Below are 44,840 nucleotides of genomic sequence, written 5' to 3' on the forward strand. Positions count from 1 at the left end.
TAGCGCTCCCACAGGATCGACGTGGCCGACAGCGCGGCGACGACCTCCTCGGCGGTGTGGGCGCTGAACCACACGGTGAACAGTCCCGTCAACGCGTCGCGGTGGCGGTAGCGCTGGCCCTCGTCGGTGAAGTCCACGCCCAGCGACGTGCCCAGTGCGGCAACGGCATCGGCGGTACCGGTCAGCGCGGTCAGGTCGTCGAAGTGCCGTGGGGTGAGCGCGACGACCATGAAGGCCGCGCCGTCGCTGCTGCTGAACCGTTGGCCGTACTGGCCGTAGATCGCGTTGCCGATGCGTGGTCGCGACGTGCCGTTGACCATGACCTCGGAGAGGAAGCCGAGGTTGCCTGCAGTGGCCAGCGCGACGTTCTCCAGCGGCACCGCCACCCGTTGTCCCGCCCCGGTGGCGTCGCGGTGCCGCACCGCGGCGGCGACGGCCAGCGCCACGTAGAGCCCGCACGCGACGTCCCACGCCGGCAGCACGTGGTTGACCGGCACTGCGAGATCCTCTGGACCGGTGACGAGCGGGAAGCCGACGCCCGCGTTGACGGTGTAGTCGACGCCGGTGCCGCCGTCCGCGCGGCCGCTCACCTCGACGTGGATCAGGTCGGGCCGCAGCCGCACCAGCGCCTCGTAGGAATGCCATTGCCGCTTAACGACGTTGGTGATCAGGACGCCGGCGTCGGCGACGAGCCGGCGAACCAGGTCCTGCCCGCCGTCGGACCGGACGTCGACCGCCACCGACCGCTTGCCCTTGTTGAGCCCCGCCCAGTAGATGCTCTCGCCGTCGCCGGTGACGGGCCAGCGGTGGTAGTCCGCCGCGCCGCCGACGGGATCGACGCGCACCACGTCGGCGCCGAGTTGCGCCAGCGTCATGCCGGCCAGCGGCACGGCGACGAAACTCGAGATCTCGACCACCCGCACGCCGGCCAGGGGGCCTGCGGCGCTGCCGTCGCCCACCACGTCAGATGAGGGACACGGCGTCGGCGATCGAGTCCAGCACGCGGCTCGGCCGGAACGGATAGCGCTCCACGTCGGCCCGTTCGGTCGATCCGGTGAGTACCAGGATGGTCTCCAGCCCGGCCTCGATGCCTGCCACGACGTCGGTGTCCATCCGGTCGCCGACCATGATGGTCTGCTCCGAGTGGGCCTCGATGCGGTTGAGCGCGCTGCGGAACATCATGGGGTTGGGCTTGCCCACGAAGTACGGATCGCGGCCGGTGGCCTTGGTGATGAGCGCGGCCACCGAACCCGTCGCGGGCAGCGGCCCCTCCGCCGACGGGCCCGTGACGTCGGGGTTGGTGGCGATGAACCGCGCGCCTCCCAGGATGAGCCGAATCGCCTTGGTGATGGCCTCGAACGAATAGGTCCGGGTCTCGCCGAGCACCACGAAGTCCGGATCGGTGTCGGTGAGCGTGTACCCCACGTGATGCAGGGCCGTCGTGAGGCCCGCCTCCCCGATGACGTAGGCCGATCCGCCAGGCAGCTGGTCGTGCAGGAACGCCGCGGTCGCCAGCGCCGACGTCCAGATCGACTCCTCGGGGACCACCAGGCCCGACCGGGCCAGCCGGGCCGCCAGATCGCGCGGCGTGAAGATCGAGTTGTTGGTGAGCACCAGGAAGGGCCGCTGCTTGTCGGCGAGGGTCTGGAGGAACTCGGCGGCCCCGGGGAGTGCGTGTTCCTCCCGGACCAGGACGCCGTCCATGTCGGTGAGCCAGCATTGCGGTGAGCTGCGCATGGCCCCAGTCTTCCCCATCGCGGCGCTCACCGGACGATCGCGGGGTGCGGGATGCGGGGCGAACCCAGCACGTCGCGGTGCGACGGCGGGGTGCGGCCACCGGCATCGGTGATGCCGTACCCGATGGCCAGCTCGGCGCCCACGTGGGTCTGACCGGAGAGCTCGGGAAGCGCCGGATCGCGGTACAGCGCATCCACCACGTGCCCGGTGAACTCCGGGGTCTCGGCGTGCTCGGCGGTGCGCGCCAGCGCCTCGGGCCTGCCGTCGAACGCCCCGACGAACCGCTCGGTGAGCAGGATGCCCATCCAGATCGACGCCGTGGCCACCGCGGTGCCCGCGAAGTCGACGGCCATGTCGGCGGCCAGCTTGTCGACACCGGCCTTTTGCGCCCCGTAGGCCGGACCGTGCATGTAGCAGACCGACCCGGGAGACGACGTGAACGCGATCAATCCGCGGTCCGCGCGCAGGAGTAGCGGTGCGGCGTACCAGGAGGCGACGTACGCCGAGCGCAGCCCCACGTCGAGTACGTCGACCAACCGGAGTGGCTTCTCCCAGAACGGTTTCGCCCCCACGAGGGCGTCGTCGACGGCGGCGGCGTTGTTCACCAGCAGATGCAGGACGCCGCACTCGTCGTCGACCCGGGCGAAGAGGTCGGCCACCTGCGCATCGTCACCGTGGTCGACGCGCACCCCGATGATGCCGTCGGCGCACGGGGTGCGCCCGGTGCCGTACACGCGCCAGCCCCGGTCGCGCAGCGCGGCCGCGATGCCCCGCCCCGCTCCTCGGCTGGCCCCGGTGACGACGGCGACGCGCTCGGTATCGGCGATCATCTCGCCGATCATGCCCCAGCGGGCTATTCGGGAAGCCGCAACTCGGGCTTCTCGACCTCTTCGATGTTGACGTCCTTGAACGTGATCACGCGGACCTGCTTGACGAAACGCGCGGGACGGTACATGTCCCACACCCAGGCGTCGGCGAGCCGCAGCTCGAAGTAGACCTCGCCGTCGGCGTTGCGCGGCACCATCTCCACGCTGTTGGCGAGGTAGAAGCGCCGCTCGGTCTCCACGACGTAGCTGAACTGCCCCACGATGTCCTTGTATTCGCGGTACAGCGAGAGCTCCATCTCGGTTTCGTACTTCTCGAGATCTTCGGCACTCATCGGTTCAGCGGTCCTTCTGTCGGTATCCGATCCATCTTCCCTCAGACTGATTCTGCGCGCTGCATCGGCTCCCGCGGAGGCCGCCCGACGCGCCGTACGTTGACGAACGAGAAGCGGTGCTCCGCGCATGGCCCCAGCTCGGCCAGCGCCGCGGCGTGGGTCGGGGTGCCGTACCCCTTGTGCAGGGCGAAACCGTATCCCGGATGCGTGGCATCCATCTCCACCATCAACCGGTCGCGACTGACCTTCGCCAGCACGCTGGCCGCGGCGATGCACGCCGCAGCGCCGTCCCCCCCGATCACCGGCAGCGACGGCATCGGCAGGCCGGGCACCCGGAACCCGTCGCTGAGCACGTAACCCGGCCGCACCGGCAGACCCGCGACCGCTCGGCGCATGCCCTCGATGTTGGCGACGTGCACGCCCCGACGATCCACCTCCGCCGACGGGATGAACACCACGTGGTAGGCCAGCGCGTATCGGCGGATCAGGGGGAACAGCCGCTCCCGCTCGGCCTCCCCCAGCTTCTTCGAGTCGTCGAGGGCCGCCAGGCTGTCCAGCCGGTTCGGGCCGAGGACGCAGGCCGCCACCACGAGCGGACCGGCGCAGGCACCCCGGCCCACCTCGTCGACGCCGGCGACGGGGCCCAAACCCCCACGGTAGAGCGCGGATTCGAGCGTGCGCAGACCGGCGGACCTGCGAATGACGGTCCGGGGTGGCCAGGTGGTGGGCACGCGCGCACGCCCCCTAGTGCGAGACCTGGGGGTTGACGCTGCTGACGGCACCCCAGCGGCCGGGCGGCCACGCGATGAAGCGTGCCTTGCCGATGACGTTGTCCACCGGCACGGTGCCCGCCATGGGGTCACCCGTGCAGATGATGCCGCGCTGCACGTCGGCGGGCACGTTGGTGCAGTGGGCACGCGAGTCCGCGGAGTGGGTGCGGTTGTCCCCCATGACCCACAGCCTGCCCTCGGGCACGTGCACGGGCCCGAACTCGTTGCCCAGGCAGGGGTAGACGGCGGGATCGGCCATCATCGTGGCCGGATCGAGGTACGGCTCGTCGAGCTTCTTGCCGTCGACCGTCAGGCCGGTGTCGGCACGGCACTCGACGGTCTGGCCGCCGGTCGCGATGATCCGCTTGACCAGATCGTTCTGGTCCGGCGGCACGAAGCCGATCACCGACAGCGCATCCTGGACGGCCTTGATCGCGGGATTGCTCGACCGGATGGACTTGTAGCCCACGTTCCAGGCCGGCGGGCCCTTGAACACGACCACGTCGCCGGGTCCCGGATCGGTGAACCGGTAGGTCACCTTGTCGACCATGATGCGGTCGCCGACGCAGCCCGCGCAGCCGTGCAGCGTCGGCTCCATCGATTCCGACGGGATCAGGTAGGGCCGCGCGACGAACGTGAGCATCACGTAGTACAGGACGATCGCGATGGTCAGCAGGATCGCCGTCTCGCGGAGCGCGCCGCGCTTCTTCTTCGGCGGATCCGACTCGACCTCGTCGGCGGGAACCTCCCCCGGCGCCTCGGCCCCGGGGGCGTCCTGGGTGACGCCCTTGGTGGCGAGGTCTTCGGAGGTCGGTTCGTCGGCGGGTCCGGTCACGCCAACAGAGTAGTCAAGACGGCGATCGCGGCAGCGGAGGGCGCGGTCAGCGCTTTTCCTTGATCTTGGCCTTCTTGCCGCGCAGCTCGCGCAGGTAGTAGAGCTTGGCGCGACGCACGTCACCGCGGGTCAGCACGTCGATGTGGTCGATGTTGGGCGAGTGCACCGGGAAGGTGCGCTCGACGCCGACGCCGTAGCTCTCCTTGCGCACGGTGAAGGTCTCGCGCACGCCGCCGCCCTGGCGGCGCAGCACGACGCCCTTGAACACCTGGATGCGTTCCTTGGAACCCTCGATGACCTTGACGTGCACGTTGACGGTGTCGCCGGGGCTGAAGGTCGGGATGTCGTCGCGCAGCGACGTCTGGTCGACGAAGTCCAGCGTGTTCATCGGTGACACTTCCTTGTTCTGTGGGCCGTGGTGGCAGGTCGTCGCGGGCGCGACGCAGCACCGGGCCGTTCTGTCGTACGTTTTTCGGGTAACTCCGCGGCACGGCGAACTCGGTCGTGCGCAGACAACTGCTCAATTGTGCCAGACGCTCCCCCACCCGGCGAAATCGCGCCCGGAGCAGGCACGACCGGTCACGACACGGTGACGTGGCACAGCACGCACGCCACGTCGGCGCTACTCTTGCGATGTCCACGACACCGCGTAGACACCGCGTACGGCGACTCATTCCGGGAGGACAGGCATGCACCGGCGGCCCCGTCAGCTGCTGAAGCTCACCGCGGTGTCGGTCGCCGTGCTGACCGTCGTCGGCGGGTGCGAGGCCCAGAGCTACGGCAGCCCCGGACCGGCACCGGGCGCCCCGTCGCAGTTGGTGGTGGTCGCCCCCCAGGGCAGCATGGCCCCGCTGCCCGAGGCGCCGCCCGACGAGCCGTCCGCCGCGTTCGAGGGTCTGCAGATGCGCGAGCGGATCGCCACCACCGAGGCCGCGGCCGACGGCGCCGACATCACGGCCGCCGTGCTCGACCGCAACACCGGCCAGTTGGTGACCAATGGCAACGACCGGCCCATCGCCATCGCCTCGGTGGTCAAGCTGTTCATCGCCGACGACCTGCTCCTGCAGGTCGCCAAGGGGCAGACCGACCTGTCCCCCGAGGACCGCCAGATGCTCGACGTGATGTTGCGCGCCTCCGACGACAGTGCGGCCGAGGTGTTCTGGAACCGCAGCGGGGGCTCGGCCATCATCGACCGCGTCACCGACCGCTACGGCCTGACCTCGACGGCGCCGCCGGGCAACGGCCGGTGGTTCAACACCACCAGCACGGTCACCGACCTGGTGCACTACTACGACATGCTGCTCGCCGGATCCGGCGGGCTGCCCCCCGAGCAGGCGAGCATCATCCTGTCCAACCTCGCGGCGTCCACGCCCACCGCGCCCGACGGCATGATGCCCGGGGGCGTCTATCCGCAGCGCTTCGGCATCCCCGAAGGGCTGCCGGGCGAACACGTCGCGGTCAAGCAGGGCTGGATGTGCTGCATCGGCGCGGACTGGATGCACCTGTCGACCGGCGTGATCGGCCCGAATCGCCGCTACGTCATGGCCATCGGGTCCATGCAACCCGCGGGTGATGCCGAGGCGCGCCGGACCATCACGCAGGCGGTGCGCACGATGTTCCCCGACGGCCACCTCTAGTCGGGTCGCCCGTCCAGCAGGTCGGGGCGGCGCTCGCGGGTGCGGCTCAGGGACTGCTCGTGGCGCCAGGCGGCCACCCTGGCGTGGTCGCCCGACAACAGCACGGGTGGGACGTCGAGGCCGCGCCAGCTGGCCGGGCGCGTGTAGCTGGGCCCCTCGAGCAGGCCGTCGGAATGCGAATCCTGTTGGTGGGACGCGGGGTTGCCGAGGACGTCCGGTAGCAGCCGGACCACGGCCTCCACCATGACCAGCGTGGCCGCCTCCCCGCCGTTGAGCACGTAGTCGCCGATGGAGACCTCGGCGACGCGCATCCGGCGCGCGGCGTCCTCGACGACGCGTTGGTCGATGCCCTCGTACCGTCCGCATGCGAACACCAGGTGCGTCTCGGCGGTCCAGGCCTCGGCGTCGCTCTGACGGAAGGGCCTGCCCGCGGGCGTGGGCACCACCAGCAGCGTCTCCGGCGTGCAGATCTCGTCGAGCGCCGCGCCCCAGACGGGCGCCTTCATCACCATTCCGGGACCGCCGCCGTAGGGGGCGTCGTCGACCGACTTGTGCACGTCGTGGGTCCAGCGACGCAGGTCGTGCACGCCGAGCGCGATGCGGCCGGATTCGAATGCCTTGCCCGGCAACGACTGCCGCAACGGGGCCAGGTAGTCGGGGAAGATCGTCACGACGTCGATGCGCACGGGCGGACCTACAGGTCCTCGATGTTCAACAGACCGTCGGGCGGATCGATGGTGACGGTGCCGTCGGCGACGGACACCTCGGTGACGATGGCGCCCACGAAGGGCACCAGCTTCTCGGCGCCGGTGTCGGTCGTGACCGCCAGCAACTCGCCGGCGGCGGTGTGCAGCACCTCCGCGACGACGCCGACGTCGACGCCGGCGACAGTCCGCACGCGCAACCCCTCGAGTTCGTGATCGTAGAACTCGTCGGGATCGTCGATGGGCGGCAACTCGGCGGTGTCGACGAGGAACAGCGTCCCGCGCAGGGCGTCGGCGGCAGTGCGGTCGGCGACGCCGTCGAGGCGCACCAGCAGCCTGCCTGCGTGGTCGCGCACGGCGTCGATGACGAACGTGCGCTCCGGTCCGGTGCGGCCGACCTTGCCGCGCAAGCGCTTACCAGAGGCGAACCGTGCCGAGGGGTCGTCGGTGCGAACGTCGACGACCACCTCGCCACTGATGCCGTGGGCCTTGACGATACGGCCGACGACGAGGTCCATTGGCGCTTACTGGTCGGTGTCGACCACGTCGACGCGGATGCCGCGACCGCCGATGCCGGCCACCAGCGTGCGCAGCGCCGTCGCGGTCCGGCCACCGCGGCCGATCACCTTGCCCAGGTCGTCGGGGTGCACGTGCACCTCGACGGTGCGGCCCCGCCGGTTGGTCACCATGTCGACGCGGACGTCGTCCGGGTTGTCGACGATTCCGCGAACCAGGTGCTCGACGGCGTCGACGACGACCGAACTCATTCGGCGGCGGGCGTTTCGGACTCGGCAGCCTCGGTGGCGGCCTCGGGCGACTGCCCGGCCGTCGCGACGGGCTCGTCGGCCTTGGGGGCCTTCTTCTTCTTCAGCTGCACGGCGTCGCCCGACGACGAGTCGTCGGCGGCGGCCAGCGCGGCGTTGAACAGGTCGAGCTTGGAGGGCTTGGGCTCCTTGACCTTCAGCGTGCCCTCGGCGCCCGGCAGGCCCTTGAACTTCTGCCAGTCGCCGGTGATCTTCAGCAGCTGCAGCACGGGCTCGGTGGGCTGGGCACCGACGCTCAGCCAGTACTGCGCACGCTCCGAGTCGATCTCGATGAGGCTCGGCTCTTCCTTCGGGTGGTACCGGCCGATGACCTCGATCGAACGGCCGTCGCGGCGGGTGCGCGCGTCGGCGACCGCGATGCGGTACTGGGGGTTGCGGATCTTGCCAAGCCGGGTGAGCTTGATCTTGACAGCCATGTACGACTACTCCTGTGATTGCCACGGTGACAATTCGGCGATCGCGGCGGGATTGCCGGATCCGGTTTTGCCTCACGCGTGTGACCGCCGGGCAGCCGTGGTCGCCGGGCGGACAGCCGATCATTCTGCCAGAACGGTCACGACGTCACGAAATCGCGGGTCGGGCAGGTCTCAGAACAGCTTGTCCTCAGAACATGTTGTCCTCAGAACATCTTGTCGTAGCACTTCTGCTCCACCCGGCGGCGGATGCGCCAGCCACCGGTGGTGCGGACGAACTCGTCGTCGTACCAGACGCCCACCTGCATCAACGTCGGCTGCTCCCCCTTGAGCACCATGGGGTTGAAGCAGAACGTCCGGCCGGTCGCGGTGTCGCCGTCCAGGTGCAGCGCGGGCAACCCCAGCATGTGGCTCGTCACCTCGAAGTAGGTCGGCAGCACCTCGGCCAGCCAGGTCTTGATCTCGGCGAACGTGCCGTCGATGCCACCCGTCGCCCGGTAGTCCACGTAGGCGTCGGGGGTGAAGAGGGCGTCGAGGTCGTCGAAGCGGTGACCGTCGATGGCGGCCGAGTAGTCGACGAGCAACTGTTGGATGTCGAGGCGGTCGGAGATCTCTTCGAGGCTGCGCACGCCTGCGATTGAATCAGGGGCGGCTCAGGCTTGGGGGCCTTCTGACGGAGGCCAGTGCTCGCCGGACCACTCGCCGGGGTCGGCGTGGTCGCCGCGCGCCAGCGGCACCCACTGCTCGCTGGGTGCCGGCTGCTTGGACGACGGGAAGTCCTTGAGTGCGCCCGTGGGCGTGGCGTCCCACTTGGCGAACGTCAGCGGCGTCTGCAACCAGGCGTGCAAGAGGTTGAACACGGCTTCCAGCGACTCGATGTGGGTGCGCTCCCACCCGTGGCTGCCGTCGAGCCCGAAGCCGACCAGCGCGGCCCGGGTGTTGGCGCCCGCCTCGATGGCCGCGGCGGCATCGGAACGGTAGTACCGGAACACGTCGCGGGCGTGCGGGATGCCGCGTTCGGTGGCCAGGCGACAGAGCTTGCGCGTGAGGTGATAGTCGAACGGACCGTGCAGGTCCGCCATCGGGATCGTGGCCCCGTCCTCGATGGAGTGCTGGCCGGGGGCGCACACCGCGTTGTCGACCGAGATCAGTTCGGCGACGTCGGGCGGCAGCCCGTGGCTCGCGCCGTGGCCGACCTCCTCGGTGATCGTCACCATGATCACGGTCCGGTGGGCCAATTCCAGCCGCTGCTCGGCGACGGCCTTGGCCAGCGCCAGAGCGACGGCGACGCCCGCCTTGCCGTCGAGGTGGCGCGAGACGATGAAGCCGTCCTCGGTGAGTTCCGGGCTGGCGATGAGGGCGACGAAGTCGCCGACGGCCAGGCCCAGGGCCTCGAGGTCCGCGCGCGAGGACACCTTGCGGTCGATGCGCACCTCGACGTGCTCCCACTCGGTGGGTTGGGTGTCGATCTCGTCACCGAAGGCGTGACCGGATGCCTTGAGCGGCATGACGGTTCCGGTGAAGAACTCGTCGGGGTCGTCGGAGAAGATCCGCACCCGCGCACCGGTGGCGAACCGCGCGGAGAACGTGCCCACCGGGATCAGCTCGAGGCGGCCGTTGTCCTTGAGCGTGCGCACCATGCAGCCGATGGTGTCGGCGTGCACGACGATCGCGCGGTCGGTGGTGTCCGACTTGCCCGGCAGTTCGGCGGTCAGCGCGCCGCGGCGCGTCAGCGTGAACGGCACCCCGAGTTCGTCGAACATGTCGCCGATCAGCTGCATCACCGCGTCCGTGCGACCCGACGGGCTGGGGGTTTGCAGCAAAGCCAGCAGGGTGTCGACCATCCACGAGCGGTCGGCCTCGTCCATCTTGGCCAGCGCCGCACTTTCGGGCACGCCGGTCTCCCTTCGAGTAGTCGCGATTCGCGTCAAACCTACCGGGGCTGCCCGGCTACTCGTCGGCGGTGTCCGGTTCCACGGGTCCGGGCTGCCACGCCCACGGCGTCGCGGCGGTACGAGGGAACAGCAGATCCACGAAAGCCTGTGCGGTGGGCCGGGGTTCGTGGTTCGCCAGACCGGGCCGTTCGTTGGCCTCGATGAAGACGTAGTCCTCGCCCTCGACCGACGGAACCATCAGGTCGATGCCGGTGACGGGAATGCCGATGGCGTCGGCAGCCTCCACGGCGACCTTCGCGAGCTTGGGGTTCAGGTCGTCGGTGACGTCGACGATGGTCCCGCCGGTGTGCAGGTTCGCGGTGTGCCGCACGGTCAGGCGCTCGTTGCTCGGCAACACGTCGTCGAGGTCGTGGCCGGCCTCGTGCACGGTGTCGACGGTGACGTCGTCGATGGGGATCACCGACTCCCCACCCGTGGCGGCGGCGCGCCGTCGGCTCTGCGCCTCGATGAGCTGGCGGACGGTGTGCTTGCCGCTGCCGATGACCTCCGGCGGTTTGCGGATGGCCGCGGCGATCACCTTGCCGTTGATCACCACGAGGCGCAGATCCTGTCCCTCGCAACGCTCTTCGAGGATCACGTCCGGGCAGTGCTTGGCCGCCCAGGCGAGCGCGCGGTCGAGGTCCTCGGGGCGGGTGACGCCGACGGTGATGCCCGCACCCTGCTCGCCGCGAGCCGGCTTGACCACCACGGAACCGACCTCGCGCAGGAACGCGTAGTCCTCGTCGGTGAAGGTGGCGTCGCGGCCGCGCGGTACGCGGATGCCCGCCTCGGACACCACCTTGCGGGCCACCCGCTTGTCGTCGCACCGGCTCATCGCCACCGCATTGGTCAACTCCGACAACGATTCCCGGGTGACCACGCTGGTGCCGCCGTGGGTGAGCCGGAGATAGCCGCCCTTGCCGTCGAGGACCTCCACGGCGATGCCGCGCATGATGGCCTCGTCGGCGATGATGCGCGCGTAAGGGTTCAGTTCGGCGAGCCCCTCGGCCTCCTGGACCGGGGCGAACAACTTCTCGTTGATCGCGTTCTTGCGCTTGATGCCCAGCGCGGGCACGCGCTCGAAGCCCATCCGCTCGTACAGCGCGATGGCGCCGGAGTTGTCGTGCAGCACCGACAGGTCCATCTGGGCGCGGCCGCGCCGGATGAACTCGTCGACCAGGGAGCGCACCAGCAGGCCGCCCACGCCCGGCCGCGACACCGTCGGGTCCACGGCCAGGCACCACAGGCTGGAGCCGTTCTCGTCGTCACCGAAGAGCTGAACGTGGTCGATCCCGGTGACGGTGCCGATCACCGCTCCCGATTCGTCGTCGACGGCCACCAGATAGATCATGTGCGGCTCGCCGGATGCGTTCTGCCACATCAGGTCGACGTCGGCGGGCACCATGCGGCACTGCACGTAGATCTGGTTGATGGCGGCGCAGTCGTCGGGCGAGGCGACGGCTCGCACCGACACGCCGGGCACGTCGGAGGGTCGGTACTCCCCCGGGCTGTCGAACGTCAGCCGATAGGTGAAGCTCGGGTCGATGAAGAACTCGTGCGGGTGCAGCGCCACGAACACGTGCGGCGCGTCGAGGTACATGCCGATGTCGCGGCGGCCGCTGGCCTCGGCACGCAGCGCGTTGCCGAACTCGTCGGGATCGGTGAACGTCTGGCCGAACACCAGCCGGCCCCAGCCGAGGTCCTGGACGACGCCGACGGTCGATCGGTCGGAGGCCGGGTGGGCGGTCACGGTCATGCCACTCCGTCGACGTGATGGGCCAACCACAGTTCCAGCAATCCGAGCTGCCACAGCGGGTTTCCGCGCAAGGGTGTCAGGTTGCCGTTGGGGTCGGCCAGCATCGAACTGACGGCGTCCGCGGTGAACAGACCGCGCGAGCGGGCGGCATCGGAGTGCAGCGCATCGCGGACCAGGTCGAGGTACGGGCCCGCGAGATGCTTGAGGGCAGGCACCGGGAAGTAGCCCTTGGGGCGGTCGATGACCTCGGCGGGGATCACCGTGCGGGCGGCTTCCTTGAGCACGCCCTTGCCCTCGAAGGCCGTCTTGAGTTCCGGCGGGCAGGTCGCGGCCAGCTCGACGAGTTCGTGGTCGAGGAACGGCACGCGACCTTCCAGCCCCCAGGCCATGGTCATGTTGTCGACGCGCTTGACCGGGTCGTCGACGAGCATGACGGTGGTGTCCAGGCGCAGCGCGCGGTCGGTGGCGGTCTGCGCGCCCCGATGGGCGAAGTGGTTCAGCGCGAACCGTCCGGAGACGTCGTCGGCGAGACGCCACTGCGGTTGCAACAGCGCGTTCACCCCGGCGTGGTCGCGGTCGAAGAAGGCCGCCCGGTAGCGCCTGAGCGCATCCGCGGGATCACCGTCGGCCGCGTGCGCCATGGGCGGGTACCAGTGGTAGCCGGCGAAGATCTCGTCGGCGCCCTGCCCGGACTGCACCACCTTGACGTGCTTGCTGACCTCTTCACTGAGTAGGTAGAAGGCGACGCAGTCGTGGCTCACCATGGGCTCGCTCATGGCGCCGATGGCATTGCTCAGCGAGGGCAGCATGCGCGCGGTGTCGATGCGGATCTGATGGTGGTCGGTGGCGAAGTGGCGGGCGATGACGTCGGAGTACTTGAACTCGTCGCCCTCCTCGCCGCCGGCCGCCTCGAACCCGATCGAGAAGGTCTTGAGGCCGTGCTGGCCCGCCTCGGCGAGCAGGCCCACGATGAGGCTGGAGTCCAGACCGCCCGACAGCAGGCAACCCACCGGCACGTCGGCGACCAGTCGGCGCTCCACGGCGGTGCGCAGCGACGCCAGGATGGCGTCCTGCCAGTCGGTGTCCGACCAGCCGGCGCGCTCGGCCGAGCGTTCGAACACCGGCTCCCAGTAGGTGGTCTCGGTGCGCGAGCCGTCGGGTTCGATCCGCATCAGCGTGCCGGGTGCGAGCTTGCGCACCCCCTTGAGGATGGTGTGCGGCGCGGGCACCACCGAGTGGAAGCTCAGATAGTGATGCAGCGCAACGGGATCCAGGTCGGTGTCGACACCGCCGGCAGCCACCAGCGCGGGCAGCGACGACGCGAAGCGCAGGGCGCTGGTGCCGTTGGTGCCGTCGGTGACGTCGGAGTAGTAGAGCGGCTTGATGCCCAGCCGGTCGCGGGCCAGCACCACGCGCCCGCTGTCCACCTCGGTGATGGCGAAGGCGAACATGCCGTAGAGGTGGTCGACGACGCGTTCGCCCCACTCGCGGTACCCCTTGAGCACCACCTCGGTGTCGCTGTGCGAGAAGAACCGGTAGCCCTTGCCCAACAGTTCCTGCCGCAACTGGGGGTAGTTGTAGATGCACCCGTTGAAGGCCACCGTGAGGCCGAGGTCGGGGTCGTGCATCGGCTGGTGCCCGTGGCTGGAGAGGTCGATGATCGCCAACCGCCGGTGCCCGAACGCGATGCGGTCGGTGGACCACGCACCCGAGCTGTCCGGGCCCCGCGGAACCATCGCATCGGTCATGGCCGCCACGGCCGCGAGATTGGCCGGGCGCCCTGTGGCGATCTCGCCGGCGATGCCGCACATGGTGTGTGATCCACCCTTCGTTTCAGTCGTCGACGCTTCCGTAGATTTCCCACGGTGCAACCCGCCGGTCTCGGCTGGACGCCGCCGGTGCCGCCACGAGGTCATGGGGCAGCCACGCGTCGCCCGTGGCTCGTCTAACCACTATGCCCGCCCCTCAAACGGGCGGCGTCGAAGTCCGCGGCGCGTCACACAGCCTGCCGGGTTAGGCTGCGGAACCGATGCGCACCCACACGATCGCCGTCCTGGCCGCGTTGACCTCGCTATTCATGATCGTCGCCCCGCTCCCCGCGGCCACCGCGGACGTGGACGTCCAGCCCGCGGGTTCGGTACCGATCCCCGACGGACCGGCGCCGGCGTGGATCGTCGCCGACCTGGACTCCGGGCAGATCCTCGCCGGCCGGGACCAGTACGTCACGCATGCCCCGGCCAGCACCATCAAGACCCTGCTGGCGCTCGTCGTCCTCGACGAGCTGCCGCTCGACGCGACCGTGGTGGCCACCGACGCCGACGCCGACGTCGAGTGCAACTGCGCAGGCGTCGCGGCCGGCCACACCTACACCACGCAGCAGCTGCTGGACGGCCTGCTGTTGGTCTCGGGCAACGACGCCGCCAACACGCTGGCCCACATGCTGGGCGGCACCGATGCCGCCGTGACGAAGATGAACGCCAAGGCGGCCGCGATCGGCGCCACCGCGACGCGGGCGGGTTCCCCGTCGGGGCTCGACGGTCCTGGCATCGACGGGTACACCACCCCGCACGATCTGGCCGTGATCTTCCGCGCCGGGCTGCGCAATCCCACCTTCGCCGCCATCACCGCGACGCCGCGCGCCACCTTTCCCGGCGAGACCGGCCCGGTGGAGTTGGTGAACCAGAACGAGATGCTGTTCCGCTACCCCGGCATGCTGGGCGGCAAGACCGGTTTCACCGACGTGGCCCGCAAGACCTACGTCGGCGCCGCCGCGCGGGACGGCCGCCGCCTGGTGGTGGCGATGATGTTCGGTCTGATCAAGGAGGGCGGCCCCACCTACTGGGACCAGGCGACCAGCCTGCTGGACTGGGGCTTCGCGCAGGGTCGGTCCGAGAGCGTCGGTTCCCTCTAGCGATTCGTGGAGTCTGCGTCGCGCTCAGCGCGACGGAAACTCCACCAATCGCGACCCGAGCGAGACCGGGGCGACTCCTGGGCGAGTCCTGCGCGCCGTACGTTCGCGTGGGTGCCGACGCCGCAACGCCGCCCGTCGCGGGTGCGCCGCCTCCTGTCGGCCACCGCGCTGACCGTGACCGCCGCGCTGATCCCCGCGGCCACCCCGCTCCCCTGGCTGCCGGCCGCCATGGCCCAGCCGGACGCCGCACCGGTGGCCGCGCTCGCCGACGGCCCCGCCAAGGCGTGGCTGCTCGCCGACCTGGACACCGGGGCGGTCCTGGCGTCGAAGGACCCCAACGGCGCCTACGCCCCGGCCAGCACCATCAAGGTGCTGCTGGCCATGACGGTGCTCGACCACCTGCGTCCCGAGCAGTTCGCCCGCGCCAACCAGTCCCACACGACCGTCGAGTGTTCGTGCGTCGGGCTGACGCCGGGTCAGCCGTACACCGTCACCCAGTTGCTCTCCGCGCTGTTGATGGTGTCGGGGAACGACGCGGCCACCATGCTGGGCGACATGCTCGGCGGCCAGCGCGTGGCGGTGGCGGCGATGAACCGCAAGGCCGCCGGCCTCGGGGCCCGCAGCACGCGCGCGTCGTCGACGTCGGGCCTCGACGGCCCGGGCTGGGAATCGGTGACCTCGCCGCACGACCTGGCCGTGATGTTCCGCGCCGCGCTCACCTACCCGCTCATCGCGCAGATCCTGCGGTCGCCGACGGCGCCGTTCCCCGGCAAGACCCTGACCGCTCAGAACGAACTGCTCTCGCGCTACCCGGGTGACCTGGGCGGCAAGACCGGCTTCACCAACCTGGCCCGCAAGACCTACGTGGGGGCGGCCCAACGGGGAAACCGCCGGCTGGTCGTGGTGCAGATGTACGGCTCCGGTGACCTCTACGGGCAGGCGATCGGCCTGCTCGACTGGGGCTTCGCGCAGGCCGGGGTCTAGCCGGACGCCCAGCCCCCCGCCTCACTCGGCGGGCAGCTGAGCGAACGCGCGCACCGGAAACGTCCCGAACCCCTCGATGGCCGGCGGCGCCGCCGTGAACGTCGCACCCTGCGCGGGCAGGACGTCGAGACGGGTGAGGTGTTCCACCACGTGGATGCCCGCGCCCAGCAGCAGTGTGTGCGCGGGTCGCTCACCACCGGACTCGGTGTCGTCGACGTTCACCGAGTCGATGCCCACCAACGCGGCGCCCGCGTCCACCAGGTACCGGGCACCGTCGGCCATCAGGAACGGGGCATCCACGCCGTAGGCCTCGGTGCCGAAGTGCCGGTCCCAGCCGGTGTGCAGCAGCACCGCGGCACCGCACAGGTCCCGACCCATCAGGGCGTCCGGACCGATGCCCCGGTGCGCGGCGTCGTGCAGGTGGAACACCTCGGCGCGCAACCCCACCAGCGTCGCCAGGTCCAGCCCGGCCAGGTCGGCGCCGTCGGCATAGCGGTGGAACGGTGAGTCGAGGTAGGTGCCGGTGTTGCCGATCATCGTGATGACGTCCATCGCGAACTCGGTGCCGGGGGCGTATCTCGACCGCGAGTCCTCCCGGGTGAGGTGCGGTTCGATGACGGGTGCGGGAAGCCCGGGATAGGTGATCATGCCGACCCGGATCGGGTGGCTCAGGTCGACGATGCGCATGGCGCGAGCGTAGGCCGGATCGCGCCGGCGGGAGGGAGCACCCCACGGCGCGTCGCGGACAAGTAAGGTCGCCCTAATTTCTTGCCGACCCGCCACGTCGGCGCCCGACGAAGGGAGTGCGATCCATGCCCGAGCACCTGCGCGTCGCCTACGGCACCGACATGGGCAACGCCGAGGACGCCGCCATGTCGTTCGCCGAGGCCGCCAGCGCCGCGGGCATGCCCGCGCAGGCCGTCGAACTCAACCAACTCGACCCCGCGGCCCTCGACACGGTCACCCACCTCGTGGTGGTGTGTTCGACGTTCGGCGAGGGTGAGTTCCCCGACGACGCGGCCCTGTTCTGGGAGGCCCTGAGCGCCGAGGACGCGCCGCGCCTGGATCATCTGAGCTTCGCGGTGCTCGCCCTCGGGGACACGGCCTACGAGTTCTTCTGCAACGCAGGCAAATTGCTGGACCGACGGTTCGAAGAGCTGGGCGCCACCCGCCTGTTGGACCGCGTGGACGTCGACGGGTTCTACGAGCAGGCGGCGGCGGCCTGGACGGCCGACCTGGTGAAGCTGCTGCAGGCCGCTCGGGGCGACGCGCCCGCCGCACCCGTCGAGGGCCGCGCCCGCGAGCGGCACGCCCCGGTGACGGCGCCGCTCGTCGTCAACCGGCGACTCAACGACCCGGCGTCGGACAAGGAGGTCCGGCACTACGAGATCGACGTCAGCGCAACGGGACTGACCTACCACGCCGGTGACTCACTGGCCGTGCACGCCACCAACGACCCGGCGCTGGTGGCCAGGTTGCTGACCGCGATGGGAGTGTCCGCCGAGCACGTGGCCGCCGACCACGACGAACCCCTCGGCGTGCTGCTCACCGAGCGCCTGGAGATCCGCGTCCCGTCGCGCGCGCTGCTGAACCTCGTGGCCACCCGCACCTCCGACGCCGCCGCGGTCGCGGGCCTGGCCACGGGTGACTCCGTGACACCGGGGTCGTGGGCGTACGGCAAGGACGTCGTCGACCTGCTGGGCCTGGCCGACCTGAGCGTCGACGAGGTGCTGGACACGTTGCGGCCGTTGCAATTCCGCGACTACTCCATCGCGTCGAGCCCCGTCCTGCACCCCGAACGCGTGCACCTGACCGTGGCGACCGTGCGCTATCCGGGTGCCGGCCGCGAGCACGGCGGCGTCGCGTCGACGTTCCTGGCCGACCGCGCCACCTCGGTGCGGGTGCACCTGCGCCCCAACACCACGTTCCGCCTGCCCGCCCCGGACGTGCCGATCATCATGGTCGGGCCGGGCACCGGCATCGCGCCGTTCCGCGCCTTCCTGCAGGAGCGCGCCGCCACGGCGGCCCCTGGACGTTCCTGGCTGTTCTTCGGCGACCGCAGGCGGGCCACCGACTTCCCGTACCGCGAGGAAATCGAGGCGTTCCTCGCCGCGGGCACGCTGACCCGCCTGGACCTCGCCTTCTCCCGCGACACCGCGACGAAGGTCTACGTGCAGGACCGGATGCGCGAGCACGCGGCCGACTTCTTCGCGTGGCTCGAGGACGGCGCCCACCTGTACGTGTGCGGCGACGAGAAGCACATGGCGCGCGACGTCGACGCCGCGCTGCACGCCATCGTCGCCGCACAGGGCGGCCTGGACGAGGCCGGCGCCCACGCCTACGTCAGCGACATGGTCAAGACGCACCGCTACGTCCGCGACGTCTACTAGCGGAGGCCGCCGGCGGCGACACCTGGGCCGCGCCGGATCAGCCGCGAAACACCGTGCCCCGCAGGATGATCAGCTCCGGGTGGTCGAGCACGCCCGGCATCCTGGGGTCGGCGGAGTAGCACACCAGATCCGCGGAGGCGCCGTGCTCCAGCGCCGGTCTGCCCAACCACGCCCGCGCATCCCAGCACGCCGCGCCCAGCGCGGCCGTGGGGTCCAGCCCGACGCGCCGCAGCGCGGCCACCTCGTCGGCGATGCGGCCGTGGGCGATCATGCCGCCGGCGTCGGTGCCCGCGAAGATCGGCACGCCTGCGTCGTGCGCGGCCGCGACGCGCCGCGGGCACGAGGCGTAGAGGTCACGCATGTGCGCGGCGTAGGTCGGGTACCGGTGCGCGCTGTCGGCGATGCCGGGGAAGTTCTCGATGTTGATCAGCGTCGGCACCAGCGCGGTGCCGTGCTCGAGCATCATCGCGATGACGTCGTCGGTGATGCCGGTGCCGTGCTCGATGCAGTCGATTCCCGCCGCGATCAGGCCGGGCAGCGCATCCTCGCCGAACACGTGGGCGGTGACCCTGGCCCCGTTGGCGTGGGCGGCAGCGATGGCGGCCGTCAGCACGTCGTCGGACCACAGCGGTGTCAGATCGCCGACCTCGCGGTCGATCCAGTCACCGACCAGCTTCACCCAGCCGTCGCCGAATCGTGCCTGGGCGGCCACGACCTCGGGCAGCTGCGCCTCGTCCTCGACGTCGATGGGCACGTTGGGCAGGTACCGCTTGGGCCGCGCCACGTGGCGCCCCGCCCGGATGATGCGCGGCAGGTCCTCGCGATCGTCGAGGCTGCGGGTGTCCACGGGCGATCCGGCGTCGCGCAGCAGCAGGGCACCGGCGTCCCGCTCGGTCTCCGCCTGGCGGATGGCCTCGTCCCACTCCACCGCACCTCCGGGGCCCAGACCCACGTGGCAGTGCGCGTCGACCAGTCCCGGGATGACCCACCCGCCGGCGAACACCGTCTCGGCGGCGGCGATCGGCTCGGCGCTCAGCGTGCCGTCGTGGATCCACCACTCCACGGGCTCGCCATCGGGCAGGCCGCGGCCCGCCACGTGCAGCGGTCCGTGCGGGGCAGGGGTCACCAGCCGATCATCACACGCTAGTTCTTGGGGAACTTCAGCTTCGAGAGGTCGAAGTTCGCCAGGCCGGGCGGCAGTTCGTCGAGACCCTTGGGCATGTTCGACAGATCGGGCATGCCGGTGATCGCGGCGGGGTCCATGCCGAACGGATTGCGGGTCTTCGGCGGCGTGGGACCCTTGCCCTTCTTCTTGCCCGCCTGCTTGTTCTTGCCCTTGGCCGCCTTGCGCGACGAGCCGCCCTTGCGGCCGAACGGCATGCCCATCTGGCCGGCCATCTGCGACATCATCTTGCGGGCCTCGAAGAACCGGTCGACGAGCTGGTTCACCTCGGCGACCGTGACCCCGGAGCCGTTGGCGATGCGCAGTCGGCGCGAGGCGTTGATGATCTTCGGATCGTCGCGCTCCTGGGGCGTCATGCCGCGGATGATGGCCTGCACGCGATCGAGCTGCTTGTCGTCGACGGCCGCCAGCGCGTCCTTCATCTGGCCGGCGCCGGGCAACATGCCCAGCAGGTTGCCGATGGGACCCATCTTGCGGATGGCCAGCATCTGCTCCAGGAAGTCCTCGAGCGTCAGCTCACCGGAGCCGATCTTCGCGGCGGCCGCCTCGGCCTGTTCGGCGTCGAAGACCTGCTCGGCCTGCTCGATGAGCGTGAGCACGTCACCCATGCCCAGGATGCGGCTGGCCATGCGGTCGGGGTGGAAGACGTCGAAGTCCTCGAGCTTCTCCCCGGCGGACGCGAACAGGATGGGCGCCCCGGTCACCTCGCGCACCGACAGTGCGGCGCCGCCGCGGGCGTCGCCGTCGAGCTTGGTCAGCACCACCCCGGTGAACCCGACGCCCTCGCGGAACGCGTCGGCGGTGGTGACCGCGTCCTGACCGATCATCGCGTCGAGGACGAAGAGCACCTCGTCGGGGTCGACGGCGGCGCGGATGGCCGCCGCCTGGTTCATCAGCTCCTCGTCGATGCCGAGGCGGCCGGCGGTGTCGACGATCACGACGTCGTGGTGTTTGGCCCGGGCCTCGGCCAGGCCGGCCGCCGCCACGTCCACGGGGTTGCCCGCGGTCATCTGCTCGATGGTCTCGCCGCCGGGAGCGACGCCCGGGTGCGGCGCGAACACGGCCACGCCTGCGCGCTCGCCGACGATGCGCAGCTGGTTGACGGCGCCGGGGCGCTGCAGGTCGCACGCCACCAGCAGCGGCGTGTGGCCCTGCGCCTTGAGCCACCTGGCCAGCTTGCCCGCGAGCGTGGTCTTGCCCGAGCCCTGCAGACCGGCCAGCATGACGACCGTCGGCGGGGTCTTGGCGTAGCGCAGCGTGCGCGTCTCGCCGCCGAGGATCCCGATGAGTTCCTCGTTGACGATCTTGACGACCTGCTGGGCCGGGTTCAGCGCACCCGACACCTCGGCGCCCTTGGCGCGTTCCTTGATGCGCCCGATGAACGCGCGGACGACCGGCAGCGAGACGTCGGCCTCGAGCAGTGCCAGCCTGATCTCACGGGCGGTGGCGTCGATGTCGGCGTCGGTCAGACGCCCCTTGCCCCGCAGGCCCGTGAGCGCTCCGGTGAGCCGGTCGGACAGCGATTCAAACACCCGACCAGCCTAGCTGGCCGCGGTACTCGGCTTGGCCGGTGGCGGGGCCGGGAGCACGGCGAACATCCGGCTCTCGAGGTCCGCGCGCGCCGCGTCACCGAATGGGGTGGCACGGTCGGCCGGGACCTGCAGGCCGAACACGTCGACGACCGACGAGCCCAGCGTCGTCACCTTGGCCCAGGAGATGTCCAGGCCGTCGCGCTCGATGACGGCCGTGAGCCGGGCCAGCAGGCCCGACCGGTCGGCGCTGCGGACCTGCACGACGTACTCCCCCGGCGCACTACCGGGGAACCACAGGATGCGTGGCGGGGCCATCGCCGGGTTGCCAGGTACCGCGGCGGGCACCTCGCCGGCACGGGTCGAGTGCGTGCTCGCCTCGGCGTCGCGGCGCTCCAGCGCGTCGATGACGTCCAGGTCGCCGGACAGCGCCTGGATGAACTGCTGACGCAGCAACTCCGCGGCAGGCGGGGCCCCGAAGCGGGGCGAGACCACGAACGTGTTGATCGCGGTGCCGGCGTGGCTGTTGACCGACGCCGAGTGCACGCGCAGCCCGTTGAGCGCCAGGATGCCCGCGGCCTTGGACAGCAGTCCCCGGGCGTCGGGCGCGATCATCGTCACGTGGTAGGCATGCGACTCGGCGTCCACCAGGTCGACGTGCACGCCGCCTTCGGCGGCCAACCGCAGATAGTGCGGGTCGATCGGATCAGGCTGCGGCAGCGGCTCACCCACCATCGCCAGCCGGCAGCGGCGGACCAGGTCGCCGATCAGCGACGCCTTCCACTCACCCCACACGCCGGGCCCGGTCGCCAGCGCGTCGGCCTCGGTGAGGGCGTGCAGCAGCTCCAGCAGCACGAGGTCGCCACCGAGCTTGCCGACCACCATCTCGATGGTGGCCGGATCCTGCAGGTCACGCCGGGTCGCGGTGTCCGGGAGCAGCAGGTGGTAGCGGACCATCGTGGACAGCAGCGCGACGTCGTCGGCCCACAGCCCCAGCCGCGTCCCGATCTGGGTGGCCAGCTCGGCGCCCAGCGCGCTGTGGTCGCCGCCGCGCCCCTTGCCGATGTCATGGCACAGCGCGCCGAGGACCAGCAGATCCGGCCTGGCGACGCGGGTGGTCAACGCGCTTGCGCGCGAGACGGTTTCCACGAGATGGCGATCGACGGTCCAGATGTGCACCACGTCGCGGGGCGGCAGGTCGCGCACCGCGCCCCATTCCGGGAACAACCGGCCCCACAGCCCGGTCCGGTCCAGCGCCTCGACGGTGGCCACGGTGGCAGGTCCGGCGGACAGCAGCACCAGCAGGTCCTTGAGGGCCTGCGACGGCCACGGTGTCCGCAGCTCCGGCGCCGCCGCCGACAGCCGGCTGAGCGTGGAGGCCGCCATCGGCAGGCCCGACGTCGCCGACGCCGCCGCGACGCGCAAGATCAGTCCCGGGTCTCGTTCCGGGCGCGCGCCCTTGGCCAGGATCACCTCGCCGTTGAACTCGATGACGCCTTCGTCGAGGGGCCTGCGGATGGGACGTCGCAACGCGGCGAAACCGCGGCGCGGCAACGCGTTCGCGGCAGTGCGCAATCCGGCGTCGACGTAGTAGCCGATGGTGCGCGCGGCGTCGGACAGCGTGCGCGCCAAATCGAAGCGATCACCCATGCGCAGCGCGGCACCGATCTCGTCGGCGTACTGCGCCAGCAGCATCTCGCGGCCGCGGCGCGACACCCGGTGCAACTCGGTCCGCACGTTCAACAGCGCCAGGTGCGCGTCGCCGAGCGTGCCGGTGGGCGACGCCAGCGACGTGCTGGGGTAGACGTCGGCCAGCTGGGCCATGGCCAACGCGTTGAGCAACTGGACGTCGCGCAGACCGCCGCGGCCGTTCTTCAGGTCCGGCTCGGCGCGGTGGGCGATCTCGCCGCTGCGCTGCCAGCGCGCCCTGGTGTGTTCCACCAGTTCCTCGAAGCGCGGCGCGATGCCGGTCCGCCACTGCCTGCGCGCACCGCCGACGAGCAGCGCCGAGAGGTCGGCGTCTCCGGCGATGTGGCGCGCGTCGAGCATCGCCAGCCCGGCGGAGATGTCCTCGCCGGCCACCCGCAGTGCCTCGGAGACCGTACGCACGCTGTGATCGAGGCTGATGTTGGCGTCCCACAACGGATACCAGAGCAATTCGGCGACCTGGGAGACGACGTCGGCGGGCATGTCGTCGTGCAGCAACATGAGATCGAGATCGGAGAAGGGCAACAGTTCCCCGCGGCCCAGCCCTCCGGTGGCGACGATCGCGAAGCCGCTCGTCGGCGTGATGCCGATCTCGGTGGCCTTGGTGGTCAACCAGAATTCGTGCAGATCCAGCAGAGCGCTGCGCAGTGCTGCCGAATCCAGTTGGCGGGCACCGCCTTCGAGAAGCTGCTCGGCGGCCTTGACCAAATCGGTGGCGGGACGGGGCGATCCCGCCGCCGGTGCGATCCAACGAGGTGCACCGGTGGCGGGATCTGGTGTCTGATCGGTCATACGCGCATCAGATGGCGTCGGCTCCCCGTTCACCGGTGCGCACCCGCACGACGGTGTCGACCGAGCTCACCCACACCTTGCCGTCGCCGATCTTGCCGGTCCTGGCGGCGGCGACGATGACGTCGACCACCTTGTCGACCGCGGACTCGTCGACCAGCACCTCGACGCGGACCTTGGGCACGAAGTCGACGGAGTACTCCGCACCGCGGTAGACCTCGGTGTGCCCCTTCTGCCGGCCGTACCCCTGCACCTCGCTGACGGTCATCCCGAGGATGCCGTTCTGTTCGAGGCCCGTCTTGACGTCCTCGAGCGTGAACGGTTTGACGATCGCCGTGATCAGCTTCATTTAGTCGTTTCCTTCCCAGGCAGCAGTCGATTGTTCCCGATCATGCGAGTTCGTAGGCAGTTTCCGCATGCTCCGCCTCGTCGATGCCGTTCGCCTCGTCCTCCGCGTCGATCCGGAGTCCCACCGTGTACTTCACGATCAGCGCGACGACCGCCGTGCCAATCGCAGAGTAGAGGAGCACCGCACCGGCGCCGACGGCCTGCCGCCAGAGCTGATCGACGCCACCCCCGTAGAGCAGGCCCGCGACGGCGGCGGGAGCCTCCGGCGTGGCAACCAGACCGACCAGCAGCGTGCCGACGATGCCGCCGACGAGGTGGACGCCGACGACGTCGAGCGAGTCGTCGAAGCCGAACTTGAACTTCAGGCCGACGGCCAGGGCGCAGAGCACGCCCGCGGCGACGCCGATGACCAACGCGCCCAACACGTTCACCGACGAGCACGACGGCGTGATGGCGACCAGGCCCGCCACGATGCCCGAGGCCGCGCCCAGCGAGGTGGCGTGGCCGTCGCGAATCTTCTCGGTGAGCAGCCAGGCCAGCATGGCGGCCGCGGTCGCGACCGTCGTGGTGACGAACGTCGTGCCCGCCGTACCGTTGGCCGAACCCGCCGAACCCGCGTTGAAGCCGTACCACCCGAACCACAGCAGACCGGCGCCGAGCATGACGAACGGCAGGTTGTGCGGGCGCATCGGCGTCTTGGGCCAGCCGCGGCGCTTGCCGAGGATGATCGCCAGCACCAGACCTGCGGTACCGGCGTTGATGTGCACCGCCGTGCCGCCCGCGAAGTCCACGGCCTTGAGCTGGTTGGCGATCCACCCACCGTTCTCGGCGGTCGCGCCGTCGAAGGCGAACACCCAGTGCGCCACCGGGAAGTACACGACGGTCACCCACAGCGCCGAGAACAGCAGCCAGCCACCGAACTTGATGCGATCGGCGACCGCACCCGAGATGAGCGCCACGGTGATGATCGCGAACATCAACTGGAACGCCACGAACACGGTGGCGGGAATCGTGCCCACCAGCGGGATGGTCACCGCGGCGGCCGCGTCGACACCCGCGGCCGGGTCGGCGACCACCTCGGCGGCCGCGTTCCCGCCGATCAGACCCTTGAGACCGAAGAACTGCGTCGGGTCGCCGAACAGGTGGAACGTGTCGTTGCCGAAGGCCAGGGAGTAGCCGTACAGCACCCACAGGACCGAGACGACGCCCATGGCGCTGACACTCATCATGACCATGTTCAGCACGCCCTTGGCGCGCACCATGCCACCGTAGAAGAACGCCAGGCCCGGTGTCATCAACAGCACCAGCGCCGCACTCGCCAACATCCATGCCGTGTCACCGGTGTCCGGCAACCCCAGCGTCGGGAATTGGTCCACTCGCGATTTCCTCCTTCGCCCATGCCACGGTTGATCACCGTCGACCTAGGCCAGAACAATGCGCAGTGGTTGTTTCACCGACGACGCCGTGGCGTTTCGCCCGTGTGAACGGATCGGCCGGTTGCGTTTCGCCGGCGTTAACCGCCACGTCAGCGTCCTCGGGCGGGTGAGGCAAATCGGCGGCTACGGCAGTGCGTCTACAGGGGTGCGTCTACAGGAGTGCGCCTACAGAAGTGCGTCGACGAACGCGGCGGGCTCGAACGGCGCCAGGTCGTCGGGCCCCTCCCCCAGCCCGACGAGCTTGACCGGCACGCCCAGCTCCTGCTGCACGCGGAACACGATCCCGCCCTTGGCCGTTCCGTCGAGCTTGGTCAGCACCACGCCGGTGATCTCGACGACCTCGGCGAACACCCTGGCCTGCTGGAGACCGTTCTGTCCGATGGTCGCGTCGAGCACCAGCAGGACCTCGTCGACCTCGGCACGCTTGGTCACGACCCGCTTGACCTTGCCCAGCTCGTCCATGAGGCCCGTCTTGGTGTGCAACCGGCCCGCGGTGTCGACCACCACCACGTCGGCGCCGGTGGCGATGCCCTTGTCGACGGCGTCGAACGCGACCGAGGCCGGATCCGCGCCCTCGGGGCCGCGCACCACCTCCGCCCCGACGCGCGACGCCCAGCTCTGCAACTGGTCGGCCGCGGCGGCGCGGAACGTGTCTGCCGCGCCCAGCACGACGCGGCGCCCGTCGGCCACCAGCACGCGCGCCAGCTTGCCGACGGTCGTGGTCTTGCCGGTGCCGTTGACGCCGACGACCAGCAGCACCGACGGCTTGTCGGCATGCGGCAGCGCACGGATGGAGCGGTCCATCTCGGGGTGCAGCTCCGAGATCAGGACGTCGCGCAGCACCGCGCGGGCGTCGGCCTCGGTGCGCACGTTGGCGCTGGCCATGCGCGTGCGCAGCGACGCGACCACCGACTGGGTGATGGTGGGCCCGAGGTCGGCGATCAGCAGCACGTCCTCGATCGACTCCCACGAGTCCTCGTCGAGGTCACCGCCGCCGAGCAACCCGAGCATGCTCTTGCCGAGGGCGCCCTGCTGCTTGGCCAGACGGCCGCGGAGACGTTCCAGCCGCCCTTCGCTCGGGGCGATGGCGTCGATCTCACTCGCCGCGGGGGCGGTGACCTCGGGCTCGGGCGCCGCGGGGGCGGTGACCTCGGGCTCGGGCGCCGCGGGGGCCGTGACCTCGGGCTCCGGCGCGGGCGGCGCCTGCTCGGGTTCCGCCTCGACGGGTTCGGGCTCGGCCTCGATGACGGGCTCGGGCAACCGGACGTCGGCGATGGGTCGCTTCGGGGCGTCGCGCGGGATCTCGGCGTCGTCGCCCACCGTCGGCGAGCCGGAGGTGTCGATGCGTTCCGGCGGCGTGACCGGGGTGGGCGGCGCCGTCCGCGTGCCCTGGCTGAACGTGATGCCCGACGACGCCGTGTAGTTGCCGGACTTGTCCAGCTGTGTCGTCGGCTCCGGTGGGGTGAGGCTGATCCGCCGCCTGCGGTAGCGCACCAGGCCCACCACGAGGGCTACGACGATCAGGACCGCGACGACCGCTATGGCGATCCACAAACCTTCAGTCACGGCGCCATTGTCTCAGGACACGCGGGGGCCGAGACACCCACCGGCGTTCAGCCCGCGGTGCCGACCAGATCCTGACCGCGCATCCGCTGCGAGATCACCTGCGTGATGCCGTCCCCCTGCATGGTGACGCCGTACAGCGCATCGGCGATCTCCATCGTCGGCTTCTGGTGGGTGATCACGATCAGCTGCGAGCGCTCCCGCAGCTGCTCGAACAACCCGATGAGGCGGCGCAGGTTCACGTCGTCGAGCGCGGCCTCGACCTCGTCCATGATGTAGAACGGCGACGGCCGCGCCCGGAAGATCGCCACCAGCATGGCGACGGCGGTCAGCGACTTCTCGCCACCGGAGAGCAGCGAGAGCCGCTTGACCTTCTTGCCCGGAGGCCGCGCCTCCACCTCGATGCCGGTGGTCAGCATGTCGTTGGGGTCGGTCAGCAGCAGCCGGCCCTCGCCGCCCGGGAACAGCGAGGCGAACACCTGGGTGAACTCCCGCTCCACGTCGGCGTAGGCGTCGGTGAACACGCGCAGGATGCGCTCGTCGACGTCGGAGATGACGTCCATGAGGTCCTTGCGCGCGGCCTTGACGTCCTCGAGTTGGGTGGACAGGAAGTTGTAGCGCTCCTCGAGCGCCGCGAACTCCTCGAGCGCCAACGGGTTCACCCGGCCCAGCTCGGTGAGTTCCTTGGCGGCCTTCTTGGCCCGCCGCTCCTGGGTCGGTCGGTCGAAGGGCATCGGCGCGGGCGCGGTGACCTGCTCACCGCGTTCGCGGGCCTGTTCGTACTCGGCCATCTCCAGCTCCGAGGGCGGCAGCGCGACGTGCGGGCCGTACTCCTCGACGAGGTCGGCCACCGCCATGCCGAACTGTTCGAGCACCTGCGCTTCCAACTGCTCGATGCGCAGCGCCGCCTGCGCCTTGGCGACCTCGTCGCGGTGCAGCGCGTCGACGAGGGTCGCCAGCCTGGTCCCCAGGTCGTTGACCTCACCGCGCGCCGTGGCGAGCGCCTCGACGCGCAACGTGCGCTCCTGCGCCAGCTCGTCGCGGGCGCGGGCGGCCACGGTGACCGTCTCGGCCAGCCGCGCGGCCACCAGGCGACCCGAATCCTCCACCGCCGCAGCCACTTTGGAAGCCACCTCGCGTGCCTGCTTGGCCCGCTGAGCGCGCAGCCGGGACTCGCGCTCGGTGGCGGCGGCGCGACGCAGCGAGTCCGCGCGGCCCCGCACGGCGTTCGCCCGCTCCTCGGCGGTCCGGACGGCCAGCCGGGCCTCCACCTCGGCGGCCCGCGCGGCGTCGGCGGCCGCGGTGCTCTCCTGCCGGTCGACGGGTTGCGCCTCGAGCGTGGGTGCCTGCTGGGCGTTGTGCAGCCGGTTCTCGAGATCGGTCAGCTCCTCGACGGTCTTGGCCCGACCGGCCTCGAGTTCGTCACGCTGGCGTACCAGCCGCTGCCACTCCTCGTCGGCGATGCGCGCCTCCTGACCGAGTCGGCCGAGCTGCTCGTAGATCGACGAGATCGCGGCGTCGGACTCGTTGAGCGCGGCCAGCGCCTGTTCGGCGGCGTCGCGGCGGTCCCGCTGCTCGGCCAGGGCCCCGGACAGCGCCGCACCCAGGTCGGCCACCTGGCGCTCGGCCCGCGCGAGTTCGGTCGTGGCCTTGTCGATCTCGGCGGCGATCTCGAGCGTCGACGGCTTGCGGTCCGAACCGCCGGTGATCCACCCCGCGCCCACCACGTCCCCGTCGGTGGTGACGGCCACCAGCCGCGGCAGGCGGGCCACCACCTCGCGGGCGGCTTCCAGGTCACCGACCACCACGACGTGTCCCAGCAACGCCACGAGCGCGCCGCGCAGGCGGTCGGGTGCGGTCACCGCGTCCAATGCCCACGTCGCCCCGGCGGGCAGTCCGCCCACGTCGCCCCGGTGCGCGGCCAGGGCGTCCGGCCAGTCCCCCAGCACGAGGGCCGCGCGGCCGCCGTCGGACTCCTTGAGCGCTGTCACCGCGGCACGTGCGGCGCCGAAGTCGTTGGCCGCCAACGCGTCTGCCGCCGGACCGAGCACCGCGGCGACCGCCACCTCGAAACCGGGGGCCACGCGGACCAGGTCGGCGAGCGCACCGAACAGTCCCGTCGCCCCGTGGTGGTCCTGCAGCCAGGCCGCACCGTCGCGACGATCCAGCGTCACCGTGAGCGCCTCGATGCGGGCCTGCAGCGACGCGACCTGCCGTTCGGCGCCACGCTCGGCGGTCTGCAGCTCCGCGACGCGCTCGTCGGCGAGGCGCAGCGCGGTCACCGTCCGGTCGTGGTGCTCGTCGAGGCCCGCCTCACCGGCGTCGAGTTCGCCGACGCGGCCCTGGACGGTCTCGAACTCCGCCTTGGCGGCGTGGCTCCGGTTGGCGGCCTCCTCGATGCTGACGGTCAGTCGCGCCACGCTCTCGTCGGTGGACTCGACGCGGGTACGCATGGTGTCCACCTGCCCGGACAGCCGGGCCAGCCCCTCGCGACGATCGGCCTCGGCGCGGGTCGCGGCCATGTGGGCGCGTTCCGCCTCGGCGGCCACGCGTTCCCGTTCGGCCAGCTCCTCGCGGGTGGTCTCGAGGCGCAGCCGGCATTCCTCCAGGTCCTCGAGCAGCTCGATCTCGTGGGCCGCGACCTCCTCGGCCTCGGCCTCCAACTCGTCGGGGTCGGGGCCGTGGGTGGTGTCGGCCTCCGCGTCGAGCAGCAACTGCGCCCGGTCTCGGGCGATGCGCACCGTCGCGCTCACGCGCTCGGCCAGCGCGGACAGCCGGAACCACGTCTGCTGGGCGGCCTCGGCGCGGCCGGTCAGTTCGCCGACCGCCGCTTCGTGAGCGGCGAGTTCGGCGGTGGCCTCGTCGAGGCGGGCGGCGACCCGGTCGTGCTCGGTGCGCAGCGCCACCTCGGCCTGAAAGGTGTCGTCGAACTCCGTCTTGCGGGTCACCAGGTCGTCGGCCGCCAACCGCAGGCGGGCGTCGCGCAGGTCGGCCTGGATGGTCTGGGCCCGCCTGGCCACCTCGGCCTGGCGGCCCAGCGGCTTGAGCTGGCGCCGCAGCTCCGTGGTCAGGTCGGTGAGGCGGGCCAGGTTCGCCTGCATCGCGTCGAGCTTGCGCACGGCCTTTTCCCGACGCTTGCGGTGCTTGAGGACGCCCGCGGCCTCCTCGATGAACGCCCGCCGGTCCTCGGGCCGGGATTCCAGGATCTCCGAGAGCTTGCCCTGGCCGACGATGACGTGCATCTCCCGGCCGATGCCCGAGTCGCTCAGCAGTTCCTGGACGTCCATCAGACGGCAGCTGCTGCCGTTGATCTCGTACTCGCCGGCGCCGTCGCGGAACATCCGCCGCGTGATCGACACCTCGGAGTACTCGATGGGCAGCGCGTTGTCGGAGTTGTCGATGGTCAGCGTGACCTCGGCGCGGCCCAGGGGCGCACGCGACGACGTGCCCGCGAAGATGACGTCTTCCATCTTGCCGCCGCGCAGCGTCTTGGCGCCCTGTTCGCCCATCACCCAGGTCAGGGCGTCGACGACGTTGGACTTGCCGGACCCGTTGGGGCCGACGACGCACGTGATGCCCGGCTCGAAGCGCAGAGTCGTCGGCGAGGCGAAGGACTTGAAGCCCTTCAGCGTCAGACTCTTCAGATGCATGGCGAGTCAGCCTACCGCCGGTGGCGTCAGCGCTCGGTGAAGCCGTCCATGGGCTCGCCCGCCGGCGCCCAGTCGGCGACCACCGTCGTCACCTCGCCGGGCGTGGCACCGCCCTGCAGCAGCGCCAACAGGCGCTCGGCCGCCGCGCGGGGACCGCGCGCCACCACCTGGACGCGGCCGTCGGGCTTGTTGGCGGCGTAGCCGCTCAACCCCAGCTCCAAGGCGCGCGAGCGCGTCCACCAGCGAAAGCCCACGCCCTGCACGCGGCCGTGCACCCAGGCCACCAGCCGGACGTCGTCGTCACCCGACATCGTGGCCCGGCGCTGCGGCCGTGTCGACGACGTCGAGCGTCACCTCGGTGCCCTCCTTGAGGGTCCTGCCGACGGTGCACACCTTGTCGATGGAGCGGCCCACGATGGTGAGCAGCTTCGCCCGATCCTGCTCGCCCAGCGCGCTCAAATCGACCTCGAGCCGCTCGTCGAGCCGTGGGTACACCTCGCGCTCACGGTCGGGTGGGCCCGACACGCGGATGGTCACCGCGTAGTCGTCGCCGAGTCTGGTGCGCAGCGGATGGTCGCTGGACATGCCACTGCACGCGGCCAGCGCGATCTTGAGCAGCTCGCCGGGGGTGAAGACACCCTCGACGTCCTCGGAGCCCACCAGCACCTCTGCACCGCGTGAACTCTTGCCGGTGTAGCGGCGCACCCCGGTGCGCTCCACCCACAGTTCGGTCATGCACGTACCTCTCTCGTCGACGATCAGCGCGGCGTCGATGACCGCGGTTTCGGTTGGCAGCGCGGACAATAGAACGACGAGCGGTTCATGAACCTGTCGCGCTGCATCACCGCGCCGCACCGCTTGCACGGCTCCCCCTCGCGCCCGTACGCGTCCAGGGAGCGGTCGAAGTACCCGGACTCGCCGTTGACGTTGACGTACAGCGAGTCGAACGACGTGCCGCCCTGCCCGAGCGCGTCGCGCATCACCTCGGCCGCGTGCGCCAGGATCTCGGCCAGCTTGGGTTTGGTGAGCGCCTCGGCCAGCCGGGCCCCGTTGACCTTCGCCCGCCACAGCGCCTCGTCGGCGTAGATGTTGCCGATGCCCGACACCACGGTCTGGTTCAGCAACTGCCGCTTGATCTCGGAGTGCTTGTGGCGCAACACCTTCACGACGGCATCGCGATCGAATTCCGGGTCGAGCGGGTCCCGCGCGATGTGGGCGACGGGCTCGGGCAACTCGGTGCCGTCGACGGTGAGGAGATCGGCGAGCATCCAGCCGCCGAACGTGCGCTGGTCGACGAAGCTCAGTTCGGTGCCGTCGTCGAGCAGCGCGGCGATGCGCAGGTGCTCGGCCTTGCGGATGGGCCCCAACAGCATCTGGCCGCTCATCCCGAGGTGCACGACGAGGGCCTCCCGGCCGTCGAGGACCAGCCACAGGAACTTGCCACGCCGCCCGGTGGCGACGACGGTGCGGTCCAGGAGGCGCGCGGTCAGATCGCCCGGGCCGGCCTCGTGGCGCCGGACCGCGCGCGGATGGTGCACGCGCACCGCCGTGATGGTCCTGCCGGTGACGTGCGCGTCCAGACCGCGGCGCACCACCTCGACTTCGGGGAGTTCAGGCATCGCGGGACGGCGCTGCCTCCGGCCGGAGCGCCCCGTCCCGGGACGGCTCGGAATCCAGTGCGGTCCACGCCTGGGCGGCGGCCTTGATCTCGGCGTCCTTCTTGGTGGTCCCGACGCCGGTGCCGTACTCCTCGCCGTTGACGATGACGAGTGCGGTGAACACGCGATCGTGGTCGGGCCCGTCGGAGCTGACGACGTAGCGCGGCGCACCGAGCCCCCGCGCGGCGGTCAGCTCCTGCAGGCTCGACTTCCATTCCAGCGCGGCCCCCAACGACGGTGCGGTGTCCAGCAGGTCGCCGAACAGCCGCAGCACCACCTCGCGTGAGGTGTCGAAGCCGTGCCGTGAGTACACCGCGCCGAGCAGTGCCTCGACGCCGTCGGCGAGGATGCTGGCCTTGTCCGCGCCCCCGGTGACCACCTCGCCGCGGCCCAGGAGCAGGTAGGACCCCAACCCGTCTTCGGTGAGCGCACGGCCCACGCCCGCCAGTGCCTGGGTGTTGACGATGCTGTTGCGCAGCTTGGCCAGTTCACCCTCGGGGCTGTCGGGGTGCCGATCGATCAGGATGTCGGCGATCAGCAGGCCCAGCACGGCGTCGCCGAGGAACTCCAGGCGCTCGTTGGTGGGCAGGCCGCCGTTCTCGAACGAGTAGCTGCGATGGGTGAGCGCGATCGTGAGCAGCTCGTCGGGCAGGTCGACGCCCAGGGCGTCTAGGAGCGGTCGACGATCGGCCGTCACGACCCGTCCCCGTCCGACGGCGCCGCGTCGTCGGGCAGCAGGGCGGCCAGTTTGGCCCAACGCGGATCGATGACGTCGTGGTGATGGCCGGGTTCGGCGTCGTCCAGGGACACGCCGCACTCCGGGCACAGGCCGGGGCAGTCGGGCCGGCACAGCGGGGAGAACGGCAGGGCGAGCCCGACGGCGTCGACGATCGGCTGTTCGAGATCGACCGTGTCGGCGTGACCGCTGGACCCGACGTGACCGACCTCGTCGGCCTCGGTGGTGGCCTCGGTGACGCTGTCGGGGTAGGCGAACAGCTCGGTGAGTTCGATGTCGACGTGGCCGGTGACCGGCTTGAGGCAGCGGGCGCACTCGGCAGCCGTGGGAGCCGACACCGTCCCGGTCACCAGCACGCCCTCCGACACCGACTGCAGCGTCAGGTCGAGATCGACCGGAGCGCCCGCTTCGATGGCGACCAGCTCGAGCCCGATGCGCCGAGGCGAGTCGACGGTCTCGTCGATCTGCTGCATGGATCCCGGTCTGCGGCCGAGGCGCGCCACGTCGAGGACGAACACCGACGGCGCGTTGCGGCGCGCCCCGTGCCCCTTGGCCGCTGGTCCCTTCGTCGCTGACATGCCCTAGATCCTACGACCGGACCCCGACGGGTCCCGATGGGTCGCGTCGGCGTCGCCGGCCGGTCAGCGCGAGGCGTAGTCGTGCGTGCCCGCCGCGGTGCGCAACTGGTGGCGCCCCCGGCCCACCGAGCGGATGGTGCCGTTGAGGAAGTCCTCGAACTCGGCCAGCTTGCTGTCGACGTAGATGTCGCACTCGCCGCGGAGGCGGTCGGCCTCGGCGTGCGCGGTGTCGATCAACCGCGTGGCCTCCATCGTGGCGGTCTGCACGATCTCGGTCTGCGACACCAGGCGCTGCTGCTCCTTGATGCCCTCCTGCACGGCCTTCTCGTAGGACAGGTTGCCGTTCTCGATCAGGCGGTCCGCCTCGGACTTGGCCCGACCGGTGCTGGCCTCGTACTCCCGCTTGGCCGTCGCGGCCAGGCGTTCGGCCTCGGCGCGGGCGTCGGCGACCATGCGCTCGGCGTGCTGACGCGCCTCGGCCACCATCCGGTCGGCCTGCCCCTTGGCGTCCGAGAGCAACCGGTCGGCCTCGGCGCGCGAGTGATTGATCAGCGAGTCGGCCTCGACGGTGGCGTTGGCCACCATGTTGTCGGCGTGTTCCTTGGCCTCGCGCAGCATGCTGTCGCGGGCGTCGAGCACGTCCTGGGCGTCGTCGAGTTCGCCTGGGATCGCGTCCTTGATGTCGTCGAGAAGTTCGAGGACGTCACCGCGCGGGACCATGCAACCTGCCGTCATCGGCACGCCGCGGGCTTCCTCCACGATGGCGCCAAGCTCGTCGAGCGCCTCAAATACTCGGTACACGGCAAGGTCCTCCAGGCGTAGTCGTTGGTACCAGTGTGCCTGGTGTTACTCGTGTGACTGGGCTTTTGCGCGCCGGTGTGTCGCGTCGCCGCCTGGCGGGCTAGCCGCCGAGCTTGGCGCGCAGCCGCTCGTTGACGGGGGCGGGCAGCAGGTCGGTCACGTCGCCGCCCAGCGTCGCGACCTCCTTGGCCAGCGACGACGACACGAACGCGTACTGCGGGGCCGTCGCGACGAAGAACGTGTCGACACCGGCGACGTGGCGGTTCATCTGCGCCATCTGCACCTCGTACTCGAAGTCGGCGCCCGTGCGCAGCCCCTTGACGATCGCGGTCAGGCCCCGCGCCTTCACGAAGTCGACCACCAGGCCACTGCCGCTCTCGACGCGCAGGTTCGGCAGATGCGTCGTCGACTCCCGGATCAGCTCGATGCGCTCCTCGGCGGTGAACATGCCCTTCTTGTTGGGATTCACCAGCACCGCCACGACGACCTCGTCGAACTGGGCGCAGGCCCGCTCGAACACGTCGACGTGACCGAGGGTCACGGGGTCGAAGGATCCCGAACACACCGCGCCGCTCATGCGGGGCACGCTACGCGATGGGCTCGGACTCGCCGAACTCCACACGGGTGTCGCCGTAGGTGCGCGGTTTCCACCCCGTCCACCCCCGGGGCCAGTCGAGCGGCGGCGCCGACGCCGGGCGTTCGACCACGGCGATGGTCCCGTCCCCCGCCCAGCCTGCGCCCGCCAGCGCGGCCACCACGTCGACCACCTCGGCGGTGGACACCTCGTAGGGCGGATCGGCGAACACCAGGTCCGCGGCCGCCGGCGCGGGCGCACTCACGATGGAACGCACCGTGGCACAACGAATGTCGACGCCGATCGCGCCCAGGTCCGCGGCGTTGCGCGCGATCACGTCCGCGGCCCGCCGGTCGGCCTCGACGAACGTCGCCGCGGCCGCACCGCGCGAGACGGCCTCCAGCCCCAACGCACCCGAACCGGCATACAGGTCCAGCACGCGGATGCCCTCGAAGTCCAGGCGCGCCGCCAGCACGTTGAACACCGACTCGCGCACCCGGTCGGTGGTCGGCCTGGTCCCGGTGCCGCCGCGAGATCTGCCCTGCGGCACCGTGATTCGTCGGCCGCCGTGCCTGCCGCCGATGATGCGGGTCAGTCCGAGCCTCCCGAACCGGTGGCGGCGGAACCGATCACGACCAGCAGGTCGCCACCCTCGACCTGGGCCGTCTCGGCGACGGCGACACGAGTGACGGTGCCCGCCTTGGGCGTCGTGATCGCGGCCTCCATCTTCATGGCCTCGATGGTGGCAACGGTCTGACCGGCCTCGACGCGGTCCCCCTCGGCGACCCCGACCGTGACCACGCCGGCGAACGGCGCCGCGACGTGGTCGGCGTTGCCCTTGTCGGCCTTCTCGGCCAACGGCACGTCGCTGGCCACCGACTGGTCGCGTACCAGCACGGGACGCAGCTGGCCGTTGATGATGCACATCACGGTGCGCATGCCGCGCTCGTCGGGATCGGAGATGGCCTCCAGCCCCACGATGAGGTCGACGCCCTTCTCGATCTGGATGCGGTGCTCGTCGCCGTGACGCAGACCGTAGAAGAACTGATTGGCGCTCAGCCGCGACGTGTCGCCGTATTCCTCGCGGTGCGCCTCGAACTCCTTGGTGGGCCCCGGGAACAGCAGCCGGTTCAGCGTCGCCTGCCGCGCCACCCCCGGCTCGGCGAGCGCCGCCTCGTCCGCGGCGGCCAGCGCCACCTCCGGCTTGGGCTCGGCCCGGCCCTGCAAAGCCTTGGTGCGCAACGGTTCCGGCCACCCGCCTGGCGGATCGCCCAGCTCGCCACGCAGGAACCCGATCACGCTGTCGGGGATGTCGTAGCGGGCCGGGTCGGCGGCGAACTCCTCGGCCGAGACGCCGGCCCCGACCAGCGCCAAGGCCAGGTCACCCACGACCTTGCTCGACGGCGTCACCTTCACCAGTCGGCCCAGGATCGCGTCGGCGCCGGCGTAGGCGGACTCGATGGCCTCGAAGTGACCTCCCAGCCCCAGGGCGATGGCCTGCTGGCGCAGGTTGCTCAGCTGCCCGCCCGGGATCTCGTGGGTGTACACCCGCCCCGTCGGGGCGGGTAGGCCCGACTCGAACGGCTCGTACACCCGCCGCAGCGCCTCCCAGTAGGGCTCCAGCTCACACACCGCCGCCAAGTCCAGCCCGGTGTCGACCTTGGTGTGCGCCGCGGCCGCCACGATCGAGGACAGCGCGGGCTGGCTGGTGGTGCCCGCCAGCGGCGCCGCCGCCCCGTCGACCGCACTGGCCCCGGCCTGCCAGGCCGCCAGGTAGGTCGCCAGCTGGCCGCCGGGGGTGTCGTGGGTGTGCACGTGGACCGGCAGGTCGAACCGCTGCCGCAAGGCGCCCACCAGGGTGGCGGCCGCCGGTGCCCGCAGCAGACCGGCCATGTCCTTGATCGCCAGCACGTGCGCGCCCGCCTCGACGATCTGCTCGGCCAGCCGCAGCCAGTAGTCCAGCGTGTACAGCGTCTCGTTCGGGTTCGACAGGTCGCCGGTGTAGGACATCGCCACCTCGGCCACCGCCGTGCCGGTCTGGCGCACCGCGTCGATGGCGGGGCGCATCGAGTCGACGTTGTTGAGCGCGTCGAAGATCCGGAACACGTCCACCCCGGTGCGGGTGGCCTCGTCGACGAACGCGTGCGTCACCGTCTCCGGGTAGGGGGTGTAGCCGACGGTGTTGCGTCCGCGCAGCAACATCTGCAGGCAGATGTTGGGGATGGCCTCCCGCAGTGCCGCCAGGCGCTCCCACGGGTCTTCCTTCAGGAACCGCCGCGCCACGTCATAGGTGGCGCCGCCCCAGCATTCGATCGACAGCAGCTGCGGTGTCATGCGCGCGACGTACGGTGCCACCAGCAGCAGGCCCGACGAGCGCACCCGCGTGGCCAGCAGCGACTGATGGGCGTCGCGGAACGTCGTGTCGGTGACCCCGACGGCGTCGGAGTCACGCAGCCACGCCGCGAATCCCTCGGGTCCCAGCTGCTCGAGGCGCTGTTTGGAGCCGGCGGGCGGCGCCGTCGTCAGGTCCAGCTCCGGCAGCTTGTCCTGCGGATACACCCGCTCGCGGTCGCGGTAGGGCGAGTTCACCGTCACCTCGGCCAGGAACTTCAGCATCTTGGTGCCGCGGTCGGCCGGGGTGTGCGCGGTGAGCAGGTGCGGGCGGTCGTCGATGAACGACGTCGTCACGCGTCCCTGACGGAAGTCCGGGTCCTCCAGCACCGCCTGCAGGAACGGGATGTTCGTCGACACCCCGCGGATGCGGAACTCGGCCAGCGCTCGCTTGGCGCGCGCCGCCGCGACGCCGAAGTCGCGTCCGCGGCACGTCAACTTCACCAGCATCGAGTCGAAGTGCGCCGAGATCTCGGCACCGAGGTTCGTGCCGCCGTCGAGACGGATGCCCGCGCCGCCGGGCGAGCGGTATCCGGTGATGCGGCCGGTGTCCGGGCGGAAGCCGTTGGCCGGGTCCTCGGTGGTGATGCGGCACTGCATGGCCGCGCCGCGGATCCGCACGGTGTCCTGGCTCAGCCCGAGATCGGCCAGCGTCTCCCCCGCGGCGATCCGCAGCTGCGAGGACACCAGGTCCACGTCGGTGATCTCCTCGGTCACCGTGTGCTCGACCTGGATGCGCGGGTTGCACTCGATGAAGACGTGGTGGCCGCGCTCGTCGAGCAGGAACTCGACGGTGCCCGCGCAGAAGTAGCCGATCTGGCGGGCGTAGGCCACCGCGTCGGCGCAGATCCGCTGCCGCAGTTCCTCGTCGAGGTTGGGCGCGGGTGCCAGCTCGATCACCTTCTGGTGGCGGCGCTGCACCGAGCAGTCGCGCTCGAACAGATGCATCACCTCACCGGTGCCGTCGGCGAGGATCTGCACCTCGATGTGGCGCGGGTTGATGACGGCCTGCTCCAGGTAGACCATCGGATCGCCGAACGCGGACTCGGCCTCGCGGCTGGCGGCTTCGACGGCCTCGGGCAGCGCATCGCGATCGGCGACGCGGCGCATGCCCCGCCCGCCGCCGCCGGACACGGCCTTGACGAAGATCGGGAACTCCATCTCGGCGGCCGCGGCCACCAGCTCGTCGACCGAGGCCGACGGGGCCGCCGAGGCCAGCACCGGCAACCCGGCGTCGCGGGCGGCGGCGACGGCACGCGCCTTGTTGCCCGTGAGTTCCAGCACGTCGGCGCCAGGGCCCACGAACGTGATCCCGGCCTCGACGCAGGCCCGTGCCAGGTCCGGATTCTCCGAGAGGAAGCCGTATCCCGGGTACACCGCGTCGGCACCCGCGAGGCGCGCCACACGGATGATCTCGTCGACCGACAGGTAGGCGCGCACCGGGTGGCCCTCGGTGCCGATCTGGTAGGACTCGTCGGCCTTCAGCCGGTGCGGCGAGTTGCGGTCCTCGAAGGCGTACACCGCCACCGTGCCGATGCCCATCTCGTAGGCGGCACGGAATGCGCGGATCGCGATCTCACCGCGATTGGCCACCAGCAGCTTCGAAATCACGGGCTACCCTAACCCGCCTCCCGGTCTGCACCGAACCGATCAGAGAAGCGTGGACCAGTAGTTCCAGAAGCGGATCAGGATCAGACACACCAGCGCGGTGAACCACAGCGCCACCAGCGACCACCGCCACTGGTACAGCACGCGCGCCACGGGGTTGCCCGCCAGGGGGCGCAGCGCGATCGAGGCGACCACGACGAACAGCGGGACGGTCACCGACCACACCACCATGCAGTACGGGCACAGGGCGCCGATGCGGTACAGGCTCTCGAAGATCAGCCAGTGCACGAACACCACGCCCAGCAGCGTGCCGCCCGTCAGGCCGTACCAGTACCACTGCGGCAGGCGGACGTTCGCGAGCGCCAGCACGCCCGTCACGACCACCACGGCGAACGCGGCGATGCCGATGAGCGGGTTCGGGAAGCCGAACAGCGAGGCCTGCGGAGTGACCATCACCGAGCCGCACGACAGCACCGGGTTGATGCTGCACGACGGCACGTAGGCCGGGTTGATCAGGATTTCGATCTTCTCGACGGTCAGCGTGAACGCGGCGGCGAAGCCGACGACGCCGGCGACCAGGATCCAGACGGCGCTGGACCGTCGCACCCGGACGCCCCCGGGGGCGTCCGAGTCCCGGGCCGTGGAGGCGGCGTCGGTCACCGTCATGGCGCGGCCGGTGCCTGTCCCGGAGCCGGCTGGGCGGGCGGCGCGGCGGTCACCGGGATGTCGCCGACGATCTCCTTCACCTTGGCGACCAGGGCGTCGGGCGTCGAGTACTGGTAGTCCTCACCGTTGATGCGGACGGTCGGGGTGGCCCGGATGTTCGCCGCCGACGCGAGGCCGCCGACCATGTCCATGTACTTGCCGGAGTTGACGCACTCGGGGACGGAGCCGGCGGCGCCTGCCTGGCGGGCGGTCTCGATGAGCTGTTCGTTGGTGGGGAACGACGTGCCGACCTCGCTGGGCTGCTGGGCGTACAGCGCGGCGTGGAAGCGCTGGAACGCCTGCTTGTCCGGCGTCTTGTCCTCGTCGGCCACGCAATAGGCGGCCGCCGAGGCGCGAGAGGAGTAGTTGTCGTTCTGCGGCCGGTCCAGGATGGCGACCATGGTGTAGTCGACGGCGATGGCGCCGCTGTCGACGAGGTTCTTGATGGTGGGCCCGAACGTCTGCTCGAAACGGCCGCACACCGGGCACAGGAAGTCCTCGTAGGTGCCCAGGACCACCTTGGGCTCGGTGGTGCCCTCCTTGGTGATGACGTTGCTGGTCTCCACGCGGATGGCCCTGGCCTCGCCGGCGCCCGGCTTGTCCTTCTTGTTGAGCACGATCGTGAGCACCAGCGCGACGGCGAAGATCACCACGACCGCGGTGAGACCGATCTGGATCAGCAGGTTGCGCCTGCGATCGGCGGCCTTGAGGTCGTAGCTGGCGGTCTTCTTGGGTTTGTTGGCCACGGTCACAGGGTACTAGCGGCCTCCACGGCGGCCACCGAGACGGCCGGAGAGGCGCCGGTGGTCACCGTGCGGCCACCGTGATCAGCACCGGGTGAGGTGCGCCTGCAACGCCGAGATGGCGTCGGCCATCGCCGTCACCGCGCCGCCGCCCAGCGGCACGAAGTTGGCGAAGCCGTGGATCATCGGCCCGTAGCAGCGGTAGTCGACGGCGACCCCGGCCACGCTCAGCGCCCGTGCGTACGCCTCGCCTTCGTCGCGCAGCGGGTCGAAGCCCGCGGTGAGGACGAGCGCGGGCGGCAGCCCCGTCAGGTCGTCCGCGAGCAGCGGCGACACGGCGGGGTCGGCGGGGTCGGTGAGATCGCCGGACAGGTAGGTGTCCTGGAACCAGTCCATGTGCCGCTTGGTCAGGAAGAAACCCTCGGAGAACAGCGTCTTGGACCGCGTCTCCCCGGCGAAGTTCGTCGCCGGGTAGATCAGGAACTGCAGGGCCGGTGCGGGCACGTCGGCCTCGGCGCGGACCCGCTGGCACACCACGGCGGCCAGGTTTCCGCCTGCGCTGTCGCCGCCGACCGCGATGCGACGGGGGTCGGCGCCCAGGTCGTCGGCGTGTGCCACCGCCCACCGGTAGGCCGCCAGGCAGTCCTGCGCCGCGGCGGGCGCAGGGTCCTCGGGAGCCAGCCGGTAGTCCACGGACAGCACGTGCATGCCCGCATCGCGACAGATGAGGCGACAGAGCCCGTCGTGCGTGTCGAGGTCGCCCACCACGAAGCCGCCGCCGTGGAAGAACACCAGCAGCGGCGGATGCCCGTCGGCGGCGTTCACCGGGGTGTAGTGCCGCGCACGCAGCGCGCCCGCGGGTCCCGGGACGTCGACCTCGCGTACGCCGACGGCGACCTCCACGTCGATGATCGCGCTGAGCGTGCGCAGCTGCCGACGGGCGACGGTGACGTCGTCGCTGGCGAGCAGCCCGTTGACGCCGGCCGTCCGCTGCGCGGCCAGGACGAACTGCAGCGTGGTGTCGAGGGTGTTGCCGTCGACGGTCACCGTCCGGCGGCCCAGGAGCACGCGTTTGACCGGATCCGGCACGTGCGCGACGGCGGGCATGGTGACGCGGCTGAGGGTGTTGAGCAGGGCCAACCGGGCCGCACTCGGCCTGCCCACGCCGGGATCGACGACCCTGGTGCCACCTACGGCGGTGTCGCGTACGGCGCTGGCGGGCATGCTGGTGGGCATGGTCACTTCTCCGGCTCCCTCGATCACGCTGAACGACGGTAATTCGATTCCCGCCATTGGGTTGGGAGTTTGGCAGACCCCCGCCGAGGACACCGAGCGGGCGGTGTCCGCCGCGCTGCAGGCGGGCTACCGCCACGTCGACACCGCGGCCGCCTACGGCAACGAGGCGGAGGTGGGCCGGGCGGTGCGGGACTCGGGCATCCCGCGTGACGACGTGTTCGTGGTCACGAAGCTGTGGAACGCCGACCAGGGGTTCGACTCGACGCTGCGCGCGTTCGACACCAGCATGGCCAAGCTGGGCCTCGACCGCCTCGACCTGTATCTGGTGCACTGGCCCATGCCGGAGGTCGACCAGTTCGTCGACACGTTCCGCGCGTTCGCACGGCTGCGCGAGGAGGGCCGGGTCACGTCGATCGGGGTCAGCAACTTCGAGCCCGAGCACCTGCGCACCGTCGTGGACGCCACGGGCATCACGCCCGCGGTCAACCAGGTCGAGCTCCACCCCCTGCTGCCGCAGCGCGAGCTGCGCGAGGTGCACGCATCCCTCGGCGTGGCAACCGAGGCGTGGAGCCCGCTGGGCCAGGGGTCGCTGCTGACGCACCCCACGCTGGAGGCCATCGCCGGAGCACACCGCAAAACGCCTGCGCAGGTGTTGATTAGGTGGCACGTCCAGCTCGGTAATATCGTCATCCCGAAATCGGTGAACCCAGAACGGATCAAAGCCAACGTCGACGTGTTCGACTTCGAGCTGACCGAGCAGGACATGGCCTCGGTCGCCGGGCTCGAAGATGGCACCCGGATGGGCCCCGATCCACGAACGTTCAACTTCAGAGGGTAGGTAGAACATGACGTCGGCCGCAGCAGTCCCCAACGTGAGCCTCAACGACGGCAACACGATCCCGGCGCTCGGCATCGGGACCGGCGAGCTGTCCGAGGCCGAGGCCGAGCACGCCGTCGCCGCGGCGCTGCAGGCAGGCATCCGGCTCATCGACACGGCGGCCGCATACGGCAACGAGGCCGCCGTCGGCCGGGCCGTCGCGGCCTCGGGCGTGCCGCGGGCCGAGATCTTCGTGACCACCAAGCTGGCCACCGCCGACCAGGGCTACCAGGCCGGTCAGGACGCGCTCGCCGCGAGCCTCGAGCGGCTGGGCATGGACTACGTGGACCTCTATCTCGTCCATTGGCCTGCAGGCAATCCCAGCAAGTACGTCGACAGCTTCGGCGGCATGATGAAGCAGACGGAGCTGGGCAACGCGAAGTCGGTGGGCGTCGCCAACTTCACGCCCGACGACCTGCAGAACATCCTCGATCTGACGTTCTTCACCCCCGCGGTGAACCAGATCGAGCTGCACCCCCTGCTGAACCAGGCGGCGCTGCGCGCCGTGAACGCCGGACACGGCATCGTCACGCAGGCCTACGGTCCGCTGGGCGTCGGCAAACTGCTCGACAACCCGACGGTGGTCGAGATCGCCAACGCGTACGGCAAGACGCCCGCACAGGTCCTCATCCGGTGGAACGTCCAGCTCGGCAACTCGGTGGTGTACCGCTCGGCCAAGGCCGAACGGATCGTGGAGAACTTCGACGTCTTCGACTTCGAGCTGACCGGCGACCACATGGACGCGCTGAGCGGGCTCGACGACGGCACCCGGTTCCGCCCCGACCCGGAGACCTACAGCGGGAGCTGACCCCGCCGCTTCCGCTGCGCGACACCCGACCGCGCGAGGCCACGCCAACGGCGAGATCGGCCTCGCGCCGTTCCCTAGTGCCCACGCCCTGGTGCCCACACCCTGGCGCCCACACCTTGGCGCCTGCACCCTGGCGCCCACACCCTGGCGCCTGCGCACCTTGGCGCCACGCCCGGCGTCAGCTCGCGACCGCAGGTGCGTCAGCGCTCCCTCTGATCGAATCCTTCTGATCGACGTCCAACCCCGGGCCCAGTCGACCCCGGGACTCGCCGACCACGCACCGACCACGGGGTTTCCGGGGTCCGCCACGGTCGCCGCGGCAGCAGGCTGAAACCAACGGTCCGCACGGGCCGCGGCCGGCATCGGGCGAGAGGAACAGCATGAGGATCGTCGTCATCGGGGGCACGGGGCTGATCGGCTCGAAGGTCGTCGACCTGCTCACCAGCGAGGGGCACCAGGCGGTGGCCGCCTCACCCGGCACGGGTGTCGACACCGTGACCGGCGCAGGCGTGGCAGAGGCGTTCGCCGGTGCCCGCGTCGTCGTCGACGTCTCGAACTCGCCGTCGTTCGACGATGGCCCGGCCATGGACTTCTTCACCGCCGCCACCGGCCACGTCCTGTCCGCCGCGGCCGCTGCCGGCGTGGCACACGTCGTCGCGCTGTCGGTGGTCGGCACCGACCGGCTGCAGGCCAGCGGTTACTTCCGGGCCAAGGCGGCGCAGGAACGGTTGATCGCCGAATCCGGGCTGCCGTACACGATCGTGCATGCCACGCAGTTCTTCGAGTTCGTGGGGCCGATCGCCGACGTCTCCACCGACGGCGACACGGTGCGGTTGCCGTCGGCGCTGTGCCAACCGATCGCCTCGGCCGACGTCGCGACCGCCGTCGCCCGCGCCGCGGTCGGCGACCCCGCCAACGGCATCCGAGAGGTCGCGGGCCCGCAGGCCTACCCCCTCGACGAGCTGGCGCGCGCCGAACTGCGTGCGCGCGGCGATGCGCGCACGGTGCTCACCGATGCCGCGGCACCGTACTTCGGGGTGGCCGTCGAGCAGGACACGCTGATCCCCGGCCCCGACGCGACGGTGTTCGGCACCCGCTACCCGGACTGGCTCGACCAGCATGCCGCCGTCCGCTGATCCGCGACCAACATCCCGAGGAGCATCGATGACCGCCATCAGCGCCGAATCGGACGCCGAACGCTTCGCCAGGCAGACCGCACCGCTGTGCGAAGCCCTGCGGCGACGTGCCAGACGGCTGACCGTGAATCCCGCAGACGCCGACGACCTGGTGCAGGACACCCTGCTGCACGCCTATCGCGGTTTCGGCTCGTTCGAGGACGGGACGAACCTCAAGGCCTGGTTGTTCCGCATTCTCCACAACCGTTGGGTCAGCGCCTACCGCCAGGCGCAGAGCCGGCCGACGCTGGTCGCGCTGGAGGCGGCGGGGGACGTGGCCGACGATCGGTCCGCCGAGGCCGAAGTGCTCGCCGACATGCCAGACGGCGACGTGGGCGCTGCGCTGGGCTCCCTGCCCGACGGGGTGCGGTCGGTGGTCTTCTACACCGCCGTGGAGGGATACACCTACGCCGAAACGGCTGCGCTGCTGGACATTCCGATCGGGACGGTGATGTCACGCGTGTCGCGCGGCAAGCAGCGGCTGCGCGTCGCGCTGGCCCATCGCGACCACGGGTGCCCGACCGAGGCGTTGACGGCATGACCGCCGAATTGGCAGGCCTGCGGGCGCGCTCGTCACCGGCGGCACGGCAGGCATCGGCCGCGCGTGCGCCGAATTGTTCGCCGCGCGTGGTGCGTCCGTGGCCATCGTCGGCCGCGATGCGGCGCGGGGTGCGGCGGTGGCCGCCGCAGC

General features: G+C 70.8%; 43 protein-coding genes and 1 pseudogene (1 of these 44 only partly in view). 9 read left to right on the forward strand and 35 right to left on the reverse strand.

Going from position 1 to position 44,840, the window contains the following annotated elements:
- The 7 genes from AC30CM_RS09760 to rplS form a co-directional block, all read right to left on the reverse strand.
- Positions 1–875, reverse strand: the 5' portion of a protein-coding gene (locus tag AC30CM_RS09760; RefSeq protein ID WP_490116696.1) for a CoA transferase. The gene continues 244 nt to the left of window position 1, outside the view; only the first 875 of its 1,119 coding nucleotides appear in the window; the start codon lies at positions 873–875; the stop codon falls past the left edge of the window.
- 88 nt (positions 876–963) lie between these two features.
- Positions 964–1,737, reverse strand: a complete 774-nt coding sequence (locus AC30CM_RS09765) for an HAD-IIA family hydrolase (RefSeq protein WP_490116653.1) — start codon at positions 1,735–1,737, stop codon at positions 964–966.
- Positions 1,738–1,763: 26 nt separating this feature from the next.
- Positions 1,764–2,567: an SDR family NAD(P)-dependent oxidoreductase gene (locus tag AC30CM_RS09770; RefSeq protein WP_490116654.1), complete on the reverse strand. Its 804-nt coding sequence runs from the start codon at positions 2,565–2,567 to the stop codon at positions 1,764–1,766.
- Between the two features lie 23 nt (positions 2,568–2,590).
- Positions 2,591–2,896 (reverse strand): DUF2469 domain-containing protein, encoded by a 306-nt coding sequence (locus AC30CM_RS09775; RefSeq protein ID WP_066983311.1) that lies wholly within the window; start codon positions 2,894–2,896, stop codon positions 2,591–2,593.
- A gap of 41 nt (positions 2,897–2,937) precedes the next feature.
- Positions 2,938–3,627, reverse strand: a complete 690-nt coding sequence (locus AC30CM_RS09780; RefSeq protein ID WP_490116655.1) for a ribonuclease HII — start codon at positions 3,625–3,627, stop codon at positions 2,938–2,940.
- Between the two features lie 13 nt (positions 3,628–3,640).
- Complete coding sequence (lepB, locus tag AC30CM_RS09785) at positions 3,641–4,501, reverse strand: signal peptidase I (protein WP_490116656.1); 861 nt, start codon at positions 4,499–4,501, stop codon at positions 3,641–3,643.
- A 46-nt stretch (positions 4,502–4,547) separates the two neighbouring features.
- Positions 4,548–4,889: a 50S ribosomal protein L19 gene (rplS, locus tag AC30CM_RS09790; protein WP_490116657.1), complete on the reverse strand. Its 342-nt coding sequence runs from the start codon at positions 4,887–4,889 to the stop codon at positions 4,548–4,550.
- Positions 4,890–5,190: 301 nt separating this feature from the next.
- Here rplS and AC30CM_RS09795 point away from each other — a divergent pair, with 301 nt between their 5' ends.
- Complete coding sequence (locus AC30CM_RS09795; protein WP_490116658.1) at positions 5,191–6,138, forward strand: serine hydrolase; 948 nt, start codon at positions 5,191–5,193, stop codon at positions 6,136–6,138.
- On the opposite strand, the gene trmD is transcribed toward AC30CM_RS09795, so the two are convergent.
- From trmD to AC30CM_RS09835, 8 genes are all read right to left on the reverse strand, one after another.
- Positions 6,135–6,824, reverse strand: coding sequence for a tRNA (guanosine(37)-N1)-methyltransferase TrmD (gene trmD, locus AC30CM_RS09800; RefSeq protein ID WP_490116659.1), 690 nt, complete (start codon positions 6,822–6,824; stop codon positions 6,135–6,137). The two genes, AC30CM_RS09795 and trmD, sit on opposite strands and share 4 nt — an antisense overlap.
- 8 nt (positions 6,825–6,832) lie before the next feature.
- Positions 6,833–7,360, reverse strand: coding sequence for a ribosome maturation factor RimM (gene rimM, locus AC30CM_RS09805; protein WP_490116660.1), 528 nt, complete (start codon positions 7,358–7,360; stop codon positions 6,833–6,835).
- A gap of 6 nt (positions 7,361–7,366) precedes the next feature.
- Positions 7,367–7,609 carry an RNA-binding protein gene (locus AC30CM_RS09810; protein WP_003928628.1) on the reverse strand — a complete coding sequence of 81 codons (243 nt, stop codon included), beginning with the start codon at positions 7,607–7,609 and terminating at the stop codon, positions 7,367–7,369.
- Positions 7,606–8,082 carry a 30S ribosomal protein S16 gene (rpsP, locus tag AC30CM_RS09815; RefSeq protein WP_490116661.1) on the reverse strand — a complete coding sequence of 159 codons (477 nt, stop codon included), beginning with the start codon at positions 8,080–8,082 and terminating at the stop codon, positions 7,606–7,608. The genes AC30CM_RS09810 and rpsP overlap by 4 nt, the downstream gene beginning before the upstream one ends.
- A 203-nt stretch (positions 8,083–8,285) precedes the next feature.
- Complete coding sequence (locus AC30CM_RS09820) at positions 8,286–8,708, reverse strand: nuclear transport factor 2 family protein (protein ID WP_490116662.1); 423 nt, start codon at positions 8,706–8,708, stop codon at positions 8,286–8,288.
- 24 nt (positions 8,709–8,732) lie between these two features.
- Positions 8,733–9,947 carry an osmoprotectant NAGGN system M42 family peptidase gene (locus AC30CM_RS09825; protein ID WP_490116697.1) on the reverse strand — a complete coding sequence of 405 codons (1,215 nt, stop codon included), beginning with the start codon at positions 9,945–9,947 and terminating at the stop codon, positions 8,733–8,735.
- Positions 9,948–10,029: 82 nt separating this feature from the next.
- Positions 10,030–11,769: an N-acetylglutaminylglutamine synthetase gene (ngg, locus tag AC30CM_RS09830; protein WP_490116663.1), complete on the reverse strand. Its 1,740-nt coding sequence runs from the start codon at positions 11,767–11,769 to the stop codon at positions 10,030–10,032.
- Positions 11,766–13,580 carry an N-acetylglutaminylglutamine amidotransferase gene (locus AC30CM_RS09835; protein WP_490116664.1) on the reverse strand — a complete coding sequence of 605 codons (1,815 nt, stop codon included), beginning with the start codon at positions 13,578–13,580 and terminating at the stop codon, positions 11,766–11,768. Before AC30CM_RS09835 ends, ngg begins: the two co-directional genes overlap by 4 nt.
- Before the next feature lie 266 nt (positions 13,581–13,846).
- Here AC30CM_RS09835 and AC30CM_RS09840 point away from each other — a divergent pair, with 266 nt between their 5' ends.
- Complete coding sequence (locus tag AC30CM_RS09840; protein WP_490116698.1) at positions 13,847–14,680, forward strand: D-alanyl-D-alanine carboxypeptidase family protein; 834 nt, start codon at positions 13,847–13,849, stop codon at positions 14,678–14,680.
- A gap of 141 nt (positions 14,681–14,821) precedes the next feature.
- Positions 14,822–15,664 carry a D-alanyl-D-alanine carboxypeptidase family protein gene (locus tag AC30CM_RS09845; protein WP_490116699.1) on the forward strand — a complete coding sequence of 281 codons (843 nt, stop codon included), beginning with the start codon at positions 14,822–14,824 and terminating at the stop codon, positions 15,662–15,664.
- A 21-nt stretch (positions 15,665–15,685) separates the two neighbouring features.
- Here the strand turns inward: AC30CM_RS09845 and AC30CM_RS09850 are convergent, their stop codons facing one another.
- Positions 15,686–16,351 (reverse strand): cyclase family protein, encoded by a 666-nt coding sequence (locus tag AC30CM_RS09850; RefSeq protein WP_490116665.1) that lies wholly within the window; start codon positions 16,349–16,351, stop codon positions 15,686–15,688.
- A 116-nt stretch (positions 16,352–16,467) separates the two neighbouring features.
- Between AC30CM_RS09850 and AC30CM_RS09855 the strand changes: the two genes are divergently transcribed.
- Positions 16,468–18,054, forward strand: coding sequence for a diflavin oxidoreductase (locus tag AC30CM_RS09855; protein ID WP_490116666.1), 1,587 nt, complete (start codon positions 16,468–16,470; stop codon positions 18,052–18,054).
- Positions 18,055–18,091: 37 nt separating this feature from the next.
- Here the strand turns inward: AC30CM_RS09855 and AC30CM_RS09860 are convergent, their stop codons facing one another.
- The 19 genes from AC30CM_RS09860 to AC30CM_RS09950 all read right to left on the reverse strand — a co-directional run bounded on the left by AC30CM_RS09860 (position 18,092) and on the right by AC30CM_RS09950 (position 41,289).
- Complete coding sequence (locus AC30CM_RS09860) at positions 18,092–19,180, reverse strand: amidohydrolase family protein (RefSeq protein WP_490116667.1); 1,089 nt, start codon at positions 19,178–19,180, stop codon at positions 18,092–18,094.
- A gap of 17 nt (positions 19,181–19,197) precedes the next feature.
- Complete coding sequence (gene ffh, locus AC30CM_RS09865) at positions 19,198–20,769, reverse strand: signal recognition particle protein (RefSeq protein WP_490116668.1); 1,572 nt, start codon at positions 20,767–20,769, stop codon at positions 19,198–19,200.
- Between the two features lie 9 nt (positions 20,770–20,778).
- Positions 20,779–23,265 carry a [protein-PII] uridylyltransferase gene (locus AC30CM_RS09870; protein ID WP_490116669.1) on the reverse strand — a complete coding sequence of 829 codons (2,487 nt, stop codon included), beginning with the start codon at positions 23,263–23,265 and terminating at the stop codon, positions 20,779–20,781.
- Between the two features lie 7 nt (positions 23,266–23,272).
- Positions 23,273–23,611, reverse strand: a complete 339-nt coding sequence (locus AC30CM_RS09875) for a P-II family nitrogen regulator (protein ID WP_490116670.1) — start codon at positions 23,609–23,611, stop codon at positions 23,273–23,275.
- A 40-nt stretch (positions 23,612–23,651) separates the two neighbouring features.
- Positions 23,652–24,986: an ammonium transporter gene (locus AC30CM_RS09880; protein WP_490116671.1), complete on the reverse strand. Its 1,335-nt coding sequence runs from the start codon at positions 24,984–24,986 to the stop codon at positions 23,652–23,654.
- A gap of 225 nt (positions 24,987–25,211) precedes the next feature.
- Positions 25,212–26,612: a signal recognition particle-docking protein FtsY gene (ftsY, locus tag AC30CM_RS09885; protein WP_490116672.1), complete on the reverse strand. Its 1,401-nt coding sequence runs from the start codon at positions 26,610–26,612 to the stop codon at positions 25,212–25,214.
- A gap of 47 nt (positions 26,613–26,659) precedes the next feature.
- Positions 26,660–30,259: a chromosome segregation protein SMC gene (gene smc, locus AC30CM_RS09890; RefSeq protein WP_490116673.1), complete on the reverse strand. Its 3,600-nt coding sequence runs from the start codon at positions 30,257–30,259 to the stop codon at positions 26,660–26,662.
- A gap of 26 nt (positions 30,260–30,285) precedes the next feature.
- Positions 30,286–30,570, reverse strand: coding sequence for an acylphosphatase (locus AC30CM_RS09895; protein WP_490116674.1), 285 nt, complete (start codon positions 30,568–30,570; stop codon positions 30,286–30,288).
- Positions 30,560–30,994, reverse strand: coding sequence for an OsmC family protein (locus AC30CM_RS09900; RefSeq protein ID WP_490116675.1), 435 nt, complete (start codon positions 30,992–30,994; stop codon positions 30,560–30,562). The genes AC30CM_RS09895 and AC30CM_RS09900 overlap by 11 nt, the downstream gene beginning before the upstream one ends.
- Positions 30,995–31,017: 23 nt before the next feature.
- A complete protein-coding gene (gene mutM / locus AC30CM_RS09905; protein WP_490116676.1) occupies positions 31,018–31,878 on the reverse strand; it encodes a bifunctional DNA-formamidopyrimidine glycosylase/DNA-(apurinic or apyrimidinic site) lyase in 861 nt (286 codons plus the stop codon).
- Positions 31,871–32,614, reverse strand: a complete 744-nt coding sequence (gene rnc / locus AC30CM_RS09910) for a ribonuclease III (protein ID WP_490116677.1) — start codon at positions 32,612–32,614, stop codon at positions 31,871–31,873. The genes mutM and rnc overlap by 8 nt, the downstream gene beginning before the upstream one ends.
- Positions 32,611–33,231 carry a YceD family protein gene (locus AC30CM_RS09915; RefSeq protein ID WP_490116678.1) on the reverse strand — a complete coding sequence of 207 codons (621 nt, stop codon included), beginning with the start codon at positions 33,229–33,231 and terminating at the stop codon, positions 32,611–32,613. Before AC30CM_RS09915 ends, rnc begins: the two co-directional genes overlap by 4 nt.
- Positions 33,232–33,294: 63 nt before the next feature.
- Positions 33,295–34,032: a cell division protein SepIVA gene (sepIVA, locus tag AC30CM_RS09920; RefSeq protein ID WP_490116679.1), complete on the reverse strand. Its 738-nt coding sequence runs from the start codon at positions 34,030–34,032 to the stop codon at positions 33,295–33,297.
- A gap of 100 nt (positions 34,033–34,132) precedes the next feature.
- Positions 34,133–34,609 carry a pantetheine-phosphate adenylyltransferase gene (gene coaD, locus AC30CM_RS09925; RefSeq protein ID WP_490116680.1) on the reverse strand — a complete coding sequence of 159 codons (477 nt, stop codon included), beginning with the start codon at positions 34,607–34,609 and terminating at the stop codon, positions 34,133–34,135.
- A 10-nt stretch (positions 34,610–34,619) separates the two neighbouring features.
- A complete protein-coding gene (gene rsmD / locus AC30CM_RS09930) occupies positions 34,620–35,201 on the reverse strand; it encodes a 16S rRNA (guanine(966)-N(2))-methyltransferase RsmD (protein ID WP_490116700.1) in 582 nt (193 codons plus the stop codon).
- A complete protein-coding gene (locus AC30CM_RS09935) occupies positions 35,198–38,608 on the reverse strand; it encodes a pyruvate carboxylase (protein ID WP_490116681.1) in 3,411 nt (1,136 codons plus the stop codon). Before AC30CM_RS09935 ends, rsmD begins: the two co-directional genes overlap by 4 nt.
- A gap of 39 nt (positions 38,609–38,647) precedes the next feature.
- On the reverse strand, positions 38,648–39,271 hold the full coding sequence (locus AC30CM_RS09940) for a vitamin K epoxide reductase family protein (protein ID WP_490116682.1): 624 nt from the start codon (positions 39,269–39,271) through the stop codon (positions 38,648–38,650).
- A complete protein-coding gene (locus AC30CM_RS09945) occupies positions 39,268–40,056 on the reverse strand; it encodes a DsbA family protein (protein ID WP_490116683.1) in 789 nt (262 codons plus the stop codon). Before AC30CM_RS09945 ends, AC30CM_RS09940 begins: the two co-directional genes overlap by 4 nt.
- 81 nt (positions 40,057–40,137) lie before the next feature.
- Positions 40,138–41,289 carry an alpha/beta hydrolase gene (locus tag AC30CM_RS09950; protein WP_490116684.1) on the reverse strand — a complete coding sequence of 384 codons (1,152 nt, stop codon included), beginning with the start codon at positions 41,287–41,289 and terminating at the stop codon, positions 40,138–40,140.
- Here AC30CM_RS09950 and AC30CM_RS09955 point away from each other — a divergent pair.
- The 5 genes and pseudogenes from AC30CM_RS09955 to AC30CM_RS09975 form a co-directional block, all read left to right on the forward strand.
- A complete protein-coding gene (locus AC30CM_RS09955) occupies positions 41,288–42,127 on the forward strand; it encodes an aldo/keto reductase (RefSeq protein ID WP_490116685.1) in 840 nt (279 codons plus the stop codon). The two genes, AC30CM_RS09950 and AC30CM_RS09955, sit on opposite strands and share 2 nt — an antisense overlap.
- A 7-nt stretch (positions 42,128–42,134) precedes the next feature.
- Positions 42,135–42,974: an aldo/keto reductase gene (locus AC30CM_RS09960; RefSeq protein ID WP_490116686.1), complete on the forward strand. Its 840-nt coding sequence runs from the start codon at positions 42,135–42,137 to the stop codon at positions 42,972–42,974.
- A gap of 380 nt (positions 42,975–43,354) precedes the next feature.
- Positions 43,355–44,110, forward strand: a complete 756-nt coding sequence (locus AC30CM_RS09965) for an SDR family oxidoreductase (protein WP_490116687.1) — start codon at positions 43,355–43,357, stop codon at positions 44,108–44,110.
- A gap of 28 nt (positions 44,111–44,138) precedes the next feature.
- On the forward strand, positions 44,139–44,690 hold the full coding sequence (locus AC30CM_RS09970; protein WP_490116688.1) for a sigma-70 family RNA polymerase sigma factor: 552 nt from the start codon (positions 44,139–44,141) through the stop codon (positions 44,688–44,690).
- Positions 44,687–44,840, forward strand: a pseudogene (locus AC30CM_RS09975) (SDR family NAD(P)-dependent oxidoreductase); the annotation flags it as partial. The gene AC30CM_RS09970 and the pseudogene AC30CM_RS09975, both read left to right, overlap by 4 nt.

The sequence above is a fragment of the Mycobacterium sp. DHQP2018-32-09 genome (assembly GCF_058148405.1).

What these genes read in the sequence shown, in the direction of transcription:
- AC30CM_RS09900 (WP_490116675.1), bottom strand. Translation starts at nt 30,994, where the DNA reads ATGACCGAACTGTGGGTGGAGCGCACCGGGGTGCGCCGCTACACCGGC.
- AC30CM_RS09915 (WP_490116678.1), bottom strand. Translation starts at nt 33,231, where the DNA reads ATGTCAGCGACGAAGGGACCAGCGGCCAAGGGGCACGGGGCGCGCCGC.
- AC30CM_RS09870 (WP_490116669.1), bottom strand. Translation starts at nt 23,265, where the DNA reads ATGACCGATCAGACACCAGATCCCGCCACCGGTGCACCTCGTTGGATC.
- AC30CM_RS09965 (WP_490116687.1), top strand. Translation starts at nt 43,355, where the DNA reads ATGAGGATCGTCGTCATCGGGGGCACGGGGCTGATCGGCTCGAAGGTC.
- AC30CM_RS09770 (WP_490116654.1), bottom strand. Translation starts at nt 2,567, where the DNA reads ATGATCGCCGATACCGAGCGCGTCGCCGTCGTCACCGGGGCCAGCCGA.
- AC30CM_RS09895 (WP_490116674.1), bottom strand. Translation starts at nt 30,570, where the DNA reads ATGTCGGGTGACGACGACGTCCGGCTGGTGGCCTGGGTGCACGGCCGC.
- AC30CM_RS09955 (WP_490116685.1), top strand. Translation starts at nt 41,288, where the DNA reads ATGGTCACTTCTCCGGCTCCCTCGATCACGCTGAACGACGGTAATTCG.
- rplS (WP_490116657.1), bottom strand. Translation starts at nt 4,889, where the DNA reads ATGAACACGCTGGACTTCGTCGACCAGACGTCGCTGCGCGACGACATC.
- AC30CM_RS09795 (WP_490116658.1), top strand. Translation starts at nt 5,191, where the DNA reads ATGCACCGGCGGCCCCGTCAGCTGCTGAAGCTCACCGCGGTGTCGGTC.
- AC30CM_RS09950 (WP_490116684.1), bottom strand. Translation starts at nt 41,289, where the DNA reads ATGCCCACCAGCATGCCCGCCAGCGCCGTACGCGACACCGCCGTAGGT.
- AC30CM_RS09875 (WP_490116670.1), bottom strand. Translation starts at nt 23,611, where the DNA reads ATGAAGCTGATCACGGCGATCGTCAAACCGTTCACGCTCGAGGACGTC.
- AC30CM_RS09840 (WP_490116698.1), top strand. Translation starts at nt 13,847, where the DNA reads ATGATCGTCGCCCCGCTCCCCGCGGCCACCGCGGACGTGGACGTCCAG.
- AC30CM_RS09810 (WP_003928628.1), bottom strand. Translation starts at nt 7,609, where the DNA reads ATGAGTTCGGTCGTCGTCGACGCCGTCGAGCACCTGGTTCGCGGAATC.
- AC30CM_RS09835 (WP_490116664.1), bottom strand. Translation starts at nt 13,580, where the DNA reads ATGTGCGGCATCGCCGGCGAGATCGCCACAGGGCGCCCGGCCAATCTC.
- AC30CM_RS09825 (WP_490116697.1), bottom strand. Translation starts at nt 9,947, where the DNA reads ATGGACGAGGCCGACCGCTCGTGGATGGTCGACACCCTGCTGGCTTTG.
- rimM (WP_490116660.1), bottom strand. Translation starts at nt 7,360, where the DNA reads ATGGACCTCGTCGTCGGCCGTATCGTCAAGGCCCACGGCATCAGTGGC.
- rpsP (WP_490116661.1), bottom strand. Translation starts at nt 8,082, where the DNA reads ATGGCTGTCAAGATCAAGCTCACCCGGCTTGGCAAGATCCGCAACCCC.
- AC30CM_RS09765 (WP_490116653.1), bottom strand. Translation starts at nt 1,737, where the DNA reads ATGCGCAGCTCACCGCAATGCTGGCTCACCGACATGGACGGCGTCCTG.
- smc (WP_490116673.1), bottom strand. Translation starts at nt 30,259, where the DNA reads ATGCATCTGAAGAGTCTGACGCTGAAGGGCTTCAAGTCCTTCGCCTCG.
- ngg (WP_490116663.1), bottom strand. Translation starts at nt 11,769, where the DNA reads ATGACCGTGACCGCCCACCCGGCCTCCGACCGATCGACCGTCGGCGTC.
- AC30CM_RS09850 (WP_490116665.1), bottom strand. Translation starts at nt 16,351, where the DNA reads ATGCGCATCGTCGACCTGAGCCACCCGATCCGGGTCGGCATGATCACC.
- mutM (WP_490116676.1), bottom strand. Translation starts at nt 31,878, where the DNA reads ATGCCTGAACTCCCCGAAGTCGAGGTGGTGCGCCGCGGTCTGGACGCG.
- AC30CM_RS09940 (WP_490116682.1), bottom strand. Translation starts at nt 39,271, where the DNA reads ATGACGGTGACCGACGCCGCCTCCACGGCCCGGGACTCGGACGCCCCC.
- AC30CM_RS09970 (WP_490116688.1), top strand. Translation starts at nt 44,139, where the DNA reads ATGACCGCCATCAGCGCCGAATCGGACGCCGAACGCTTCGCCAGGCAG.
- coaD (WP_490116680.1), bottom strand. Translation starts at nt 34,609, where the DNA reads ATGAGCGGCGCGGTGTGTTCGGGATCCTTCGACCCCGTGACCCTCGGT.
- AC30CM_RS09775 (WP_066983311.1), bottom strand. Translation starts at nt 2,896, where the DNA reads ATGAGTGCCGAAGATCTCGAGAAGTACGAAACCGAGATGGAGCTCTCG.
- AC30CM_RS09960 (WP_490116686.1), top strand. Translation starts at nt 42,135, where the DNA reads ATGACGTCGGCCGCAGCAGTCCCCAACGTGAGCCTCAACGACGGCAAC.